Here is a 57,671-nt window from a genome sequence, read left to right as displayed (position 1 = left end):
CGGACGCACAAATTTCTTGATCTTGGGCATGAGTAGCGGAAAGTGGGTGCACCCGAGGATGATGGTGTCAATATCGGGGTCTTGCCCCATGAGCTGGTCTATGCGTTTTTTTACAAAATAGTCGGCGCCGGGAGAGGAGGCCTCGTTGTACTCCACGAGAGGCACCCAAAAGGGGCATGCCTGCCCCGTGAGCTTGATATTGGGCCACAGCTTGGCAATCTCGAGTTCGTAACTATGGCTTCTCACCGTTCCCTCCGTGGCAAGCAAGCCTACGTGATCGTTGCGGGTGATGGTGCCAATGATCTCGGCCGTGGGGCGTATGACGCCAAGCACACGACGGTCTGGCGCCCAATGGGGCAAGTCGTTTTGCTGAATGGAGCGCAGCGCTTTGGCCGAAGCGGTGTTACATCCCAAAATGACGAGTTGGCAACCCATTCTGAAAAGTTTTTCTACGGCTTGCCTCGTGAAATCGTACACCACCTCAAACGAGCGCACACCGTATGGGGCGCGGGCATTGTCACCAAGGTATAGATAGTCGTACTGAGGCAACAGGCGGCGTATGCCGCTCAGTATGGTAAGCCCGCCATAGCCTGAATCAAAAATGCCAATGGCTCCATTTTCTTGTATGGGCAACGCTTGGAACATGCTGTCGTCTTTGGTGGGTTAACGCATGGCGGCGCTTACGGCTTCCGCCACATTCTCGCCCATCTCTACATTGATATATGGCACCGCGTTGTTGTCAGTGTTAAGGATAAAGGCCAGGCCTTTTTCCTTGCCGACGACGAGAATGGCATTCGCGAGTTTCTCTCTCAAAGGATCGTAAGCCTCGGTTTCGGCTTTTGCCAAAAGGCGCTGGGCCTCTTTCTTGAAAGCAATGTTTTTTTCCATGAGCTCTTGCAACTCGGCTTGGCGTTTCTGGCGGATGGATGGCGCGAAATCTCGCTGTCCCTCCAAGAAATCCTCGTATTTCTTGTTGAACTCCTCCTCCACTCGCTTCATCTCGGCATCGTATTTTATGCGCAAATCTTCAAGCTTGCGACGCGCCAAGGCGTAGCCGGGCATGGATTGCAGGGCCGTTTGATAGCTTAAATACCCAAAACGGAAAGTCTGCACCTGTTGTTTTGACACGGCCGAGGTTTGGGATGCCACGCTCATATCTTGCGCCATAGCGCACAGAGTTGCCGTGACAAAAAATAAGGATAGGAACAGTTTTTTCATAGTGGATAATCACTTTGTGAGATTGAGCGATAAGATTGATAAAAAGTAAAATGGTCAAGATGCCAACGGACGCCACCTCGCGTCAGTGGCCTCCATTGGCATTCTTGGCTTCTTAACTTGGGTTGGCTTAACGCGACGCGTTACTTCATCTTGGTAAGCGCCGCCTGAACCTTGGAGGTAACGTCTTCCACGTTGGCGCCGGTGTAAATGGCTACACCGTCCTCAAAGATATAGGTGTAACCGCCAGCCTTGCCAACACTCTCGATGGCGCTGCGCACTTTGTTGATGATGGGCTGCATCTTGTCTTGCTGTGCCTTCTGAAGGGCTTTTTGATTGTCCACCTGTGTCTGTTGGTACTTTTGGTAGAGCTGCTGCAACTCTTGCTCCTTGTTTTTTTGGGCGGTCGCGTTCATCGTGCTCTTGCCTTTATCATACGCCTCGGCTTGGCGCTGCAGCTCGTCTTGCATGGCCTTCAACTCGTTCTCGTACTGTTTGGCCGTGGCCTCAAGCTCGCCATTGATCTTTGAGATTTCAGGCAATGTCTGCATGATGGTATTGGTATTAACCTTGCCAAACTTTTGCGCGAACGTAGCCAAAGGTGCCATCAGCATCAACATTAAAATAAGTTTTTTCATTTCTTTTTCTATTGTTTAATTGTTAATTGTTCTATTTTGAGGCAGGAGACAGCCTGTTTGTCCCGGCCGCCTTTGTTGTTGTTGTTTTGAAAATGTCGGCTCATCTGCCGTAGCCCAATTTGTCCAACACCTCGTTCGATATGTCTATTTTGGGCGAGCCAAAGATAATCGCGGTATCGGAAGCGCGGTCGAGCACCAAGCTGTAACCACGTAGGTCGGATATTTCCTTGACCGCGTTGTATATCTCTTCTTGTATGGGGGTCATCAAGCTTTGACGCTTTTTGAACAGCTCTCCTTCTGGCGAGAAATACCTTTTCTTCAGTTCCGCGGCTTGCTTCTCCTTGGCCATGATCTGCTCTTGCTTGGCTTTTTTCTGCTCTTGCGAGAGAAACACCATCTCGTTTTGATAGTTTTTGTACATCGTGGCAGCCTCTGTGTTGAGGGCCTCAACCTCCGCCTGCCATTTCTTTGATACTTGGTTGAGCTGCTCGTTGGCACGCTCGTACGCGGGAATGTTTTTTAACACGTATTCCATGTCTATGAGGGCGAACTTCTGAGCGTTGCCCTTGATGGTGCCAAAGGTGAGCGTCAACGTGAGCAAAAATACTTTCGCTAGCGCTCCTGATATTGTTTTGTTCATTGTTTTTTTCATCATGCTATTGTTTTAAAGTGCCCATGTTCCTTTCAAGACGAGCGTACGAGCCATATAGTTACGCGTGCGTTTGGTTTTACTTTTTATTAACATGTCGTCGCGCCATGCTCCCACGCCATGAATTATGGTCGGCCTTGGCGCGGTGGCAGGCATTTGATGTGCTCAAGCTGACAGTGCCACAGCGCCGTGTCGCCGATGAATTGTCAGAACTCTTGGCCAAGGATGAAGTGGAATTGGCTGCCACCTATCTTGCCACTGGACACTTTGTCGAAACCGTATGCCCAATCAATACCCATCAATCCGACCATCGGGAGGAAGATTCTCACACCCACTCCAGCGGAGCGTTTCATGTCGAACGGGTTGAACTTGTTTGTTTCCGTCCACGCGTTTCCACCCTCAAGGAAGCTGAGCGCATATATCGTGGTATTGCCAAGCATGAGCGGATAGCGCAATTCGAGGGTGAACCGGTCGTAGGCATAGCCCCCGTTGCCCGTCGTTAGCGACCCATTCTCATAGCCACGAAGCCCTATGGTCTCTGTGGCGTAGCTTGAAGAGTAGCCGCTCATGCCATCGCCACCCATGTAATAAGTCTCGAATGGGCTCTTCTTATACTTGTTGTAAGAGCCAAGAAGCCCCAACTCGACACGCGTCATGAGCACCAGACACTTCTGCGAGGCGGTCAATGCCGTGAATGTACGAGCCTTGAATTTCCACTTGTGATACTCTATCCAGCGGTATTTCTCTTGTTGCTCTTTTTGGAAATTAGGCGAATAGGGATTGTTGGCGAGGCTCTTGTAGTCTTTGTTGTCCCACTTTGACCATGGCGGCGTTATTGTAGCGCTGGCCGTAAACTCCGACCCACGTCGCGGGAACAGTTGGTTGTCGGTAGACGACCGGTTCAGCGAGATACTCAAATTAAGACTGTTGGAGCTTCCCGTAGACATCATAAAATACTTCCAATTCTTCAGCATGTAACGAGTGAAAGACAATTGAAGCGAGAGCATGAAATAGTCATCGGGCCATCTCAAGCGTTTTCCCCACCCCAAATTGGCGCCGAAGAGTTTTAAGTATTTATCCGGGTCGTAATAGTTCTCATAGTTGGTATAGTTGTAACCATAGCTACTACTGCCCATCATGTAAGAGTAATAGCTGTTGTTCCAAGCCTGATTGTAGAAATTGCTCGATATGTCAGTCATCTTGGAATAGTACACTCCGAGGGACAATTGGATTGGTCGTTTACCGCCAAACCAGTTGGTGGAGTAGCCGGCGTTATAGCTTTGATAGTACGTACCATTGGTTTGAACACCAAGAGACAGCTTTTCGCCGTCGCCAATAGGCAAGATGCCGCGATGCTCCTTGTTCTTGTTGAAGAGGTTGGCCATGGAGAAGTTGTTCAGTGTGAGGCCCACTCGCCCAATGACGCCAGTCTGTCCCCAACCCAAGGAGAACTCCACTTGGTCGTTAGACTTCGGCACAAGGTTCCAGTTTACGTCCACAGTGCCGTTCTCTATATTTGGAACCACGTCGGGCGAGACCTTTTCCGGGTCAAAATGCCCCATGGAAGCCAGCTCTCGAGCAGACCTCATGAGGGCTTCTCTCGAGAACAAATCGCCTGGCTTGGTGTGCAACTCACGGCGCACCACGTTTTCATACAGGCGGTCATTGCCATTTATTCGCACGTGGCTCAAGTGTGCCTGAGGCCCCTCTACGATACGCATCTCGAGGTCGATGGAGTCGCCCACGATATTCACCTCGGTAGGTTGCACATTGGAAAACACGTATCCATTATTATAGTATAGGTTGTGCACGGCATCATCATCCTCGTTAACGCGCTTGTTCAAGAACTTCTGATTGTACACGTCGCCGGCCCTCATGCGCAGCACATCGTTCAGGAAATTAGAGTTGTACACCGTGTTTCCCACCCAGTGTATGTTACGAATGTAGTATCGCTGCCCCTCATCCACTTTCACATAAACGTTTACATGCCGGTCGTCGGCGTTCCACACGCTGTCTTTCAAGATAACGGCATCGCGATAACCCAACTCGTAATATTTGCTGATAAGTTTTTCCTTGTCCTCCTTCCAACGCTCCGGGGTAAACTTTTTCGTTTTCAAGAATGATGACAGTTTGCCCGCCTCGTGGGTCTTTGAGAACACGCCCTTGGCGAAGAGCCCTCCTTTTATTTTGGCATCCTTGAGGTGTTCGTTACCCTCTATAATAATATTCTTGACCTTGATCTTTTGTTTTTTGTCGATTATCACGTCAAGTATCACCTGATTTTTAGCCGTGATATCCTCCCGTTGCTGTATGTCTATATCCGCATTTTGAAAGCCTTTGTCGTCAAAATACTTCTTGGCGAGGATTTTCGCGCGGTCTATCATGTTGGGGGTAATCTGCCCACCCTTGATCATTCCGAGCTTTTTTTCCATGTCCTCGCGCTCGCTTTTCTTCAAGCCAATATAGTTGATTTGCGACACCCGGGGTCTTGGTTTCAGGGCTATATGCAGGTAAACCTTGTCGCCCACCAACGAGTCGGCAGAGATTTGCACGTCCGAGAACAGGCCATGCCTCCAATATCGCTTCACCGCCTCGGTTATCTCGCTGCCCGGCAACGTGATGTGCTGTCCAACGGTAAGTCCGGAAATACTTGTGAGCATGTAATCCTCGTACCCGTCCATACCGCTAACGTTAAAGCCGCCAATAACCGCGTTTCGTGGCGTTCCCGCGTAAGTGATGTCGGGAAAAACTATTTTGTCTTGAGCTTTCACGCCTGCGCAGCAAGTCATAGCGATGACAGCCGCAAGTATACTATTCTTGTTATAGTGCATGATATATAGGTGTTAGGTCTCAGGTGATGGTCGTTTGTAACTGGCGCAAGCACCTATCATACCTTTATAATCTTGTTTTCATTATTTATTGTCATTCGCGAGTTCCGCCTGCGCCTCTGTTTTCCCGAAGCGTCTCTGCCGTTTTTGATAGTTGGCGATGGCCTCACGCAAGTCCTCCTCGCCAAAATCAGGCCAGAATGTATCACAAAAATACAGTTCGGAATAGGCTATTTGCCAAAGCAGGAAATTTGAGATTCTCAGCTCTCCACCCGTCCTTATGAGCAGCTCAGGGTCTGGCATGAAGTTGGTTGCCATGTACCGGCCCACCGTATCCTCGGTTATATCATCGACATTCATTTCGCCATCCCTGACCGACCGGGCTATATCTCTCACGGCCTTGGTGATTTCCCAACGCGCGCTGTAGCTCAAGGCCACCACCATTGTCATGGCGGAGTTTTGGGCGGTATGCTCCATTGTCTCGCGCAATTTGTCTTGCACGGGCTTGGGCAAACGCTCCATCTCACCCACAACTTGGAACCTCACGTCGTTCTTCATAAAGATCTCGTCTTCCAAAGAGCTTAGCACGAGCCCCATGAGCGCGCTTACTTCGTCTTCGGGCCTGCTCCAATTCTCTGTCGAGAAAGTGTAAAGGGTGAGGTATTTCACTCCCAATCGGGTACACTCAGAGGTGATGCGGCGCACGGTGTCAACGCCAGCCTGATGGCCGAAGCTTCGCTCCCTGCCTCGCTCCGAGGCCCAACGCCCATTGCCGTCCATGATGATGGCGATGTGGCGGGGTATCCTTGTCATATCGAGTTGTGCCATATTTCTATTCCTTATTGCATGTTGTACACTTTGGCATGAAACTATAGCTCACGGTAATCGTCAGCGCGTGGTAGCAATCAGTGTTCTTGAACAGTCCTCCACTCACCACATGGTAAGGATCTTTCACACCGTCTATCCTGTCGGTTTGGGCAAAATGGACACCCCACTCCACCCCCACGTTCAGCCGGCGCGCCACCTTGTATTTCACGCCGAACCCCAATGGCACGTTCATGGCCATCTCGCTCTTGCCAGCTTGATCTACGTACGTAGTGCCGATGCCCGCGAAGACAAACGGCGTTATCCGCTTGGCGCCTCTATAATCGCGTCCAGTGCCATAGGGCCAAAAATTGTACTCATAGGTCAAACACATTTCATACAGCGTGTTGGCAAACGTGTAAGGCGCGTTGGCAAAATCTGGATAGTATGTTCCCGCGTTGGCCGACGAGCCTTTCATCTTGCCGCATGCCACGTTCAGTTTGAGCGCCATGTATGGGTCTATGACATACCGTCCCAACGCGGTGGCACATGGTTGGAGGTTTTTAACAAGGCTACCGTTGAAGTCTCCAAGGTATCCAGCCACGCCAACTCCCGCCCCAATCTCCATGCGATATTCCGGATCGTCCTGCGCTCTCAGCGGAGCGGCAAAGCCCATCGCCATCATAAAGACCAGCGGGAGCGTTCTCATCATTTCGTGAACTCCGTTTGGTTTCGCTCCCATCCCAACCGGGCGAGCCGTCCATTCCATACGGTCGGCTCGCCGTCCTTGGTGATGTATATGATATTTTTATCGTCGCGAGCCATACTGAACGGCCGCGCGGACTTTCCGAACGTCTTGGGCAGGTCGTACACTTTCTTGCCAAGCCATGTCAAGCCCTCGTCCTCACTGAAATAGAACTTGTCGAAATGGCCTCCCAAAGCCAGCAGCCCGCCATCGTATCCTATCACTTGCAGGTTGGCAATCGCGGGCAGCTCCAGCTTATTATAGTCGTCTGGGGGGTAGTAAGCCCACGGCTGCTCTTGTGAGTTTTTGGCGTTTTCCTCCACCTTTCGCCATATTTTGGTCTTGCCGTCGCGCGTTCCTATGACAAACAGGTTATAAGCTTGGCGGTTTATATTAGACGCTATCACTATAAAGTTGACGTTCTCCGTCGGCAAGTTGTCAGGAGAGTCGTCCAACGTAGCCACTTTCCACGTTGAGCCTTCGTTCTCAGAAACCACAATGCCGTCTGCCGTCAAAGCGTACATTTTTTTTTCGCTCGCTCCAACCAGCCGTTCCAGTCGCGTTCCCTCGCACACCTCGTGCCAGCTTGTCCCATCGGCAGACCTTGTCAGCTTGCCCCCGTCGAGCAGATACAGATAGTCTCCCATGGCCACGGCGTTCTTATAGGCCGACCCTGAGAACGTGGCGTCAAGCTGCTGAAAATTGCCGTTCACACCCTTCCAAACTCTGGTCTTTCCATCTTTCACTCCAAACAAGAAGACATCGCCACGGCGCGTCACCAACCGGCGACCGCCCACGCCCGCAAGGCTCTCCGCGCCAGAGTGGCTCCACGTCAGCTCCTCGCCGGTTTGGCGATGCACGTTCACCTTGAGCGCATACTCCCTGTACGCGCTGGCGTTGGTGTTGTACACCCGCAACTTATGAACCCGCGTCAGGTCCAAAGAGTCTTTTGGATTGTAATACACTATGCTGTCCTTGCCTGTCTTGGATGCCATCATCAGCACCACGGCCCCACCGTTCTTGGTGGCGATGGCGCAAATGGCCTTGGACGCGTCCACTCCACATGGCAGCGAGTCGGGGTTGTAAACCAACTTCCGCACTTGGTCGATATAGAATGAGTGACGCTTGGCGTCATAGCTCGATTTGTACACTGAGTCCGTGACACCATCTTTCGCCATGGTGTGCGTGTATTTGTTGACCGTAGTGATAGCGAATGAAGTCACAGCCGTGTCATCGTAATATCTCACCTCATCATCGTTATCCTTAAGACACGAAGAGAGAGAGGCCACGGCCGATGCCATAAGTACACATGACAATAACTTCTTAATCATTGCACGTTTAATTTTGAATTTAGCTGCAAATTTACTTAGAATTATTCAATTTATCATCTATTTTGTTTCTTAATTATGCAAAATATTGATTTGTAGGAGAATTTTTAAGTTTGTTTAGGGTTGTTCACTCGGGTCGTGACGCCAGCTTCTCCGCGCGTTTTTTGCGCCGCGTTGTTGGTCAGGCAGAGCAATATGTCTCCCACTTCCATGGGCAACTGGCCATTGGGCACGATGATACTTTTGCCTCTTTTCACCATCATCACGAGCGTGCCCTCGGCTATATCCATCTGCGAGAGCAGGTTGCCGTTGACAATCATGTCCTCCCGAAGGGTTATCTCATGGAGCCTCGGGCCAAGCTCCTCGGGTATCTCCACGCCAAACTCGTTGCCCGTTTTCTCAATCGGCATGTCCAAACGCAGCTTCCTGGCCATCACGCCGATGGTGCTTCCCTGCACGATTAACGACACCAAGGTAATGAAAAACACGATATTAAACAGCAGGTTGGCGCCACTCACCCCATTGATCATGGGGTACGTGGCAAAAATGATGGGTACCGCTCCGCGAAGTCCCACCCAAGAAATGAAAACCTTGCCGCGCGTGGGTATTTTGCGAAAGGGCAACAAACAGACAAACACGCTCACCGGCCGCGCCACCAAAATCATGAACACGCTTATAGCCAATGCCAACGGTGCCACCCCCACCAGCTCCACCGGGTTGACCAACAGGCCGAGCGTGAGAAATAGCACTATCTGCAAAAGCCATGTCAAACCGTTGAGAAACGTCTCCATCTCTTGCCGATAAGAGAGCCTGCTGTTGCCCACCACCAAGCCGGCTACGTACACGGCCAAATAACCATTGCCATGCAGCGTGTCTGTCAGCGTGAAAGTGATAAACACCATGCTCAGCAGCAACACCGGATAGAGCGCGGCGTTGGGCAGGTTGATGCGATTAACGAGAAGCACGGCAAACCTGCCGGCGCCATAGCCCAAGGCGCCTCCCAAAAGAAACTGCTCGCCCAGTTCGAACAGCAACGTTCGCGCGCTGAAGTCTACTCCGGAGAGCACCACGTTCATCAACGCTATGGTAAGCATGTAGGCCATGGGGTCGTTGCTGCCACTCTCAAGCTCCAAAATGGGGCGTATCTTATGTTTAAGGCCTATCTCTTGCGTCCTCAACAGGCTGAAAACCGAGGCCGAATCAGTGGAGGACATCGTGGCGGCCAGCAAAAGCGAGACCATCAGCGACAACCGAGTGTCCATGCCAAACCAAGCGAAGAGCGCGAAAATAAACAAGCCAGCAAGCGCGGCTGTCAACACCACGCCCAACGTGGCAAGGACTATGCCGGGAGACAAGATGGGCTTGATATCCTTGAACTTGGTGTCCATGCCACCCGAAAACAAAATGACGCTCAGCGCTATCATGCCTATGAACTGCGCGTCTTTCGGACTGTCAAACTGCATGCCCATGCCATCGCTTCCAAAAAGCATGCCCGTGAACAAAAACAGCAGCAACGTTGGAATGCCAAAACGATACCCGGTTTTGCTGATAATGATGCTAACCAATACAAGCAACGAGCCAAGGAGAAATATATTCTCGGTAGTGAATGTAAGCATGACAAATAATAAGATGAATAAGTAAAATCGAGATTGCCGACCTTTCGCGCAGCGTGTCAATCGCCTTTACGTCTCGCAAATATAATGAAAATATACCACAACGCCATGCTTTATCTTGCCGCATCATAGTTAACAATGTTTAATTACGCTTGTGGACGCCACCATACCCCGCCGCCTCCATTGGCTCCATCGTGGGTTGCTCCTCCACGCTCGCGGTTACCAACGGGACCTGCGGTAAAATGGCGTCACACCCCACGCCATCCCATAAACGGCGGCCACACGGAGTGCCGTGGAAGCGTCGCCACGCATGGCGTACAACATGGCCGCCACGATCATGCACGGCGCCATAACCCAAGGTGATCGTATTTCGGATGGTCGCAAAACCTCCTGAGCGTCATTCGCTTACGCTGGGTACATCATTAACCTGGCATCGTTGACGCTTACACCCATTTTTATCACTTGTAAAAACGTTGAAAAAATCTAACAAAACACCGCTCACAACTCGCCTATTCGCGAGCGTGAGGCTCCCTGTGCGCAAATAGGCAAAAAACAAGCGATTTTCGCAACACGCTATCACGCAACATGTTGCAATCTTTGTTAAGAAATTTTCTGAAAACAAGGCACTCCTCGATTTGTCTTAAGCACTCAATCGCCTATCGATCAGGCTCTAAACGCGAACCGATTGAGACCTAAAGGCAATGCCTTTAACGCTCACACGCAAGACGAATAGACACCAATGGCGTCACGAAGCCGCGGCGAGCCACTCGTGACGACAAAGAAAACATTAAATCTTTCCTCTTAATCGCTGTAGAACACGCCTATCGAACGTACCTTTTTCTGTGATTTTTTATATACAGCCTGGCAATATTCACGGATTGGGAAACCTTGACGACACGTATCAACATTATATCACCCGCGCATCGTTCCATTAGTCACAGACCCATCTGGAGCTGGCTCGGCCGCCATACCCACTTGCCCATCTTCTTCCAAGGTAGGATAACGCGTCGCGCGGTCCTGCAAGAATATATGGTTAAGCGTGAAGGCCAAGGAGCGCAAGGTGGCCTCGCGCGACTCGCCCTTCAGCTCACATTCCCACACCGTGACGCAATGCCAGCCCATTTGGGCGAGTTTCTTTTGCACCTCTTTGTCACGTTGCTTGTTTCTTGTAATCTTCCTAATCCAAAAGTCTGTGTTGGTCTTGGGCATCCTGAACTCCTTGCAATCATGCCCATGCCAAAAACAACCATTTACAAAAATGCAGGTCCGATACTTTCGAAGTACCAAATCAGGACGTCCCGGCAGACGAGGGCTGTTCAGTCGATACCTGTACCCTCGCGAGAACAAGAACCTTCTCACGATCATCTCGGGCTTCGTTCCCGAACTGTGTACAGAGGCCATAATTCTACTCCTTACATTTTCTTTCACTTTCTTTTCGAGGATGTTTTCGTACCGACAAAAGTATAAAAAAAACAAGAAACCTTTCGGATAACAACCAAAAAGTGGTATCTTTGTCTTAACACTCACCATAAAACCGCCAGCATTGAAAGAAAACAGACACAGCCTTCTATGTTCCGAATCGGATTTAGTACGCGAATCACAAATTCCCATTGTGTTCAAACGCCCTATACCCAAGGATAGAAACCAAATCAGGGTTTTGTCGCTATTCTCAGGCTGTGGAGGCATGGACCTTGGGTTTGAGGGAAACTTCATAGCGCACAAGAAATCCATATCCCCAAAGTTTGGGTTTCAGCAAAGCATAAACCAAGATTGGGGTCTGCTAAAAAAGACTCGCTTCACCACAGTCTTTGCCAACGACATACTACCAGAGGCGGCCACGGCATGGACTCATTATATGAGTCGTTTCGGGCACAACGCAGATGTTTACCATTTAGAAAGCATCGTGGAGCTTGTCAAAATGCACAAGGCTGGGGCTGGCATTTTCCCCGACAACATAGATATTGTAACCGGAGGCTTCCCATGCCAAGACTTTAGCGTGGCTGGCAAACGTAAAGGCTTCGACTCGCAAAAAGACGACTGGGGGAAAGCTCGCGGTGACGGAAAGCCATCCGAGGAAAGCCGAGGAAAGCTGTATTACTGGATGAAACAAGTCGTCGACATAGTTAGGCCCAAGATGTTCATAGCCGAGAATGTCAAGGGATTGGCCAACCTTGGCAATGTCAAGGATATCATCCAGCGTGATTTCTCAACAGCTGACGGCAATGGGTACATCGTGCTAAACCCACAAGTGCTGCACGCAGCCAACTATGGAGTGCCCGAATCGAGAGAGCGCGTCATCTTCATTGGCATTCGCCGGGACGCCCTCAGGCCCGAAGCCTTGGCGGCACTGACTTCCGACGACATTCCAGACGCTCTTAACCCATACCCTACTCCTACCCATTCTTACACGGCCAAGGGCAAGGACCTGTTGGCTCCAGTCGCGACGTTTGACGTGTTGAAAGATATTGAGGAGCCAGCGTACAGCGTGGACCCAGCGCAACAAGTATATTCGAAAGCGAAATACTTGTCCAACGGCAGTCAAGGCCAAATTGAGATAAAACTTGATGGATTGGGACCAACCATTCGCTCGGAGCACCACGGAAACATCGAGTTCAGGCGACTGTCGGCCGAGCATGGCGGAAAGCACGCAGTGGAGTTGGCCAACGGAATGATAGAGAGGAGGCTCACTCCAAGGGAGTGCGCGCTCATCCAGACGTTTCCTCCGGATTATCGTTTTGTGATAAAGCGACAAGGCTCCCAAGGCTTTTTGTTAAGTTCCTCGGGAGCATATAAAATTATTGGAAACGCCGTGCCACCTGTATTGGCTTACAACATCGCTATGCGAATACAAGAGTTGTGGCCTGTTTATTTTGGATAAAACATGAACATGGATTCCAATTACATAGCATTTCAGACAGAAGGGACACATGACACAGACCGTTTAATTGACGCGAACGCACACTGAATACGATCTATCCAAATCGCTACCAGAAAAAGAGAAGATAAAACAAGTTAGGCAGTTTTTTATCGCGGAGGGCAAAAAATCGCATAAAATACAAATGCCTTGGTGGATGGGAGAAACCGTAGAACCCAACCTTAAGTTTATTACAGATATTGATAGTGATATAAAAAGAAATTTGATCAATCGATCTTTTATCTTATTTAAATCCATGTACAGCGCAAATCCAAATCTTAAATATAAATACGTGGCGATATGGCTGTGCTCACATTACTCGTTGCTATGCTCAAACATGCGAGACTTTTATTCCGCTGGCGGGAAAATCAAAGAATACAAAGGCGTTGTTTTCAACCCTCCCCTGCCCCAAATTGTTGGCAATCTTTTAAGGCGAGTTGATGAAATAAAATCTTTATTGGACAATCCTGATAAAGATCTTTTACAAGACATCTCTGATTATTGGGACTTTGAGTACAACGAAACAGACTTGTTTGGTTCATGGGTGAACATGCTGGAGGAACAGTTTAAAGGCAACGCTGAATTGAAAAAAATTAATATACGAAAGCTAATATATAGCCAAACAGTATAATAACATTTATGAAAAATCATACGGAAAGTGTGTGTGTTTTATCGTCTTTAACAGAAAAGGAGGAATATCAAACTTGCCATTCTTGACGTGACCATGGTGTCACAGTATACCCGAGATGTAGTCTCACAGTCGCACGGCCCCTATATTTTTATTGAAAAACATGCGCTCACGCTTGAAAAACATGGTTGTTTTATCGACGCGCGATAGATTTATTTTTGTGATTTTCCTTTGAAAATCATGTTATTTGCATTAACTTTGCATATATTTTATTTTATGGTGAAAGATAAAACTTGTGTTAATCTTTGGCTAACACCGACGAAAGCATAAACCCAAACCAAGAAAACGACAAATGGACTATAATTTTAAGGAAATAGAAGAGAAATGGCAACAAAGATGGGCGCAACGCAAAACATATCATGTGAACGAAGACAAATCCCGTCCTAAATACTATGTTCTGAACATGTTTCCCTACCCATCGGGGGCAGGATTGCACGTGGGACACCCGCTGGGATATATCGCCAGCGATATTTACGCGCGTTTCAAGCGGCAACAAGGCTACAACGTGCTCAACCCAATGGGGTACGACGCCTACGGATTGCCGGCCGAGCAATACGCCATACAGACGGGGCAGCACCCGGCTGTCACCACGGAACAAAACATAAATCGCTATCGCCAGCAGTTGGACAAGATGGGGTTCTCGTTCGATTGGGACAGGGAGATACGCACTTGTGACCCCAAATACTACCACTGGACGCAATGGGCGTTCCAAAAGATGTTCAACTCTTACTACGACACGGAGTTGCGGAAGGCCATGCCTATAGACGTTCTCGTGAAGCATTTTGAAACGGATGGGACAAACGGCATACACGCCGCGCAGACCGACGACACCATCGCTTTTAGCGCAGAGGAATGGAACGCCATGGACGAGACACGGCAAGCCGAGACGCTGATGAACTATCGCATAGCCTACAGGGGTGAGATGACGGTGAACTGGTGCGCCGGACTGGGCACCGTGCTGGCCAACGATGAGGTTGTGGACGGCGTGTCTGAACGCGGAGGATTTCCGGTGGTGCAGAAGAAGATGAGCCAATGGTGCCTCAGGGTATCGGCCTACGCGCAGCGACTGCTCGATGGTCTGAACACCGTGGAGTGGAGCGACTCTATCACCGAGACACAAAAAAACTGGATAGGACGCAGCGAGGGCGCAGAGGTGAAATTCAAAATCCAAAAGAACGAGGACGGCACGGCGCAAGAAACTGATACCATCACGATTTTCACCACACGCGCCGACACCATGTTTGGCGTGACGTTCATGGTGCTCGCGCCAGAGTCTGACTATGTGAGACAAGTGACCACGGACAGCCAGCGAGCCGAGGTGGAGAGATATTTGGAATACGTGAAGAAGCGCACCGAGGTGGACAGGATGTCTGACCACAAGGTGACTGGCGTGCCCACGGGCGCCAACGCCATCAACCCGCTTACCGGAGAGGCAATACCAATCTACGTGTCTGAGTATGTGTTGGCTGGATATGGCACGGGCGCTATCATGGCAGTGCCAGCCCATGACAGTCGCGACTACGCTTTTGCCAAGCACTTCGGACTGCCCATCATACCACTTATAGAGGGCGCCGACGTGTCGGAGGAAAGCTTTGACGCCAAGGAAGGCATCGTGACAAACTCGCCCATGAAGGGCAAACGGGGCATGGACGGATTCTCGCTAAACGGTTTGACGGTGAGCGAGGCGATAGCCAAGACCAAGCAATTCGTGAGCGACAAGGGTATAGGCAGGGTGAAAGTGAACTATCGCATACGCGACGCCATATTCTCCCGGCAGCGTTATTGGGGAGAGCCTTTCCCCGTGTACTATGACCATGGGATGCCCAAGATGATACCTGAGGAGTGCCTGCCCATCGAGTTGCCGGAGATAAAGGAGTACAAACCCACCGAGATGGGCGAGCCGCCATTGGGCAGAGCCGAGCGATGGGCGTGGGACACGAAGAGGAAACAAGTGACGCTTAATAGTGAGATTGACGAGCGTACGGTGTTCCCGATAGACCTCTACACCATGCCGGGATTTGCCGGTTCGAGCGCATACTACCTGAGATACATGGACCCGCGGAACGACAAGGCGTTGGTAGGGAAAGCCGCCGCACAATATTGGCGACAGGTTGACTTGTACGTGGGAGGTACCGAGCACGCCACCGGACACTTGATATACAGCAGGTTTTGGAACAAATTCTTGTTTGATTTGGGCGTGAGCTTCGAGGAAGAGCCTTACCACAAATTGGTGAACCAAGGCATGATACAGGGCCGAAGCAATTTTGTGTATCGCGTGGAAGAGCTTAGCGCCGCGGACAAACCTGTCTTCGTGAGCTACAACCTGCGCGGAGAATACAAAGAGGTGACACCCATACACGTGTGGGTAAACCTCGTGAAGAACGACATGCTCGACATGGAAGCGTTCAAACAATGGCGACCTGAATACCAAAACGCGGAGTTTATTTGCGAGGATGGCAACTATGTGTGCGGCTGGGCGGTGGAGAAAATGTCGAAATCCATGTACAACGTGGTGAACCCTGACGACATTATCCGCGACTATGGTGCCGACACCCTGCGCCTGTACGAGATGTTCTTGGGACCCGTGGAGGCCAGCAAACCGTGGGATACAAACGGTATAGATGGCTGTTTCAGATTCTTACGCAAGTTCTGGAACTTGTTTTTCGATAACCGCACGGGTGAGTGCTTAGTGGACAATTCGGCACCATCCAAGGACAGCTTGAAAAGCGTGCACAAGCTCATCAAGAAGGTGACGGCCGACATAGAGACTTTCTCGTACAACACGAGCATATCCGCCTTTATGATCTGCGTGAACGAGCTGGGACAGCAAAAGTGCCACAGCAAGGAACTGCTGGAGCTGCTCGTGACCATCATCGCGCCTTTCACACCGTACATAGCCGAGGAATTGTGGGAGCGACTGGGCCAAAAGGACAGCGTTTGTGACGCAGAATGGCCGAAATGGAACGAGGCCTTCATGGTGGAAAATGAGATGCAAATGACCATAAGCTTCAACGGCAAGGCTCGCTTTCAAATGGTATTTGGCGTGGATGACAGTAAGGAATCTATACAGGAACAAGTGATGAAAGATGAGCGAACACAAAAATATATAGCGGGAAAAAACATTGTGAAGACCATCATTGTCCCTAAAAAAATAATAAATTTCGTACTCAAATGAACAGTCGACAACAATTTATCATCGGTGAAGTAAAAGACTATGTGTTCATCACTCTTGGCTTGTTGCTTTACACCAGCGCGTTTACCATCTTTTTGATGCCCTATGAAATAGTAACGGGTGGCGTTACTGGCATGTCGGCCATCATATTCTACGCGACAGGATTTAAGATAGAATACACGTATATAATTATCAACCTGTCACTCCTAATCATGGCATTGATAGTGCTTGGGGTAAGGTTCATGATGAAAACGATATACGCCATCTTCGCGCTTTACTTCATGCTTAAATATGCGCAAGAGCTTATGCCAGTGAACCCTGACGGCTCATTCATCAAGATGTTAGGCGAAGGACAGGACTTCATGTCTATGGTTATCGGGTGCTGTTTGACGGGAAGCTCGCTCGCTATCGTGTTTCTGAACAATGGCAGCACAGGTGGATCGGACATCATAGCGGCCGTGGTGAATAAATACAAAGACCTCTCATTAGGGCAAGTACTTATCCTAATAGACGTGTTTATAGTAAGCAGCTGCTTCTTTTTTCCACAGTTTGGCGATATGGCACAAAGGGCTCACAAGGTGGTTTTCGGCTTTTGCACTATCTTTATAGAATGTTCCATGCTCGACTTCGTGCACAGCAGGCAACGGCAATCGGTTCAGTTCATGATATATTCGAGAAAGCACGAGGAGATCGCCACGATATTATCCAAGGAGACCGATCATGGTCTGACCATACTCGATGGACACGGATGGTACACCGGTCAAGAAATCAAAGTGATATGCTTGCTGGCCCGAAAGAACGAGAGCCAATTGATATTCAGGCTAATTAAAACAACCGACCCCAACGCCTTTGTGAGCCAAAGCTCTGTCATTGGCGTTTACGGCGAGGGGTTTGAAAATATAAAGGTGAAAATTCCAAAGAAAAGGCAAGGGCAAAAAACAGCTCCTCCATTGGAATGATGGACTTATGCCACTTGTCCATCGCCACCATCTCTAAACTTTAAGCGTTAAAATAGATATGAAAATAGTATTCGCCACGAATAACGAGCATAAATTGCAAGAAATAAGAGAAATACTCGGCCATGAATTTGACATAGTGTCATTGGCTGACATTGGTTGTCACGTGGACATTCCAGAAACGGGAAACACCCTTGAGGAAAACGCGCATCTCAAGGCCGAGTATGTTTTTGACCATTATCATCTTGATTGTTTCGCCGATGACACGGGACTTGAGGTGGAGGCTCTCGGGGGAGCGCCAGGAGTGCGTTCGGCACGCTATGCCGATGGAACAGACCACGACAGCGAGGCCAACATAGCCAAATTGCTGCGTGAGCTTGATGGTAAAGCCAATCGCAAGGCTCGCTTCCGAACGGTTATATCGCTTATAACGATGGAGGGAGACAACGCTCTATGTAGCAGGGAATATCAATTCGAGGGCGAGGTGCGTGGCCGAATAGACACCGAAAAACACGGCACAGAGGGCTTCGGCTACGACCCGTTGTTCATACCAGAGGGCTATGACAAGAGTTTCGCAGAGCTTGGCGAAGAGGTCAAAAATCGAATAAGCCATCGCGCGAAAGCCGTAAGAATGTTAGCAGCGCATCTGAAAGGCATGTGACATGAAACATAATCGTCTCGTGCATGTTTCTTGTTTGTCAAGCTATTACGGCTTTTTTGTATGAAATTGGCAATAGTTTGGCACTAAAATCTCTTTATATCTATATATTAAAAGAGATACCAAATTATAGGCTTCGTTACATTGTCTTTTAATGTAAAGCCATTTTTATTCTCAAGCTATATATGTTTCTACATTAGCTTAATTCCACTAAATACCATTGTGTTTTGCCTGTTTATCTTGGCAAGAGACGGAAATAACTTCTGCTTGCCTTGATAAAGCGCAAAAAATGAGCAAATTATCAGACTACCAACAATCAAAACAAAAGCCATCTACCTCATTTGAAAACGTGGGAGATGGCTTTTATTGATATGATGCACTTTTTGGAAAGAAGTGCGTTTAAACTATCATAGCATTGGCTTATACGGTCTGCGCCACCGCGTTCGCCTCTTGGCCTTGCAGGCGATTCCGTATTTTTTTGCCCATCACGAGATATGCGATGGGAGACGCTATGAAGATGGAGCTCAAAGTTCCGAACACCACACCTAACGACATAGCAAAGGCAAATGGCTGAATGCTCTTGCCACCAAGGAACAAGATACAGAGCAACACGATCAACGTTGATAGCGAGGTGTTGATTGTACGAGCCAAGGTCTGGTTGATAGAATCATTGAACAGAATCTGGATATCCTGCTTGGGATGTAGCTTTAGGTTTTCTCGGATACGGTCGAACACCACCACTTTGTCATTGATAGAGTAGCCGATAACGGTCAGCACAGCGCCAATGAAAGTCTGGTCGACCTCAAGCGAGAATGGCAACAAGCCTTGTAGCAACGAGAACAAACCAATAACGGTGAGGGCGTCGATAGCCAATGCCACGGTGGAGCCCACGGAGAAGGCCACGTTACGGAAACGAAGCAGTATGTAAAGGAATATGGCTATCAAGGCTATGAGCACACTGATGATAGCCCCGTACGTCACATCCTTGGCCACTGAGGGTCCTACCTTGGATGAGCTTATAATGGAACCTCCCTGTCTAATATCAGGATTTTTGAAATCGTTGACATTCTTTTGGGTCACCAATCCCGCGTTTTTCAATCCTTTATAGAGCATCTCTTCCGTCTCATCGTCCACGGTAGGGCTGTTGGACTCTATCTTGTAGTTGGTCGAGACACGAATAGTCTTATTGTCGGTACCCAATGACAATGCGCTGGTAGTGGCCTTGGGGAAGGTTTTTGTCAACACATCGCGCACTTGTTCGGGCTGGGTGTTCTTCTCGAATACGATGACATAGTTGCGACCACCGGTAAAGTCGATGCTCTTGGCAAGACCTCGAACGAAGAAACTGCCACAGAATACCACCACGGCAACGATGGCTACCGTAAAGGTGGTTTTGTACATTGACATAAACTTAAAGTCCGTACCTTGCATCAAATTCTTGGAGATGCCAGTCCAAAATTTGAGGTTCTGCCACTTGTCCTTGTTCAGTTTGTACTCGTAAACGAGACGAGTGAGATAAACAGCGCTAAAGAATGAGCATACAATGCCGATGATCCATGTTGTGGCGAAGCCGCGGATAGGACCTGTACCAAACACGTAGAGTATGACACCGGTTATCAATGATGTCAAGTTGGAGTCGAAAATAGCTGAGAACGCATTGCTATATCCAGCGCTGACAGCTTGTTTCATGCCCTTGCCGGCACGCAATTCTTCTTTTATGCGTTCGTAAATCAGCACGTTGGCGTCTACCGCGGTACCGAGGGACAGCACCATACCGGCGATACCCGACATGGTGAGCGCGGCTTGAAAAGACGTCAGAATGCCAAGCGTGAAAAAGACATTGACAAGCAATGCACCCACGGCGATTGAGCCAGGTATCACGTTATACATGGCGAGCATGTAGATGATGAGCAGCACGAAGGCTATAATGAATGATATAACACCTTGCTGTATGGATTGCGCTCCAAGCGTAGGCCCAACCACTTCTTCCTGTACGATGTGTGCAGGGGCGGGCATACGTCCCGACTTCAAGGTGTTAGCCAAATCTTTGGTGTCCTCCACTGTGAAGTTGCCACTGATGGACGATTGTCCGCCGGATATTTCTCCGTTCACTCGCGGAGCGGAGTAAACCACGCCATCAAGCACAATGGCGATAGCTTTTCCTACGTTGGCCTTGGTCAACTCGGCCCAACGCCGCGCGCCTTCAGAGTTCATTGTCATGCTCACCTCCGGTTGGCCGGTAAGATGATTAAACTGGTCTGACGCCTCCGTCACCACATCGCCCTCCAATGGCGCGCGTCCATTGGTGGTCGTAACCTTGAGGGCGTGCAACTCGAATATGTTTTTTGCGGAGATGCCATCGGCTGGTTTCGCGCTCCAAAGGAGTTTCAAGTCGGTCGGCAACACTTGCTTGGCAAGCTCGCTATAGATAATCTTGTTTATATTCGCGGTGTCCCTAACGCTTGCGTATCCCACCACGCTAAGGCTCTGTCCACCTGCCGTTTGCAGCATGGCGAGCAGTGGATGCACCTTCTTGGCTTGCTCCAACTGGGCGTCGGGCGTAGTATTTATATCCTGTTTTTTGCTCTTTTTCTTGAGTTGAAACTTAGGTTTGGCTGTTGTTGCGGCCACATTGCCTTTGTTTTCCACCTTGGCAGAGTCCGCCACGTCTGAAGAAGCGTTGTCTCCATTGGCTAATCGTGTATCCAATTGCGTAAGATACGGAATTATCTCAGCCGCGTTAAAGGTCTCCCAAAACTCCAAATTGGCGCTGCCTTGAAGCAACTTACGAATACGCTCCGGCTCCTTGATGCCTGGCATTTCCACCATGATGCGTCCTTCCGAGCCTTGCACTTTTTGGATATTGGGCTGCACCACGCCAAACTGGTCGATACGGGTGCGCACCACCGTGAAAGAGTTGTCGATGGCCGATGCGACCTCCGATCTCAGCACTTTCTCCACCTCGCCATCAGTGCTTGTGGGCGATACTTTGCCTTGCAACTGCTGCGTGGCAAACACTTCCGCCAATCTACGCCCGGGGGCATTCTTGTGATAGGCGTCGACAAACAGCGAGATGAAGTCACCTTGCGTTGTCTCGAGCTTTTGGCGAGCTTCTTTCATGGACTTGGCGTAGGCGGCGTCGGTCTTGTGATCGGCGAGCATGTCCACCACGTCGGGTACGGAAACCTCGAGGATAACGTTCATTCCTCCTTTCAAGTCCAAACCGAGACCAATTTGCGTTTCGAGACACTTCTGATAGCTGTAAATTCCCAAATACTTCACGGAATCTTTATAATCCTGTTGCGCGATGGGGTCGCCGAGCTTGGCAGCCTGCTTGTCATAGTATCTCGTGGCGAACGAGAAAGACAAATAAAAGATGCTTGCAAGCGTCAGTAAGACGGCGGTTACAATTACAATTCCTTTGTTTTGCATTTTATTGTTGATATTTATTTTCTATTATTTCACTTTGATGACGCATAAAGATACTTTGCATAGATGACATGCAAAGATACTACTTTTTTGACTTTTTAAGCAAGGTTAAGGTCTTATTTATTCATTTTTTACGGTTTATGGCGTTTTTTCATCCAGCAAATGATAGGATAATGGTCGGATGTCTTTATTTTATTGTCCACGCGACAGACAACTGGCTCAAAATGAGCCGAGCACATGATATAGTCTATTCTAAAATAAAACCCGTTGTGATGATAGCTGATACCTGGGCCGTTTCCTGCCTCCACATAGCAGTCGGTCAGTTCCTTGGCGATAGTTCTTCGAACGTACGAGATGGGGCTGTCGTTAAAATCGCCGCACAGGATGACTGGCATGTCGCCGTGATAGGCCACGTAGCGCGCCACGGCCTCTGCTTGGCGCGCTCGTATGGACATGGCCTTGCTGAGTTTGTTGATGAGCGTTTTGGATGTCATCCCTGCCGTATCCACTTTCATCTCACCTTTCATCATCGTTTTAAATCGGTCTTTGTCCTCCACTGTCAACCCCGTGGTTTCCAGGTGATTGTTCACCACCAACACCTCCTCCCCTTTCACCATCAATTTAAAAGCGACACTCAAGTTTCCTTTAGATTCGTACATGATACGCTCCTTTGACAGGATTGGGAACTTGCTGTAAATTGATATACAGTCGCCCGCTTGGTGCATGGCGGTGTCCCGATACTGGTAGATGGGGTTGAGGGCCGAGTCAACCTTGGCTTTGTTTATCTCCGTAAGATTGGATTCTTGCAGGCAAACGATATCCGCGTCTTGCTCCTTGATATATTCCAGTATGGGGTTGGGCTTGTTTCCCGGGGTTTCCCATCCGGCGAATAGCCATACATTGTAAGACAGCACCTTGATGGCATCGTGGGGTGGCGTATGCGTAATGTTGAGTGGGCAGTATATCCTAATCGGTCCGTAGCACAGCAAAAATCCGGCAAATGGGATAATCGCCCACCTCGTTTTAAAAAATATCCAAAACACGAGAAACGCGAAGTTGAGCATCAAGAAAACAGGAAACGCCAGCCCTCCCTTGCTCAAGATGGGGAACGACGCTGGATCGAGCCTATCCGAATAGCCCATGGCGAGCATCACGATAACAGTGACAATATTTGCCCCGGCTATAGTTTGCAACGTAAATTTTTTCAGTTTTTTGATCATTTCTTGCTTTGGTCAAAGAGCGTCTGTTTCTCCTCTTTGCTCAAACTGTCGTACCCACTTTTCCTTATCTTGTCGAGAATACGGTCTATCTCTTCCCGCGCGGCTTGTTCGCGAGCGTTGTAATCCCAGTCGGGATTGCCCGTGCCATGATAACGGGAGCCTTTGCCGAAAGAGTGATTTCCACCTCGTTGTTCCCACTTAGACTTCAAATTGTCAAAAAACGAAGTGCCATTGCCATTGTCATAGTAATTTTCAGGATGTCTCCGCCAATAGCGAATGAGAAAAAATCCGAATATCATGCCGCCCAAATGAGCCAAATGGGCCACGTTCGAATTGGACACAGCCATGGCGGAGAATAGTTCCACGACTATGGCTCCCATCACCATCCATTTGGCTTTGATGGGGACAGGGATGGGTATGATGAACATCCTCTCGTTTGGGAACATCATGCCAAAAGCCAATAACAGCGCGTATATGGCCCCCGACGCTCCCACGGTGGTGAGATTGTTGAGCTGGTCGCCCAACTGGCGCATCACCGAGAAAGACTCGACGATGCCCAACGACTGCTGCGCGTCGAGCATAAAATACACATAAAAAAATTGTGCTATCTCTTGCATGACACCCGCGCCGATACCGCACAAAATGTAATAAAAAAGGAAACGACTCTCTCCCCACGCTCTCTCCACCACCGAACCAAACATCCACAGCATGAACATGTTCAAGATAATGTGTTCCCACCCACCGTGCATAAACATGTAGGTAACCAATTGGTAGAGATGAAAGTCAGACGCCATGAAGAAGTGCAGGCCAAGCGCATAGTTCAGGTCGTAGCCCCATACTTGTTGCGCCACAAGCAGGCCGAGAAATGCCAAGACGTTAATGATGAGCAAATTCTTGGTGACAGGTGGTATTTTTAGCATATGTTTGTAATATCGTTCTAAATCGTTTGCAATTGATGCAAAATTACAAAAAAACTCCGTTAGTTTATCATAAAGCAAGCTATTTGCGGCAATTTTTTAGTTTGTGTATAACTTTTCCATCCTTTTTCTTTGGATTGTGAAATGAATAGCCTATATTTGCGAGTAATTAACAAATTATCTTTCGATTATATCCATTTTAAAAACAAATATTATGAACAAGACAGAATTAGTTAAAAAGATTGCTGATGCTGCTGGCTTGACCGCCGCGGACGCAAAAAAAGCCCTTGACGCCACAACATGCGCTATCAAAGAAGCCTTGGTAGCCGGAGAAAAAGTACAGCTTGTAGGTTTTGGCACTTTTGCCACCAAAGAGCGTCCCGCGCGCCAAGGTGTCAATCCCGCTAACGGTCAAAAGATTCAAATCGCTGCCAAGACTGTCGTCAAGTTTAACGCAGGTTCTGAATTTGAAGACGCTTTAAACAAATAATGTAAATTTATTTTGCAGTTATAAAAAAAGGTCTACGCCATGCGTAAACCTTTTTTTTATGGGTTGTCGCGAGATTTTTCCCGTCATTTTGGCTGCTTGCCTATATAGGCCAGGATACCCCCATCCACATAGAGCACGTGCCCATTCACGGCATCAGATGCCTTAGAGGCCAAGAATACCGCCGGGCCACCAAGCTCTGATGGGTCGAGCCAACGACCCGCCGGGGTCTTTGCGCAGATGAAACTGTCAAATGGGTGACGGCTGCCATCAGCCTGACGCTCGCGCAACGGAGCCGTCTGAGGTGTGGCGATGTAGCCCGGGCCTATGCCATTGCACTGTATGTTGTACTCGCCATACTCCGAGCAGATATTGCGCGTGAGCATCTTCAACCCACCTTTCGCCGCGGCGTAAGCCGACACCGTCTCGCGTCCCAGCTCGCTCATCATCGAGCAAATGTTGATGATTTTACCCTCCTTGCGCTCCATCATCTCTGGCAGCACGGCAGAAGAGACAATGAATGGGCCCACCAAGTCTATGTCTATCACTTGCTGAAACTCCTCGCGCTTCATCTCGTGCATGGGTATACGCTTGATAATTCCGGCGTTGTTCACCAGAATGTCTATGTTGCCTACCTCCTTGTGAATGCGCTCCACGAGTGCCTTCACGTCGTTTTCCTTGGTCACGTCGCACACATAACCGGTCACGTTGGCTATGCCTGCCTCTTTGTATGAGGCCATGCCTCGATCCACGAGGTCTTGGTTAATGTCGTTAAAGATAATGTGGTCAATGCCAGCGGCCGCGAAAGCCTTGGCGATGTTGAAACCAATACCATAAGAAGCGCCCGTGATCCAAGCGTTCTTGCCTTTCAGTGAGAAAATGTTTAAGTTGTCCATTTTTATTATTTATTAAGGGGATTAATATAGTTTTACAAATTGTAATCTCAAGTTTGTTATCCCGAAAAATTCTTTGTCGCCATAGTCGACGCTCTCCTCGCCCTTTGGCTAAACGAACGTATAGTGGCGCACGTCCGCCACGCCGTGCGCGCTCCATTCGGCCTCGGGCCCCGCGTTGAGCGCGCCCATTTCCCCCAAGCGCGCGAAACGACCGGTTTTCAGCGTGTCAATACGATCTAATGGCAGCGGATATCCCATGGATACAGCGTCTCAAACAATCATGCGGTGGTATATCGAGTACACCATGTTCATCTCGTTTTGGGCAGAAAGTAGTTTTATCAGAGAGTCTTGGCATAGTCTTTTAGTATCATAGCGCTTCGTGTCAGCGAGTTTTGCCGCATAGCGAAGATTATAGTTTGTTATCACAAAGTGTTTGCCTTCGTCACTTTGCAAAGTTAACGATTTATTTATGATAAAGACTATTTATATTGTAAAACTTTCTTTCAGCATGCGATTGTTATGATTAATGAATGTTAATTATCAAAATCTTTCACTCCTGTCTCACGTATATGACACATAAAAAAACCGCTCAGGGCTATGCGGCTCGAGCGGCTTATGGTGTAAACATTATACCACCGTGTTTTGCAAGTGGCTTAAAGATCGGCTTTCCACACGCCATGCAGGTTGCAATACTCACGCGCGCAAACCTTTTTAGCGTCTGTCTTAAACTCGGCCACAGGTTTGTCGTTGGGGGTGAGATATTTGCGCAACACCTCAGTTTCTGTCATCAGCTCTATCCACTGTATATAGTGTTCCTCAGTCATGGGATGCTCCACCGAGCCCACCGTTACACGATAACCACCTTCGATAGCCTCGATAACAGGCACATGCTTCTCTTTGGCTGCGTCTACAGTGTTTTCGGTCATTGCTTTCCAGTCACCATCAAGGTTTAGCTCGCCAGCAGCCATCACCTCAACCATACTACCGGTTTTGGTATTCTTGTAAATGTCGTTTCTTTTTGCCATAGTGTTTAAATTTTCATAATGTTATATTGCAAAAATAGTTTTTATTTCTCATTTACGCAAACTATTCGTGATAATAAATTATATCAAAATGAAATATTTGTAATTTTTGTAATATTGAAGGGGGAATCATGATTTATATGGCATTGTAACGAGGTCGGAATGTTTGGCGAGAACCTTATAAAATATGCCATGATTACAAGCGCATCTATGCCCATACAGAGGCTTACAAGCAAAAAGCCGCAATAAGCGTTGACGCTTGTTGCGGCTTGTGAGTTGTCCTACGCGGATTCGAACCACGACTGAGAGAACCAAAAACTCTAGTGCTACCATTACACCATAGGACAATCGCATAGATAGCGCTGTCTACTTCAGCGGTGCAAAGATAGTGTTTTTTTGGTCTATGACCAAATTTTTAATCAAAATCTTTTCTTGCCACGCTTATAAATCTTCATAATGGCGCATGTTTGGCAACCATTCGCCACGTCCGTATCATGGAGTGAATGGCGCCGAGCAATCTTGCCCGCCGGCTCGGACCATACCGGCATGCCATACCCGAGGAGCCATTGAGCCTTGCCCGAGAACGGGGGTACGATACAGGCACAATGACACGAAAAACGGTAAACGTTAAATTTAAATGTGCTTGAAAATACAAGACAAACACCCTCTAATCTTTCGCTTATTCGCAAGCGAACGAATGGTTGCGCACAAAAACGAGGAAAATGAGGGTTTTCTGCAAAGTATTGAAATGCAATATAATAATAAAGAAAATATATTATTTTTAAAAATAAGTTTTCTAAAATGCTCGCCATTGGGCACTATTCACGTCATGATTAGGCCCTACACGCAGCGCGGATAGCGCGCAAACGGCGCGCGTATACGCCTTAAACGTAGCTTGAAAAGGCGCCAATGGCGTTTCGTGCATGTAAAAAAGGGTGAGCGATCGTGTGTTTTATGCCCGACAATACATTTTTTTTGTGCGGAATGATGAATTTTAGTATCACTTTATTTGTGATTATTTTTTGATAAAAAATGAGAGGTGACGATACTTGGGGAGTGAATGAGATGGCAGCCACCGTGGCTTTGGGGGCAGTTCGGGCAACCATAAAAAAACGACATCCCGCATCGGCGAAAAGCCTTGCGGGACATCGTTTCTGGTATCTCAAATGTGTATGGACTACTTCACGGTGATGAGATAATAGTTTTTCTTGCCGCGCTGCACCAAGAGATACTTGCCGTCTATAAGGTCGTCTGTGGTGACAGGGCGGTCAAAAGCGGTGAGTTTCTCCTTGTTGAGGCTCACGCCACCACCCTTTACAAGTTTGCGCATCTCTCCCTTGCTGGGAAAGATGCTCATGCCGTCGGCACAAAACAGGTCTATAGCCTTGGCGCCAAGTTGCGACTTGTCGACGTCGTAATGAGGTACATCCTTGAACACGTCGTTGAGCGTTGCCTCGTCAAGCCGCGCGAGCTCGTCCTTGGTGGCTTTGCCGAAAAGTATGTTCGAGGCGGCAATGGCTATGTCGAGGTCTTCCTTGGAGTGCACCATAGTGGTGACCTCCTCGGCCAGTCGGCGTTGCAACGAGCGGCGGCCAGGGTCTTGGGCGTGCTCCGCGGCGAGGTCGGCGATGGTTTGCCGGTCAAGGTCCGTGAATATCTTGATGTAGCGCTCGGCGTCTTGGTCCGACACGTTAAGCCAGAACTGGTAAAAGGTGTAGGGCGTGGTGCGGTCGCGGTCCAACCATACGTTGCCGCTCTCTGTCTTGCCAAACTTTTTGCCGTCGGCCTTAGTGATGAGCGGGCAGGTCAGGGCGTAGGCTTGGGATTCGTTGCCAAGCGTGCGGCGTATAAGCTCCGTGCCGGTGGTCATGTTGCCCCATTGGTCATTGCCGCCAAGCTGAAGCCGCACGCCATTGTGCTGGTACAGATGCAAAAAATCGTAACCTTGAAGTAACTGATAGGTAAACTCGGTGAAGCTCAAGCCGTCGCGAGCCGTACCGTTGAGGCGTTGCTGCACACTCTCCTTGGCCATCATGTAGTTTACGGTGATATGTTTTCCCACGGTGCGGGCGAAGTCGAGAAAAGTGAAATCCTTCATCCAGTCGTAGTTGTTCACCAACTCTGCCTTGTTGGGCTCACGGCCGTCAAAATCCAAAAACTTGGCGCACTGCCTCTTGATGGCCTCTTGGTTGTGGTAGAGCGTTTCCGAGTCGAGCAGGTTTCGCTCTTGGCTTTTGCCAGATGGGTCTCCTATCATTCCCGTGGCTCCTCCCACCAGCAGGTAGGGTTTGTGGCCGCAGCGTTGCAAGTGGCGTAGCATCATGATGCCGCAAAGGTGGCCGATATGGAGCGAGTCGGCCGTGGGGTCAGTGCCCAAATAGGCCGATACCATGTTCTCCATGAGGTATTCCTCGGTACCTGGCATGATTTGGGCCAACATGCCGCGCCATTTCAGTTCTTCGACAAAGTTTTTCATATGCGTTGTTCTTGTTGTTTGGGTTATCTCCGGCCGATACAATGATTTGGCCGGATGTATTGAAAATGTTGGGATGTCTGTTGGACGACTTACGGGACGGGGTCGTACCCACTTCCACCCCAAGGGTTGCATCTAAGTATTCTCCATATCGCCAGCGCCAGCCCTTTGATAGGTCCATGCTTGAGAAGAGCCTGTCGGGCGTACTCTGAGCATGTAGGCGTGAAGCGGCACGATGGTGGTGTATAGGGCGTGATGAACTTTTGATAGAAGACTATGGGCTGAACCAATAGCCAAGCCAAAACACGCCCAATGGCGCGAAGCATCTTTTGAGCGGCGTCTTTCATAGGGCTTCCTCCCCCGATAGACGCTCGTTGACTCGATTTAAAAGGTTGATGACAGTGGCCTCCACGCGGTTACTGTTATAAAGACTGTCTGACAGCCATATAAAAGCCATGGCCACATTGTGGCGAGCGACGATGGCTTTGTTTTTGCGGTAAGCCTCGCGCACTTGCCGTTTCACCCTGTTGCGCTTCACGGCGCGTTTAAAACATCGCTTGGGCACGCTGACCAGGAATTTGGCCTTGACGCTCATGGTCTCCTCCTTGTCGCGGCGCGGTTGCCGGCCGAAATCGTTTGGCAGGGGCATGTAAATCACCCTAAGGGGGAAAGCCAGCATGGACTGGCTCTTGCCTCCCTGGAAGAGGGCGTCTATAGTCTTCTTGCTATATATACGTTCCTCCTTGCGAAGTGTGGAGGGTAATGCTGGCATTGAAACGGGCAACTACTTTTTGTTTTCTTTGTCCAGGAAATCTGACAACGCGCTAATCATCGATGGATACTCCTTGGTGCCCGCCACCAATGACGGTTTGAGACCGGCTTTTTCAATGGCTTTGGCTGTAGCGGGACCAAAAGCGCCTAACTTGAGCTTGCCCTGCTTGACGTTGGGAAACGACTTGGTGAGATAGTCCACCCCCGTGGGAGTGGAGAATATGAGCATGTCACAATCAAAATTGTCCACCTCTTCTTGCGTGAACGCATCGCTTACGGTGCGGTACATCACGCACTCGGTGTGCTCGAGGCCCTTAGAATCGAGCAGCGTTTTGACATCGTCGTTGTGCACACTGCTCAGAGGGACTAAGTATTTCTCGGTCTTGTGCTTCACCATGGCGGGGATAAGATCGTCTATCTTGCCGGTGGCGCCAAAGAAAACCTTGCGCTTGCGGTACTGTACATATTTCTGGATATAAAGCGAAATGGTCTCTGTCACACAGAAATATCTCATATCCTCGGGGATGGTGATGCGAAGCTCCTTGGCAAGATTGAAAAAATTGTCTATGGCATGGCGCGATGTGAAGACTACAGCCGTGTGCGAAAGAATGCTCACTTTTTGCTGGCGAAACTCCTTGGCAGAAAGTCCCTCGACTCTGATAAAAGGGCGAAACACAAATTGTATGTCGTGTTTTTTTTCGAGTTCATAATAAGGAGATTTCTTATTCGCAGGCTTAGGCTGCGACACCATGATCTTCTTTATCATCTTTTATATTAAAAATTTACTTTTAAATAATAATTCATGAACACAAGTACTGCCCATAGTATGCCAAGTGGCATGATTTCAAGGGCACAAAAGTACAAAAAACTTTGCACAATATCGGCGTTTCTTTTGAAAAAGATATTAAAGATCTTATACAATGACAGCACTTTGGCCAATACGATAACAAAAATGGTGTAAACGACCGTGCTTTCTATAGAAAAATTGAAATAAGCCAAGAGCATGACAATAGGGAAAAGCGCTATGCCCTCAAAGGCTATAAGGAAGAGGTGCGACTTGGTCCATTGTTCATTTTTTTTCTTATCAAAAAAGACCCATCCCGTCAGTGTGTAAAGCAGGTTTTTCACGATGAAATAGGTGGCGATAATACCTGTGTAGATGCCTATGACAAGATAATTGGGCAATGTTGATACGCCATTGCCCAATGTCTTGGTATAGAAAAAAAAGACAAGGGCAAGCAGCAAGCATGCTTGCAGAACGAGAAACAGTTGAAAGCGCCATTCGCTGCCGGTCTCGGTGATAACAGTGGTGCCCTCTCGTTGGACGCGGAAGAAGTTCTTGAACTGGCGCTGTATGAAATGTCCGGACTCGGCTATGGACACTGCCGTTAAAATGAAGCTCCCCAACAGGATGGACGTGATGAGGTTGTCATTGGCAATATTGTAAGGCACGGGGTCGCCAGAGACACCCTGATGATACACCGCATACTCCGGGCGATAGATGGAGTCTGGCTGCACGAGCGACTTGTCGTGGTACATGGGCCTGCGCAACGAGAAGCCCGATACGGCGTCGGCGCGTGTCCGTGGCGTGCGCATGGGGTTGGGACGCTTGGCCCAATCAATCCTCTGATATTGGTAATGTGCCCTAATGGCAGAGTCTTGTTGCCATGGAGTGGCCGTGCTTGGAAGCCAACTGATAATCTCCCAGGGGGTGTGGTAGCCACCATGAGCGTGCGCGGGAACTTGGCTTGCCGTTTCCCGCGGGGCGGTTTGTGCTGTGGAGAGCGTATCTTGTTGGGTCATGGATATTGAAAAAAGATGGTTGCCGCGAGGCGGCAACCTATGATACTATTGCGGATAGCATGAGATTAGGCGAGCCTTAAAGGTTGAAAGCTTGCCTGATTCGGTCTATCTGGTCGAGCTTCTCCCATGTGAAGAGTTCCACGTCGATGGTTTTTGTCTTGTGGTAAAGACTGTCAAAAGTCTTTTTCACGACCTCGTTTCGACGGCCTACATGTCCGTAGGCGGCTGTCTCGAAATACATGGGTTGGCGCAGTTTGAGCTCACGCTCAATGGCTTTTGGCCGCAAGTCGAAAAGCTGTTGTATTTTTTTGGCTATGTCGGCGTCGGAAATGCCGACATGTCCGCGGCCGTAAGTGTTGACATAAACGCTCACCGGCTCAGCCACGCCGATAGCGTAGGCCAGCTGCACCAACATCTCGTCGGCCACGCCCGCAGCCACCATGTTCTTGGCAATGTGCCGCGCCGCGTAGGCGGCGCTACGGTCCACCTTGCTCGAGTCTTTGCCCGAGAAGGCGCCACCACCATGCGCTCCGCGACCGCCGTAAGTGTCGACGATAATCTTTCGACCCGTAAGGCCGGTGTCTCCGTGGGGGCCACCGATAACAAATTTTCCTGTTGGATTGACCAAATATTCTATGTCGCCATTGAAGAGCTTGCGCATTTTGTCTCCCGCCTCAGCTTTTACGCGTGGCATGAGTACATTGATGACGTCTTCGCGAATTTTTGACAGCATGGCCTCGTCGGCCTTGAGCTGCGCCTCCCGGGTGTCGTTCTCTGGCTCTACGAATGGATCGTGCTGCGTGGATACAACGATGGTACGAATACGCAAAGGCTCGTTGTTGTCGCCGTACTCTATGGTTACCTGGCTCTTGGAGTCGGGGCGCAGGTAGGTCATCTGCTTGCCCTCCTTGCGAATTTGCGCCAACGTCCGCATAATGAGATGCGCAAGGTCGAGCGTGGCGGGCATGTAGTTGTCGGTCTCGTTGCAGGCATAGCCGAACATCATACCTTGGTCGCCGGCTCCTTGTTGGTCTTCTTCCTCGCGCGAGACACCGCGGTCTATGTCGTCGCTCTGCTCGTGGATGGCCGTCAGGATGCCGCAGGAGTTGTAGTCAAATTGGTATTCTCCCTTGCTGTAGCCTATACGCTTGATGGCTCGGCGTGCCACGGTCTGAAGATCGATGTAAGCTTCCGAGCGCACCTCTCCCATAATGACCACCTGTCCAGTGGTGACGAAAGTCTCGACAGCGCAATGCGCCGTGTCGTCGTAGGCTAAAAACTGGTCGAGAATGGCATCTGATATTTGGTCCGAAACCTTGTCTGGATGCCCCTCAGACACTGATTCTGATGAAAATAAATATGACATAAATACAATGATTAAAACGTGGTCAGCCTGCATGCCGTGCCCATACAATGTTGATTTATATTCTGAGGGGAAGCGCGACCGTATGCAGCCGGCCGCTTACTTGATGGTGCAAAGTTACGAAGAAAATGAGTATGGGCAAAGAAAAAGGCGATAGTTTTTGCCGCATGACAGCTTTTAGGACATGCCAAATCCCCGTTTTGCCAATGCGGAAAAACGGGGATTTAAGTTGTTCGGCACCATTGTTAAACAGTGCCGGTTATTGGCATGGCGCTCTTTTATTCTTGCGGGAGCATCACGACGCTCACTTTGTTGGCATCTTTAAGATATTCTTTTATAAACGTGGAGATACTCTCTGGGGTGAGAGCCTGTACTATACGCTTGTAATTGGTATGTTCGTCAAGGTTCATCATATAGTTGTCCATGACGAGATCGCTCCAATAAGCGTTGGTCTTCGCGTTGTCGTCCACCTGCTTGAGCATGAGCTCTTTGGTCTTGGCGAGCATATCGGCGTCGCACGATTTGGCCAAGTTGTTTATCTCCTCATTGATGATTCTAAGCGCCTCGTCTTTTTTCTCGGGTTTCATGGGGCAGTAGGCCAAGATTTGTCCGATATGGTATCCGTCGTCCGCCACGGTCAACTCGCCTTGCGCGCCACATGTATAGGCGGCGCTTGCCTCCTCTCTAATCTTCTTGAGATACACCATGGAGAGCACCTGTCCGGCCACGTCGGCCTTGATGGCGTTGTCCAAAGAGTAAGGCATCTTGTGGTTGAACCATATCACCAAGGAATTGGCCTTGGGTGTTTCCATTTTGCGATGGAACGTGTTGTCCACGCTCTTGGTCGTCGGTATTGAAACGCGTGGGCTGGCTTCGTTCTTGCCATTAGATGGCAGTGAGCCAAGGTATTGGCAGATGAGGGGGCGAATGGTGGACTCGTCAAAGTTTCCTACGATCTCGAATATCCATCCGTTGGCGTTGGCTGTGCGCTCCTTGGCCATGGCGAGTATGCGGTCGTAGCTCACGTCCTTGATGTCTTTGGCCAAGAAAGGAGCCTCGCGCCATCCGCGATTATATATAGCGGCTGTGACGGAGTCGCCGAAAGCGGTCTCCGGAGAGAGCTCCCTGTTTTTCAACGCCACTTTGTATTGCTGGATGAGTTTGTTGTAAGCGTCTTGATCTTTCTTGATGTTAGTGAAATAGAGGTGTGTCAATTGCAGCATCGTTTCCACATCCTTGGGCGTGGAGTTGCCGTTGATGACAGTGCGGCGGTTGCCCATGGAGAGCGACGCATTGGCTATTTTTCCGGCCAAGGCCTTGGTGAGCTGGGTGTTGGAGAAGTTGCCCAATCCGCAAATGTCAATCACCTCGTCGAATGCTTTCATGTTGGCGAAATCGGCTTTTCCGTACAACGACTGTCCGCCGCCACCCACGCCGTGCATGACAACTTGGTCTTTCTTGTAGTCAGTCTTCTTCAACAGCACTGTCACGCCATTGTTGAGCTTGACAATATCATAATCGAACAATTTGCTCTTCTCTTCCTTGACAATCTTTCCCGGTTTAGGCAACGTGGTCATAAGAGGCTCGTCTTTCACGTTGTCCACGTAAGCCTCAAGCTTGGCTTTGCGAGCTTCGTGCACGGCGCCGAGTAGCTGGGCCTCGGTAGGATAGACATTGCCTGCCTTTTCATTGTTAAAGTTCAAGATGACCAAGTTGCTGTCGTTTTCAGTCACTAGCTCTGGCAGCACGTGGTTGACCACCTCCAATGGTATGGCCGGAATGACCTTTTTCATGGTCTGATACTTGAAATCGATACCTGGCATAGGCTCGTTGTTAAGGAAGTATCCCAATATTTTGCCGTAAAATTGGCTGTTATAGCGTTTGTCTTTATTAGAATATTCCTTGTCGAGCGAACTTAACATGTCTGTTTGGAAACGTTTGTACTCTGTGGGAGTGAAACCGAATTTAGCGGCTTGTCTCACCACTTTGAAAGCCTCTCTGAGCGAGGCGGCGCACTGGCTGATATCCTTGGGCGATACGCTCAGGCCAAACGCGTCTTTTGTTTTGGATAAAATATAAGTGTCGTCGTCCGCGCTCGCGCTCACGAAGGGGCAGTCGGCCTTTTGCGAGGCCTCTACGAAGCGGCTGTTAAGCATGCCAAACGCCGCGCTCTTGACATAGTTCCACATCATGTAATCGACGCTTTGCTTCATGCTGTCTGGGAACACGTCGTGCTTGATCATCAACTCAATGACACTGCTTCTAAATTCCTTATCTTTGTCGATGATGACAATAGGCTTGTCGTTATCGGGAACTTTCTCGTCTACGATGGGCATTGGGTTTTGTGGCACTTTGATACTTCCGAATAGCCGTTTAATCTCCGCTTCCACACGGTCCACGTCCACGTCTCCCACCACGATTATACCTTGGTTCAAAGGGTGATACCATTTGTGATAATAGTCCACGAGCTCTTGGCGCTTGAAGTTGTCCACCACGGACATCAGCCCGATAGGGAAGCGCAGCCCGTACTTGGACCCGGGATATAGTTTGGGCAAGTTGCGCTCCAGCATGCGGCTGTTGGCCGACGTGCGCAGGCGCCATTCCTCGTGTATCACGCCGCGCTCCTTGTCTATCTCATCTTGCTCCAACGACAACCCACAAGACCAGTCGCGCAGGATGAGCAAGCAAGAGTCGATGGTGCTTGGTTGCTTCGTGGGCACGTTGTCAATATTGTACACCGTTTGGTCTATGCTGGTATATGCGTTCAGGTCGCCGCCAAACTCGATGCCTTTAGAGCGGCACCATTCAATGAGGTTGTTGCCTTTGAAATGGTCAGACCCGTTAAAAGCCATGTGCTCCAAGAAGTGAGCCAATCCTCGCTGGCTTTCCTCTTCCTGTATGGAACCCACCTTTTGGGCTATATAGAAGTTGGCCCTGTGCTCCGGCCAGTTGTTGTAACGGATAAAATAAGTCAATCCGTTGTCGAGTTTACCCATTCTGACATTCTTGTCCACGGGGAGTTGCATGCCTGGAACTTGCGCGTTGGCGCCTGCCGTAACAAGCAGCAGCAATGCGATGACAATGTTCTTGATTTTCATATAAGCGTTGATTTATAATTAAATGATTCGTATAATATTTCCACAAAGATAGTTTATTTGGAGCATTTAACAATGATTATCATCGTTAAAGTTATGAAACAGTGCGCCATGTGTTTATTATAAATAGGTGTGCGCGCATACAGACGATGTCAGCCCAAGCGCAAACAATAGCTTTCGCTCTTCTTTTCCGTCGTTTCCATGCCATGCGCGTCAGTTGTGCTTCTCGGTTTCGTATTTGATGTTGCGTGGGTGATGCTCGAGTATCTCCCGCCGCAGGATCGAATCGTCAAGATGTGTGTAAATCTCGGTGGTGCCGATATCGGCGTGCCCCAACAGCGCTTGTATGATACGCAAGTCCGCCCCTCCGCGCAGCAATGCGGTGGCAAACGAGTGCCGGAGTGTGTGCGGCGATATGTTTTTTTTAATGCCCGCCGCCTCCGCTTGTCGTTTAATCATAATCAAGATCATGGTGCGGGTGAGGTGATGACCTCTCCTATTGAGAAAGACGTAATCTTCCTCGCCGGGCTTGATGGACATTTGCCGACGGTCGTCAAACCACAGTTCCAGCTCGTGGATAGCTTTATCGGAGATAGGCACCAACCGCTCCTTGTCACCCTTGCCCAACACGCGTATGTATTTATCTTCCAAATAGAGATCTGAGAGTTTCAATCCGGTGAGCTCCGACACGCGCAGCCCGCACGAGAACAGTGTCTCGACAATAGCCCTGTTGCGGTGTCCCTCGTTGGTGGAGAGGTCTATTCCGTCTTCCAAAGCGTCCACCTCGTCGGTGGTCAGATACTCTGGCAGGTGCTTGGGCAAGTGTGGCGACTCCAACAGTTCGGTAGGGTCCACCTCCAAATAGCCGTCCATGACAAGGAAACGGTAGAAAGACCGCACTCCGCTAAGTATGCGGGCCTGTGACTTCGCACCGATGTTATGGTCGTGCAAAGACGCAGCGAAGGTCTGCAAATCTTCCAATTTCACCTCCAACGGAGCTATATTGAGTCTTGAAAGGAAAAATGACAGATGGGCAAGGTCTCGCAGATAGGCCTCGATGGTGTTTTCCGAGTAGCTGCGTTGCAGTTTCAGATAACGCGTGTAGCGTTTGATGATATTCGAAAATTCTGATTTCTCCATGTCATGAACGGCACTTTGGCCGACTTTCCAAGAATTATTTATTAGAATGCTTTGCATAGTCTTTGTTTTGCGTTATCTTTGCATCGCATAGACCACGCCCAACCAATTTACACATTATTTATTAATAAAGCTCCGCAAATCTTTACTTGCAAATTTACGTTAAAACGACCAAACGTCCAAGGAAAATGAAGAAGATATTGATAATGAACGGTCCCAACCTCAACCTTTTGGGTATTCGCGAGCCAGGCGTTTATGGCTCAACCTCGTTTGACGACTATCTGCCCAAGCTGCGCGCTCAATATCCCGCGGTAGCCATCGAGTATTGCCAGAGCAATATCGAGGGATGCCTCATTGACAAATTGCAGGAAGTGGGCTTCAGCTACGATGGCGTAGCGCTCAACGCCGGGGCGTACACGCACACGTCAGTGGCTTTGCTGGATTGCATTCGCTCCATCAAGACGCCCGTTGTCGAGGTACACATTTCCAACGTGCACCAACGTGAGGAGTTTCGACATCGGTCCGTGATAGCGGCCGGTTGCAAGGGCGTGATATGCGGCTTCGGGCTCGACTCTTACCGTTTGGCCATAGAGGCGCTTCTCAACCCATGACCCACGATTTCCAATTCCAATTGGCCGCGCCGCGAGACATTGCGTCGCGCTGTCGAGACCGTGGGCACATGCCACGAGACGAAGAGCGCGACGCTTGCAAAAAAAATGATTTTGAATGATGGATATTGAGTTAGAAAAATATATTCTCAACCATATTGAGCCGGAGGGCGACTACCTGTACCGCCTCTATCGAGCCACTAACATTCACACTATCCACGGCAGAATGGCCAGCGGCCACCTGCAAGGTCGACTGCTCAAGATGTTGGTGATGATGCAAAGGCCACGCTATGTCCTCGAGGTGGGTACCTTCTCGGGTTATTCAGCCATTTGCATGGCCGAGGGATTGAGCGAGATAGCGCCTGCCATGGGCGCGCGGGGCGACAACGGTGGCGCGCCCAAGCTTTTCACTTTTGAGATAAACGATGAGATGGAAGATTTCACCCGCCCTTGGATTGAAGGCTCCTCAGTGGCGCGTTTCATCGATTTCCGCATTGGCGACGCCCTTGTGGAGGCTCCACGCTTAGGAGTGCTTTTCGACATGGTTTTTGTAGATGGGGACAAACGCCATTATGTAGAGGCTTACGACAAGCTGCTACCTATTATGTCAAAAGGTGCCATTATGCTGGCCGACAACACCTTGTGGGATGGGCATGTAGTGGACAATGCCTATTCTAAAGACCAGCAAACACAAGGCGTCTGCCACTTCAACGATTATGTGATACAGGACAGTCGGGTGGAGGTCACGATCCTGCCCATACGAGATGGACTAACCATTATACGCAAAAAATAAGCGAACCAATATGCCTTTATATATCCGCGCGTATTGGTTCGTTTAGAGAAGTTTTTTACACTACGTTGGCTTGCGCCGCGACGAAAGTTGCCATAGCCAATCCCATGGCTTCGCTTGTTCGGCGCAATCCTTATGCCCGCAAGGCCCTCATGGCATTGAGCACGGCCAGCACCATTACGCCCACGTCGCCAAACACGGCCACGGGCATGGCCCAAGTGCCCAACAATCCGATGGCTACCAACGCCAATATCAATACCTTTACGCCAATGGCAAACCACGCGTTTTGCCGCGCTATGCCAATGGTATGCCTTGCTATACGAATGGCTTGCGCCAACTTTGACGGCTTGTCGTCCATGAGCACCACGTCTGCCGCCTCTATCGCCGCGTCGCTTCCGAGCGCACCCATTGCCACGCCCACGTCGGCGAGCGCCAAGGCCGGCGCGTCATTGATGCCATCTCCTACAAAAGCGACGCGCTCCCGAGATGTTCCTGCGTTCAACATCCGTTTTACGTGAGCCACCTTGTCGTCAGGAAGAAGGCCGCAATACGCCTCGTCCACGCCCGTCTTGCCGGCCACGAAGCGTCCCACTTCCTCACGGTCTCCCGTCAGCATCACGGTCTTGCTCACGCCGATCTTCCTCAATTGGTCGACAGCCTCCATGGCATCGCTTTTTATCTGGTCAGAGATGACTATGTGCCCGGCGTATTTTCCATCCACCGCCACATGCACTACCGTGCCCACCATCGACTCGCATTTGTCGCAATGAGTGGGCTTCACTCCAACCTCCGCCATCATTTTTTCGTTTCCCACGCACACTTTTTTTCCATTTACCACGGCTCTCGCGCCATGTCCCGCCATCTCCTCCACCATCTCTATGGAGCAGTTGTCGCGCTCGTTGGGATAGGCCTCGCGCAGCGCGGCGGCGATGGGGTGCGTGGAATGGCGCTCCACATGGGCCGCCAAATGTAACAGCTCTGTATCATTCAGGAACCCTGGGTGCACGGCGTCCACGGCAAACACACCCTTGGTCAGCGTGCCCGTCTTGTCGAATACCACGGTCTTGGTCTTGGAGAGCGTGTCCATGTAGCCACCGCCCTTGATCAGGATGCCCTTGGCGGAGGCGCCGCCGATACCGGCGAAAAACGTCAGTGGCACCGATATGACCAGCGCACACGGGCAGCTCACCACCAAGAACGTCAACGCCCGGTAGAGCCAAGTGGGGAAAGCCTCGCTGTAGCCATTGGCAAAGAAAGGTGGCACGATGGCGATGGCCAATGCCAAGAACACCACGATGGGCGTGTACACGCGCGCGAAGCGCGTTATAAAAGTCTCGCTTCTCGACTTGTTGGCGGACGAATCCTCCACCAGACGGATAATCCTCGCCGCCGTCGACTCCTCGTAGGGCTTGCTTACCTTGACCTTGAGCAAGCCCGACAGGTTGACGCAGCCAGACAGCGCCGTGTCGCCCACGCTCACGTCACGTGGCGCGCTCTCGCCCGTGAGCGCCACAGTGTTGAGGCTTGACGTGCCGTCCACCACCACGCCGTCCAATGGTATTTTCTCTCCAGGCCTTACCAATACAATCTCGCCCACGCGCACGTCATTGGGTTTCATGGCGATAGTCTCCCCCTCGCGCACCACCGTGGCCGTGTCGGGGCGAATGTCCATCAAACTCGCGATGGAGTCGCGACTTTTATCTTCAGCGTAGTCCTCGAACAGTTCGCCCACTTGAAAAAAGAGCATCACGAACACCGCCTCGACAAACTGAGGCTCCGCGCCTGGCAAGAAGCCTATGCACAAAGCGCCGATGGTGGCCACCGACATGAGAAAATTCTCGTCAAACGGGTCCCCATCCATAATGCCCTCCACGGCCTCAAGCAGCACGCCACCGCCCACGAGCAGGTAAGGCACCAAATAAATAGCCAACCGTGCGACCATTGGCATCTGCACGTTCTCCGTCAACAGATAAGCCGCCAAAAGCAGAATTGCCGAGGCGATCAGTCTTAATAATTTTTTATTCATGGTCTTGAAATTTTATATCTTATGGCTCGCATCACACATGCATGCGATTGTACTCATGGCAAAGTTATAAAAGAACTGTTGCAACCCAGTTGCAAAGTTGCGTCGCGCCATTTTTTTCCTTTAAGGAAGACTATCTTCATGTGTCAGCGCAACAGAACGAAACATTGTATACAAACACTTAATATTCAACTATTTTATGTGTATTTAACGCTTTTTCCACTTGATTTCCAAATTGCCATTATCGTAAACGCATTAAAAAATTCTTCTATTATTGTCCCCCAATTTATCTGTTTTTCACTACTTTTGCATGCGGTTTTTATATAAAAAAGATACAATGAAATTATCAGAAGAAAGAGGCAGCATGCTTCATGGCGTGCTACTGATGGCACTATTCGCGTGTGCCGCATTTTACATTGGCGAGATGGGCTGGGTCAAAGCCTTGTCGTTGAGCCCCATGGTGGTGGGCATTATCCTCGGCATGGTATACGCGAACAGCCTTCGCAACAACCTGCCAGACACATGGGTGCCAGGTATAGTGTTCAGCTCGAAACGTATTTTGCGTTTCGGCATTATCTTGTACGGTTTCAAACTTTCCTTCCAAGATGTCATGGCCGTGGGCATTCCGGCCATCGTGATAGACGCCATCATCGTGGTGAGCACCATTCTTATAGGCATCGCTTTGGGCAAAATCTTAAAGATGGACCGCAGCATCGCCTTGCTCACGGCATCGGGCAGCGCCATTTGCGGAGCCGCGGCCGTCATGGGCGTGGACGGAGCCATCAAGCCCAAACCCTATAAAACAGCCGTGGCGGTGGCCACGGTAGTAATCTTTGGCACGCTGTCAATGTTTCTCTACCCCGTGCTTTACCGTGCGGGCATCTTTGATTTAGACCCTGGCCAAATGGGCATCTTCACCGGCGCGACAGTTCACGAGGTGGCGCACGTTGTCGGAGCCGGCAACGCTATGGGGGCCGACGTGAGCGACTCGGCCATCATCGTCAAGATGATTCGTGTGATGATGCTTGTGCCCGTGCTTTTGGTCATCGCTTTTTTCGTGGCCAAAGACGTGGCCAAACGCGGAGAAAGCCAAGGGAAAAGCAAAATAAACATACCATGGTTCGCGGTGCTGTTCTTGGTGGTGATAGCGTTCAACTCCCTGAATTTGCTGCCTACGTGTGTGGTAGACATGATTAACACGTTAGACACTTTCCTGCTAACAATGGCCATGACGGCATTGGGCGCGGAGACAAGTTTTGAGAAATTCAAGAAGGCAGGCTTCAAACCATTCCTGCTTGCGGCAATGCTCTATGTGTGGTTGATAGGAGGCGGCTATTGCATGGCCAAATATTTAGTGCCGTTGATGATGTAATTTCATTTCACCACTCACAATTTTCAATTCACGTTTGATGTGAACATGTCATCGTGTTTAGGCTGTGACATTGCATGCCAACCGCTTGGGAGCGTAGATTTCCAACTGGTTGGCATTTGTTTTTTAGGGATATGATTGTCTAATAAAAGTCACAAAAAAACGCCTTGCGCGCCGGTTGTTCCACAGGGGAAAAAGAGGGCGCACTTGCGTTTTTTCTCTTTTGCGGCGCGATTTTCAAACTTGTTTTTTACCATTGCTATCCATTGGCGGCGCGATTAGGCCGTATAGGCCGCGCGTTTAGGTTGCGGATGCGTCAGGATTAGACTTTAATCGCATGATGAATAAGTACTGAACGCAAGCCCTTAAAGAGAATTATTTTAAGGGAAAGAGGCAAAAAGATACTAAATCCATGATTGTCAGCGTGTTGTTAAAAAGCTCATATTTCGCGTATTTGCGCGCGATGGCTCTGTTGGTTGCGAATAGGCGAGATATGAGCGATGCCTTGTCAGATATTTTCAATATTTATTTTGAGCCGTTTCCATAGTGGCACGTGTCGCAGACGGTGCGCCATTGAGGTTTCCGTCAAGTTCTTACAAGCACAGCTTTATCTGTTGTTCACTTGCAGGAAAGACGTTTGTCGCTTGTTTCATGCAGGTTGCCGTATTCGCGATTTTGGAGGGACAAGTTTGGTTTGTCTATGCCAACGCTCCATGTGTTTGGCGCGATATTTGAAGCGAGGCACGCGCCTGGTGCCTTTATCGCGCGCTTGCGCAAATGCTCGCGAGGCCGTTTGGTATCAAAAGTGCGCAACAAAAAAATCCCGAACGCAGATGGTTCGGGATTTCGTTATGATGGATCGTAAACACGAGTCTTTAGAAAGCGTAAGCGATGCCAGCTGAGAGCACGGCTTGATTGTAGTTGCTGACAATTTGGAACTTGGCTTCGGCGTTGAGCAGCAGTGATTCGGTGAGAGCGTATTGGATGCCACCGCCAAGGTTCACGCCAAACTTTCCATCGGTTGTTGAGCCTACTTGGGGGAGCGATTTGCCAACGTCTTGTCCTGTGATGTCAGATATTGCGCCAGCAAGTTCTTTTGTCAAACTGTTGTTGTCAATGCTTACACTCATGTAGGTAAGACCTGCCAAGGGATATATCTTGACGTTGTTGCCAATGTTGAAAAGATAGTGAGCGTCGGCGTTCACATCCCATACGGTGGTGTAATTTTTCTTTAAGAAATAGTTGAACGAGACTTGGCCTTGAATAGCGTCGGTGAAACCGTAAGAAGCTTTTGCTCCCACACCAAGACTTTTCACGTCTGTGGGATACAACACCTGTGCGCCTACGGCAAACTTACCCTCTTGCGCGTTAGCGACAACACTAAACAATGCCACTGCAGCGGCTAAAATAAACTTTTTCATACTAAGCAATTTTTATTAATGATGAATAATCCGCGATATGTAATTATATTATTTTTTTTTATAAATTTTATTCGTTTTGCAAATTTAGTAAAAAATCTAATATAAAAGTCTTGATTGCCATAGTATTTTAAAAAAAAGCATATTTTGTCATAAATTTGGAACAAGGATTTGGAATTGCACAGGCAAATGGGAGAGTATGGATAAAAAAAAATATGCTTGGCGAGACACGCCGTCACCCGTTTTATGCTTTGTCAAAACATTTTAGCGCGCGACATTTTGTAAATCCCAAATTTAAGTATTGTGAATCGTGAACTACAACTGCCCCGCCTCCACCTGCAACACTATGCGCTCCGTTAGCCGGTCCACGCCATTGGGATCGTATCGCTTTTTCAAGCTTGCGCCAAACACCCATGCGAAAGCTTGATAAAATCCCGCTCTGATTGGTCCGAGAAATCCGTTGATGAGTTCATAACTCGAGCTGTTGCACTCGCGGTAGACAAGCCTGATGAGAAGTTTGCCTTGGCTGTAGGTCAGTTTTTTCATGCGTGGCGTATATTCTTTCTTAATGCTGCGCTCCACAAGCTTCATGTGCTCGTCCCGAGCTTTCTTGTTAGGCAACGTCTCGAGATAATCACCCGTCTCTATAATGATACGCTTTACCTCCTTGGCAATGGGCAACACCTTTTTCACGTTGTAAACCAAACGATTGTAAGCGGCACGCTGACGCGCGTCCTTGAATATAGGCTCGGCAAAAACCCAGATGTCATTCATCTCCATGTATTGAATGGAGTCGCCGCCAACCTTCACCTTTCCCACTCTTATCATAGGCACAAAAGTGGGATTGTCCATGTCGACCTCGCGATCTTCCGGGTTGACATGACCAGGCCTGTCTGTCTGGGCGAGGCTTGCCGTAGACATGGCCAAGAGCAGGAACAAGGACAAAATAATTCTCATCTCACCGGCAAAATTACAATCTATTTGGTCAACGGCAAAGAGATTTCATTAAAAAAATACAAAGCGAAGTGAACCAAAAATGACGCTTTCGGACATTTAACGAGAGCATTCGTTGGATATTATCAGGCAAATGATTACTTTTGGAATGTCCAACCTCAATGCCAATCCATGCAAAAAGTAGTCATCTCGTTGTTTCTCGCGCTGCTATCCCTCGTGTCTTACGCCCAAGACATTGGCTCGTGGGAAGAATATCTTAACCGCATGGGACAGATGGAAGACATAGAATCGGGTAGCTGGGAACAAACCATCGAGGAGCTGCAAAGCATAGCGGCCAACAAAATGGACCTGAACCGATGCACGCGCGAGGACCTTGGCCGCTTGCCCTTCTTATCCAATCAACAAATAATGGACATCATGGAGTATCGCGACAAGGTGGGGCGCATCGAGACTCCCATAGAGCTTCGCATGATTTCCTCCTTGGAGCGCACGGACGTAGACATGCTCATGCAATTTGTCACGATAGTGCCCGAGGTGGCTCGCGACTCCCTACCCTCGCTCAGAAACATCTTGAAGTACGGCCAGCACGAGATGGTAGGTGCCATCAAGATACCGTTTTATGAGCGCAGGGGCGACCGCAATGGATATTTGGGTTACAAGTATAAGCACTGGTTGCGCTACACTTTCCATGCCGGCCAGCGCGTCAAAGCAGGTTTTGTGGCCTCACAAGATGCCGGCGAACCATTTTTCGCCGGGCAAAACGCCATTGGCTACGATTTCTATTCAGCTTACGCACTGCTATCAAACGTGGGCAGGCTGCGCAAATTGGTAGTGGGAAGGTATCGACTGCGATTTGGCATGGGGTTAGTGATGAACAATTCGTTTGGACTTGGCAAAATCAACACCTTAGCCACAATTGGGCGAAACACCAACCATATTATGGCGCACAGCAGTCGATTAGAAGCCAACTATCTGCAAGGGGTGGCAGCCACCGTGACCCTCTCGCGTGGACTCGACATGTCAGCCTTTGTCTCGTGGCGACGTGTAGACGCCACGCTCAACGCAGATTCAATCTCGGTGGCCTCGCTGCTCACCACGGGTTATCACCGCACACCCAGCGAGATGCGGCGCCGTCGCAACACTTCGCAGACAACAATAGGTGGCAACCTGAATTTCTTTCGAAACGGTTTTCACGTTGGCATCACCGCGTCGCGCACTGCCTTCGACCGTGATTTGCGCCCCAACACGTCGCAACGTTTTCGAAGATGGCGCCCAAGTGGCAAATCGTTTTGGAACATGAGCGTGGATTATGGCTACGTGTCCGGACGCCTCAACATAGCGGGAGAGACCGCGACAGGCAACCGGGGGACAATCGCCACCATCAACAGCATAAGTTACCAACTGCTAAACAACCTTTCGCTCACTGCCCTTCAGCGATTTTATCCTTATCAATACGAGGCCATTTTTGGCGAGAGCTTTGCCGAGGGGAGGGCTGTGAACAATGAGAGCGGCTTGTACATTGGTGGTAACTGGATGCCCATGAGGCACTTGTTGATGACGTTTTACACAGACATGGCCTATTTCGCTTGGCCCAAATACCAAGCGAGCCGGTCTTCACGCTGTTTTGACCATTTTGTCCAGGCCACCTACGAGCGCGGGGCACTCAGTTTCTTGGGGCGATACCGGCTAAAAGCGCGTGAGCGCGACAACGCCGAAAAAACATCGCTGACCATGCGCTATGAGCATCGCGGACGCTTGGCCGTGACCCATACTGGACCCCATTGGACCACGCGCACGCAAGCCGACATGAGCTATACGAGGTTTAAGGACGGCAGTCTCGGCTATATGCTGACCGAGAATGTCTGCTTGAACCAACAATGGCTTAAACTGAACGCCCAGGTGGGATATTTCCACACGGACGATTTCCAATCACGTATCTACGCGTACGAAAGGGGCATGCTGTACACATTGTCATTCCCGGCATTTTTTGGCCAAGGCATGCGCGTAGCATTGAGCGCGCGCGCGGACATCGGCCATAGCGTCATGGTGATGGCCAAATTGGGTACCACGCATCATTTCGATGTCACGAAAATGGGTAGTGGACTACAAACCGTGGAGGGTAAAAACATAACCGACCTGGAAGTGCAAATACGGGTAAAACTATGAGAAAATAAACATGCCTCCATAAGATTGTTTTCATAGACGCTTTTGAAGCATCTTTGCCAAGGGTTTATGCACTATGATATATTATTCCTGTTGACGAAAAATATCAATCGTACAGAGGCGCATAGAGTGGATGCAGTCTCTCGTATCATGTCATGATTATTGGATTTTCCCGATGAGCTATACATGAAAATCATCAAACAGAGACTGTCATAGCCTAACAAAGATACCCCTACATTATTTCAACAGTGCGCCCACAGGGCCTCGCAGGCCACGCATATTGACCATATATGCCTTGGCGGATCCAAAGCGTAAGTGCATGTCGAGCATAACAGGCACATGGTTAGCGTCGTCGGTGACATAAAAATCCACTATCTTTTTATAACCCTTACCATTCTCGTTATCCATATAACTCAACTTCAAACATCGATATATATGGCCATCGTCTGTTTTCACTTTTCGTTTGCCATCGTACCTTAGTTTAGCCGGATAGCTCGCGCTACCATCCACCATACGGAAATTGACATCCTTGCCTCGCTTCCAACCATCAACGCTAAAAGAGCGGGCACGCATGAAAATGCTCATCATGTCAAACACGCACTCGTTGTACACGTATTTGTTCCACGTACGCGTGCCATCATGTCGCTGCCTGTGCTGCTTGGTGTTGCACTTTCCATTGGAATATGAATAAAACACCTCATCTACCGTATAGCGCGAGCCTTCTGTCGCACCTTTGCGATAATAGAGTGGCTCAAGCCTCAGACTGTTGTAGCAAAGAAGCGTGTCGCGCAACATAAAAAGCTTGTCCACCCTGCGGCTGCCTCGCGTGATCAGGCTGCCCCTATAGGCTGGCTGGCCGTTATAGACACTCCGTACAGTGGAGAAGGTGGCCGTACCGGCTTTGACCCAAACAAACTTCCAATTGAAATAAAGATTGTATGAAAGGTGTTCTCCTGATTTGAAAGCGGTGTTCTGAAAACCGCACTGGGCATTGGCCGGTACATGGCCGATGACGAAAAATAATGTCATCAGTATGGTCTTAAGAAAATTCTTCATTCTATTTAAGTAAGTGCTCAAAATTAAACGAACAATTGATCTGCGTGTTTTTTCCATTTCACTTAGCGTCCATCGCATGTGCCATTTCGTCAATCTGCCGTCTATCGCCAGTAACGCGGCACACGCGCACTCACTCTCTTTTAAAGACGACACGCTCCGGCAGATGAAAAAGACACCGCTTGATGGCTATTGATGAAAAACGCCCAACTTATAATTTTGGAATGTACTCTATACCAAGTTTTTTCGCGCGTTCCAAATTTCGGTGTTTAATGGTTCTCTCCTTCTCCCCCTTCTGCTTGGTGATGGCATTTGGTTTTTGTCTATACAATTCCATAGACGTAGGATTCCACGTTCTGGTTACATCCCATTTAGCTTTACAATCTATCTCCTCGGGATAATAGTAAACCTCCTCTGGCTGTATGTTATCATCATAACTGCCTGTGTCCCAAATTCCATTATTGTTGGCATCAACTATGAGACGCATGTAATATTTTCCCTCTCTAAGATAGTAAAATTCCAATTGGCCGTTTGACGTGAACGCTTGTTTCACCACTTTGTCAGAGCCATCTATCAATTGTCCTATGACATGTTTTCCTGACATTCCATCGAGTGTCACCAAGAGTGTGGCGTAGGAGTCATTGGCGCGTACCTTAAAACCTTGTTTTAAACGATCGCTCGCCAACCCGTAAATGTTTTTAAAGGCGGCGCTGTCAGCCTCAAAGCTGTACTCGCTGCCAGGCCGCCACGATGCCTTGACAACATAGTTTAGAGACGTGCGCCTCGACATTTCGTAAGGTTCTCGATACCATAGCGTGTCGCCCTCGGGCTTGCTGTAAAGGTGCAGCATGGCAGTGTCTACCTCAAGCAAAGGAACGTCTGATTGTATATTGACATTTTGGTCTGGATCCATCTCTCCAGATGGCGATATTGTCAATTTGAGCGGCTCCTTTGGCATGACGGTATCGTATGGCTCACCTTTCTTCTTCTTTTTTTCTTGCGCTTTTTGCCATGTGTCAAAAGCTTTTTGTCGTTCCTTAAGACGCTTGGCATAAGGCTGTTTGGAGAGCAACGTGATGGTATCTGTACGCAGACGCAGCACGCCAAGGGTGTCGGTGATATGATGTCTAATCTCCACGCTCAACGTGTCGGTATTGACCAATGCCGTGTCTCGAAGCCAATAGTTGATCGTATCGTTGGCAGGGGTAGCATCTATCACAAACGCGTTGTCCGCGTTAAAATTGAGTCCACGCAACTGTGGCAGCGTGTCCGAGCCACTACTATAATACAATGTGAAGTGCGTGGGCTCTTTACGCTCAGTTTTAAGCAGGTATCTGTTAGTGTTTTTTTCATTGAAAGCGCGCAGGCATATATCATCGGGCAGGTAGTGAGTGTAATTCACGCGCTCGATGTTTTTGATATGCAAGCTATCTATCCAAGTAGTGTCTTGTCGTGTGTCTGGTTTGAGCGATGGCTCAATAATATCGTGATTGAACGCTATCATCTCGCTTTTTTGGCCAAAAACATAGTCTCCATCAGCGTCCTGAAGACCGTAAACGCGATATTTACCGGGTGCTATGCCTTTAATGACGAAATGCCCTCGCGAGTCGGTTCGTGAGACACGCAACATGGGTTTTTTCTTGAAAATGGTATCTGAGAGATTGCTATACAAGCCTACGAGCATGCCTTGGATGGGCTCCAAGTTGTCGGCTTGCAACACATAGCCAGACACTTCCATGGTGTCTATATGGTCTCCTGTGGAGAAACTGTATGTGTAGTTGCCAAGCGGGTTACCCTCGTTGTTGTCCTTAATGGCATTGGAGAAGTCCACGGTGTACGTGGTGTTGGGTTTGAGCGAATCTAAAAGATGGACGGAGATGCGTTTGCCCTGCCCCTTAATCTCTGGCATCTCCATTTGTGGGGGTGACACAACAACATTTTGAGTGGGATTGTCAATGGTGATATACTCGTTAAAGCGGATGATGATGCGGCGACTATTCACGTTAGTTCCCTTGTCCATGGGTGTGGCCCCTATAACCTTGGGCGGTGTCTCATCGTACCATCCCCCATCCGGACTTCCCATTTTAGCGCAAGATGCCAATAAGAACAAGGCTCCAAACAATACCAATAACATACTGAAAGCTCTCCTTACCGAGTAAGGAGAAACGATGCCGGGCACTTTATGGAGGAATGTTCTTGTCATCTTTATCGCTTATTTAAATGGACGGTTAACGCAGATTGATGGGCAAACGCATTTATATGGTTGAACGTACAGTGCCTTGTCATCATGCGAAATCCATCGAGGAGTTTGGGTCATTGGTTCATCTCCAACAGCTCCTCCATGTTTTTTCTGGAATTACTAAGGCGTGGCACCTTGTGCTGTCCGCCCAATTTCTGTTTGGACTTGAGCCAATCGTTAAAGAGATTTTGACGTGCCTTGACCACTTCCAAGTGTTGCAAGGTAACGTCGTGCGACCGCTTGGCCTCATAGTCAGAATTTATTTGCTGGAGCTTTTGGTCAAGCAGTCTGGCAAAATGATCCATGCTATCCGGGTCTTTTGTAAACTCTATGAGCCACTGATGACGGCATTTGGCATGCATATCCATATAAACGGGCGCGGCGGTATACTCGCTTATCTGCGCGCCGCTGTGCTCGCAAGCGTATGCTAAGGACTTCTCGGCATTGTCCATGATAAGCTCTTCTCCAAAGGCATTGATGAAATATTTGGTGCGTCCAGTTATCAAGAATTTGTAAGGTTTCTTGGATGTGAACTTCACGGTGTCGCCTATCATGTATCGCCACAATCCGCACGAGGTGGTTATTACCATCGCATAGTTGCGCTCAAGTTCGACGGCCTCCAATGGAACGATGCGAGGGTTGTCACTGCCAATATCCTCGAGAGGTATAAACTCATAGAAAACATCGTAGTCGAGCATTAAGAGCATTGACTTGTCTGATGGGTCATCTTGTATGCCAAAGAAACCTTCAGAGGCATTGTAAGTCTCCATGTAGCGCATATTGGCCGATGTTATGAGGCTCTCGTATTGGTTGCGATAAGGCGTAAAAGTTATGCCACCATGAAAAAACACCTCCAAATTGGGCCAAACCTCTTCCAAGTGCCGCTTACCCGAAAGTTCCAAAATGCGCACCAAGACACTCAACATCCACGATGGGACACCCGAGATGTTGGTGACATTTTTGCCCATGCATTCTTTGGCGATACGATCCCTCTTTACCTCGAAATCAGAGAGCAACGCCGTTTTTTTCTTTGGCACTCGGAAAAAATTGACTATCGGATTGATATTCTCTATAAGAATGGCGCTCAAATCGCCCACCAACGAGCCATTTTGGTCGTAGTTGGGTGAGTGGCTTCCACCAAGAATAAGTGACTTGCCGTCAAAAATACGGCTATCGGGGTGGTTTCTCAAGTACAGCGCCACCACGTCGGCGCCGCCTTTGTAGTGTATGTTTTTGAGTCCTTCCGGAGATATTGGTATAAATTTAGATTTGTCGTTGGTGGTTCCGGACGACTTGGCGTACCACCTTGTTTGGCCTGGCCACAACACATCCTCATCTCCATGACGCATACGGTCAATGTCGCTCTTCAAATCTTCGTACGTGCAAATAGGCAATCTGTCGCGGAAATCATCATAATTATCCACGGTTCCCATCAGATGATTACGTCCGTATTCTGTCTGTTTACCTTTACTAATCAGATAGTTGAGCACTTCGTGTTGCAGTGCTTCCGGCTCTGTATAGTGTCTCTCAATTTCTTTTTGACGAGGCAGAAAAAATTTGCCGGCTATCTTAGTTAAGTTCATGTTTTGTAATATATCTGTTTAGATTACAAAAGTACCTTAATTTATCGAGAATGTACCAATATTTAGTTATTTTAATACTGGATACGAAATGTGGTGATTAGCAATAGGTAAAAAAAGAAAATGGCACGCTAAGTGAGGTTTATTTCACTGCAAGCGGTTTCTTTATTTTCGACAATTTCCACTGGGACGCCAGTCATTTTCAAGAAATTATCGGCATCGTCAGCGCTTGGAATGGCCATGACGGGCTCTTCCTCCATTTTTGTCCGATCTGTTTTTGCCGCGAAAATTTTGTCAAGAAACCACGGTTCGTGCTTGAGTTTTTGAAGCGTGAGCTTACTTGCTTTTTGCTGACTTTCCTTTTTTGAAAATCCACGTCCCTCGCAACATTCTATGTCCTCAAGCTTAACCCTATATGTAAACATAGGGCTGCCGTTTTCGTCCTTGGTCTCTTTAATTAGGTCAAAACAGAGATTTATACGATTTTTTTGGCTCCACTCGATGAGCTTGCTCTTGAAATTCATCTCTTTGTAGGCCATCCTGTCAATATTGATCATTTGCGCCAATATGCGTTTTTTCATAAATTGCATACAGGCATCGTAACCTCTATCCAAATAGATGGCCCCCACAAGCGCCTCAAACGCGTTGCCGCCAATGTAGCTATTGTGGGCTACGGTTTGGCCGCTCGACTTGACAAGACTGTTTATTCCCAATTCCTTGGCCAATTTGTTGAGTGTATCCCGCTGCACGAGCTTAGAACGAGTGTTGGTCAAGAAACCCTCGCGTTTACCGGGAAAATGACGGTAGACGATGTCGCCCACAGCGGCGTCAAGGATAGCATCGCCCAAAAACTCCAATCGCTCATTGTTCAAGGGTTTGCCTTTGTCGTTGTGTTTGGTGACACTCCTGTGCATCAACGCTAATTTATAATAGCTGATTTCATGTGGATAAAAGCCCAAAATAGGATATAAACAAGAATAAAACTCCTTTTCCTTGCGGAACGGGAGTTTTATTCTATCAATGATATTTCCAAGTACACTTACTCTATTCAGCATACTTTTTAAAAATTACACATGCGTTGTGGCCACCAAATCCAAACGTGTTTGACAGTGCCGCGCGCACTTCGCGCTTTTGGGCCTTGTTGAAAGTGAAGTTCATGTTGTAGTCAAGCTCAGGGTCTTTGTCATCCTCGGCATGATTGATTGTTGGCGGAACAATATCGTTTTGCACGCTCAACACGCATACCATACCCTCCACAGCTCCAGCCGCTCCAAGGAGATGGCCAGTCATGCTTTTGGTAGAGCTGATATTAATATCGTACGCGCGCTCTCCGAACAAGTCCTTGATGGCCTTGGCCTCGGAAATATCGCCCACTGGAGTGGACGTTCCGTGCACGTTGATATAATCTATATCCTCCACCGTCATACCTGCGTCTTTAAGAGCTTCGCTCATCACCAATTTGGCGCCAAGCCCCTCAGGGTGGGATGCCGTGATATGATATGCGTCCGCACTCATTCCCTCACCCACTATCTCAGCGTAAATTTTGGCGCCGCGAGCCTTGGCATGCTCCAATGTCTCCAACACCAAGCACCCGGAACCCTCGCCCATCACAAAACCATCTCGGCTGGCGCTAAATGGTCTACTGGCTCCCTCCGGGTTGTCATTGCGGGTTGAGAGCGCATGCATGGCGTTAAACCCGCCTAAGCCACACTCGCAAATAGCCGCCTCGGCACCACCGGAGACAATGACATCCGCCTTGCCCAGACGCAAAAGATTGAACGCGTCAGCCAGCGCATGGGTTGACGACGCGCAAGCGCTTGTGGTTACATAGTTGGGACCATGAAATCCAAAGTGAATACTGATATGGCCAGCGGCTATATCCGAGATCATCTTGGGGATGAAGAAAGGATTGAACTTTGGGCCTTCCTCGGCGCGTTTCCCATAGTTCACCACCTCCTCCTGGAAAGTCTTTATACCGCCAATGCCAATGCCATAGACAACGCCAATACGGTTTTTATCTTCCTTTTCCAAGTCGAGACCGGCGTCTTTCACGCCCTGCATGGCACTTATCATGGCAAGCTGCGTGCAACGATCCATCCTGCGAGACTCCTTGCGGTCAATGTAATCATTGACGTTAAGGTCTTTCACCTCACAAGCAAAGATGGTCTTGAAGTTGGTAGTATCAAACGAGGTAATAGGCGCGGCGCCGCTTTTTCCCGCTAAAAGGCTTTTCCACATCTCTTCGGGTGTGTTACCAATTGGCGTAACAGCTCCCAACCCTGTTACCACGACTCTATTTAATTCCATTGAAATAAATTTAAGTGTAAGTGTTTAGCGTTTCTTTATTAAAACGCTAAACAATTGACGCTTAATTATTTTGCGTTCTCCTCGATGTACTTGATAGCGTCTTGTACAGTCTGGATGGTCTCAGCCTTGTCGTCAGGAATGGAAATGCCAAACTCCTTCTCAAATTCCATGATGAGCTCAACAGTATCCAATGAATCGGCGCCAAGATCATTGGTGAAGCTTGATTCTGCTTTTACTTCTGACTCATCAACACCCAACTTATCAACGATAATAGACTTAACTTTTGCTTCAATTTCTGACATGATTATAACTTTTTTATAATTAATGAATTACTACAAAACGGCTGCAAAGAAACAAATTTTTTACCAATTATGCAAATATTTTGCTCTAAAATTGAATAAAAGTTGCACAAAGACCTTATAACTGTGCATTTTTTGTTACCTTTTTATATATTATTAAGTTGTTAAATTCAAAATCATTTACTAACTTTGCAAAAAATTAAATACCTGAAAATGTCATTCACAAAGCTATGCAACGAAATCTTCAACAAAGCGATTGAAGATTATCACGTAACGAACGATATTAACAAACCCATCAACAATCCTTACGAGCGCAATTCCATCGAAAACCGCTTGTACCTGAAATGCTGGATAGACACAGTGCAATGGCATCTCGAAGACATCATTAGAGACCCTCACATAGACCCGGGAGAAGCCTTGTCGTTGAAACGCCGCATAGATCGATCAAATCAAGATCGCACTGACCTTGTGGAACAAATAGACTCTTATTTCAGACAAAAATACAGTGACATAAATCCCGCGCCACAAGCCCGCCTTAACACCGAGAGCCCAGCTTGGGCCATAGACAGGCTTTCCATTTTGGCCTTGAAGATATACCACATGCGCGAACAGGCAGAGCGTGATGATGCCACAGATGAGCACCGACAGAAATGCTCGGCAAAACTCAACGTGCTATTGGAACAGCAAGTAGATCTTGGTTTGGCCATAGACCAACTGTTGGAAGACATTGAGGCTGGAAAAATATACATGAAAGTTTATAGGCAAATGAAAATGTATAACGACCCAAGCACCAACCCCATACTATACAAGAAAAAATAAAGACGTTCTTATTTCTGTTGCATCGCCATGAAAACAGAACACATCTTGGTCATCAGGTTCTCTGCCTTGGGTGATGTTGCTATGACGGTACCTATTGTTTATGCCGTTGCCAAGCAATATCCGCATGTGAGAATCACATTTCTATCGCGTCCGTTCGCTCGTCCGTTTTATGATCATTTGGCTCCAAACGTGAGCTTTATGGAAGCCGATATTAACAAAGAGTACAATGGAATAACTGGGCTTAACGCACTTTATCGTCGCTTAACGGCCAAACGCTTCACTGCCGTAGCAGACCTTCACAATGTGATTAGATCTAATTATCTACGCATATTGTTCAATATGGATAAGTGCAAAGTGGCACATCTCAAGAAACACAGAGCCATGCGCAGGCAGCTCACCAACATGCGCGACAAGGTATTGAAGCCACTTCCAACCACGTTTGAGAACTATTGCAAAGTGTTCGAGGAATTGGGCTATCCCGTCACTCCATCGTTCTCGTCAATACTCACCAACGAAAACGCCAATCTGAGATTGCTTCCAGATATTATCGGAGAGAAGAAAAAATTTAGCCAATGGATAGGCGTTGCGCCATTCGCAGCCCACAAAACCAAGACCTACCCTATCAATTTAACTATTCAAGTTATCGAAAAGATAATTCGTCAGCACCCTTCTTGTCGCGTTTTCTTGTTTGGGGGTGGAAATCAAGAAAAAAGTATCATCGACGACATAGCCACCCATCACAAACGTTGCGTCAATGTATCATCCGTTCTTAACGGCTTGAATCAAGAGCTAATCTTGATGAGACACCTTGATGTCATGGTCAGCATGGACAGTGCCAACATGCATTTGGCCTCATTGGTGGGCACGCCCGTGGTAAGTATTTGGGGTGCCACGCATCCCTACGCAGGCTTTATGGGTTGGAACCAAAAAATGGAAAATGCCGTACAGATACCCATGCCGTGCCGGCCATGCTCCATATACGGAAACAAAGACTGCATGCGTCGAGACTACGCTTGCTTACGAGACATAGACCCAGACACCATCGTGAAATGCGTGGAAAATAACCTGCAATAGCGCATTGTTATGCGTCACGCTCGACAACATGATCCACACGCTTCACATTTCTTTTAGTATTGCATACGGTAGAAATTTTTATAATCAATTTTAATGATACCCATTTTTTTATTTATGGCATGCCATAAATTTTTAAGAAATGCACAAATACAACTTATTTTTATTTTTTTTTGTATACCAATAAGAATATTGTCAATTTATCCTTTTAAAAGATTTTCCACTACAATAGCCTTTCCCTCAAATTGATATGGCTCATCCAATATGATTGAGTTGTACTTATTTACTTTCATATTATTTATTACAATATCTTCAAGCGCAAAAATAAAAGTAGCATTTTGCTTATTACTTTTGCCTTTTGAGAGCGCGGCTACATTGACATTTAAATCTTTACGACAAATAACGTTAAAATCCACGGCATTGACACTGTTTTGAGAACAGACACTTTCACTGCCGTCAAACTCAAAAGGAACATCTCTGTTGAGTGGATATTCCTTGTTATCTATATATAATGTAATACTGCCTTCTACTGGCAATATGTAGCGTTTATAATTGGTAAAATCAGAAAAAACACTTTTCGTGAGATTAATTACAGCCGAGGAAATCCTTATATCAAAGTTTCGCTCAGATAGACTGCTACCTTGCGGCAGTATCAATAATTCTCTTGTTATACCACCACTCCATCTGTTTTCTTTATAATCAGACTGATTGATATTTTTTTTCATAGCCTTAAATCTTAATGTTATTGCAAAAATAATAAAACAAATAACAAATATGGCAATATCACTCATATTGTTATTTGAATACTGTTTATAAATATGTTCGTAACCCATTGTATAACCCTACTCATAACTTACCACTTATCAACACCACCCGCCAAATTTTCAAAATCAGTGCATATCCACATGTTTTTCCAAGGGTTGTCATCACGTTCTCAACAAATATTCCCAATCAAAGTTTGTGCATACACATCTAATTGATAGTTATGCACTATTGTTGATAAATGTGCGTGATGCCTGATTATCAAACAAAAATTATCATACCCCACTGTTCACAATCTATCATTTCAATGGGATAAACAAATATCAAAACAATAAGCATGAAAGTTTTGCACTTATCCACACCCCATCATCTTATTCTTATATTTTTTAAATATTAAATAAATAGAAGAATAATATAAAGTGGTGGGGATAACGATGGCAGAAAATGGAATTATCGTTTTGAAATGGATTTATTGAGACGTTTATAGATTTTCATTATTGTCACCGCCGCTATCATCATAAAAAATGGCATGAGCGATTGATGGAAACGAGCCTCTCCATGCCCAAGGAGTAGCAGCATGGCCGTTGTGGCGACAATGATTGTCATGGGCAACAGCAGTGCAGTGACAGCTTTTTTTCTTGTCATCAAGAATAATCCCACTACAAACATGATTAGTATAGCGTAATAGTAAACTAAGTTTACTATAGTAAGTATGTATGTATATAATGGAGATTTTTTACATTTCTTATTTTAAGAAAAGAAAAAAAATAAATATCATATTATATTACAAATAATTATTTGTAATATTGCACTTGACAATACATGTGATTTTCTATATAAAAACAATTTGGAAATTGACAGTTTAAATTTTATTTTAAAGTACTATGATAAAAGGTGTGCCAAGAATATTAATTTTTATTTATATATTAGTAAATTTATTATTTGTAATGAAGTATTCATTACGAATAAGTTTAGGTGTTTTCTTTTTGGCATCTACATTTTACTTTTTTGTTAGTCTTGTGATTTTTAGAGTTATTAATGTTTTATTATTCTCTAAATTACAAGTATCAAATTATTTTTTATCTTTTGCTTTTGCAGGATGTTTGTGTTTTATGATTTTTTTTCAATATACTGTAGACCCTTATCAAATTCAGGTAGACAGATGGTCAGCTATACATAATTTTTTGCACTATTTTTTATGTGGCCAATATCCATATATGGCTCAAACGCATCTTGGTGGATATGGTTCTCCTTTTCCAATATGGCAATTTTTTCATTTGCCTTTCTATCTTTTTGGCAATGTAGGATTATCCATTTTTTTTGTTTGGGCATTTTTTACGTATTCTATAAAATCTTATGCGGGTAATGCAGCTGCTTTGGTATCTATAATTTTAT

The 57,671-nt window shown here is 48.1% G+C and carries 46 protein-coding genes and 2 pseudogenes (1 of these 48 running past the window's edge); 13 read left to right on the top strand and 35 right to left on the bottom strand.

What is annotated here, in order from left to right:
- The 10 genes from murI to HMPREF1640_RS05550 form a co-directional block, all read right to left on the bottom strand.
- Positions 1-645 carry the 5' portion of a glutamate racemase gene (gene murI / locus HMPREF1640_RS05595; protein ID WP_036893086.1) on the bottom strand. 201 nt of this gene lie to the left of the window's left edge, so only the first 645 of its 846 coding nucleotides appear in the window; the start codon lies at positions 643-645; the stop codon falls past the left edge of the window.
- Positions 646-663: 18 nt separating this feature from the next.
- Positions 664-1,218: an OmpH family outer membrane protein gene (locus HMPREF1640_RS05590; protein WP_036893084.1), complete on the bottom strand. Its 555-nt coding sequence runs from the start codon at positions 1,216-1,218 to the stop codon at positions 664-666.
- Between the two features lie 140 nt (positions 1,219-1,358).
- Positions 1,359-1,853 carry an OmpH family outer membrane protein gene (locus HMPREF1640_RS05585; RefSeq protein ID WP_036893082.1) on the bottom strand — a complete coding sequence of 165 codons (495 nt, stop codon included), beginning with the start codon at positions 1,851-1,853 and terminating at the stop codon, positions 1,359-1,361.
- Between the two features lie 100 nt (positions 1,854-1,953).
- Positions 1,954-2,493: an OmpH family outer membrane protein gene (locus tag HMPREF1640_RS05580; RefSeq protein WP_036893153.1), complete on the bottom strand. Its 540-nt coding sequence runs from the start codon at positions 2,491-2,493 to the stop codon at positions 1,954-1,956.
- A 215-nt stretch (positions 2,494-2,708) separates the two neighbouring features.
- Entirely contained in the window at positions 2,709-5,291 is a 2,583-nt protein-coding gene (locus tag HMPREF1640_RS05575) for an outer membrane protein assembly factor (RefSeq protein WP_231565849.1), read from the bottom strand.
- Positions 5,292-5,414: 123 nt separating this feature from the next.
- Positions 5,415-6,158 (bottom strand): isoprenyl transferase, encoded by a 744-nt coding sequence (locus tag HMPREF1640_RS05570; RefSeq protein ID WP_036893079.1) that lies wholly within the window; start codon positions 6,156-6,158, stop codon positions 5,415-5,417.
- Between the two features lie 4 nt (positions 6,159-6,162).
- Positions 6,163-6,846 carry a DUF6089 family protein gene (locus HMPREF1640_RS05565; protein WP_036893078.1) on the bottom strand — a complete coding sequence of 228 codons (684 nt, stop codon included), beginning with the start codon at positions 6,844-6,846 and terminating at the stop codon, positions 6,163-6,165.
- A complete protein-coding gene (locus HMPREF1640_RS05560) occupies positions 6,843-8,210 on the bottom strand; it encodes a DUF6242 domain-containing protein (protein WP_036893077.1) in 1,368 nt (455 codons plus the stop codon). Before HMPREF1640_RS05560 ends, HMPREF1640_RS05565 begins: the two co-directional genes overlap by 4 nt.
- 104 nt (positions 8,211-8,314) lie before the next feature.
- Positions 8,315-9,823, bottom strand: coding sequence for a potassium/proton antiporter (locus HMPREF1640_RS05555; RefSeq protein WP_052051717.1), 1,509 nt, complete (start codon positions 9,821-9,823; stop codon positions 8,315-8,317).
- Positions 9,824-10,732: 909 nt separating this feature from the next.
- Positions 10,733-11,248 (bottom strand): very short patch repair endonuclease, encoded by a 516-nt coding sequence (locus tag HMPREF1640_RS05550; protein ID WP_255327711.1) that lies wholly within the window; start codon positions 11,246-11,248, stop codon positions 10,733-10,735.
- Between the two features lie 181 nt (positions 11,249-11,429).
- Here HMPREF1640_RS05550 and HMPREF1640_RS05545 point away from each other — a divergent pair, with 181 nt between their 5' ends.
- The 5 genes from HMPREF1640_RS05545 to HMPREF1640_RS05525 all read left to right on the top strand — a co-directional run bounded on the left by HMPREF1640_RS05545 (position 11,430) and on the right by HMPREF1640_RS05525 (position 18,211).
- On the top strand, positions 11,430-12,698 hold the full coding sequence (locus HMPREF1640_RS05545; RefSeq protein WP_255327712.1) for a DNA cytosine methyltransferase: 1,269 nt from the start codon (positions 11,430-11,432) through the stop codon (positions 12,696-12,698).
- A 193-nt stretch (positions 12,699-12,891) separates the two neighbouring features.
- Positions 12,892-13,365, top strand: a complete 474-nt coding sequence (locus tag HMPREF1640_RS05540) for a hypothetical protein (protein WP_156098723.1) — start codon at positions 12,892-12,894, stop codon at positions 13,363-13,365.
- Positions 13,366-13,714: 349 nt separating this feature from the next.
- Complete coding sequence (gene leuS / locus HMPREF1640_RS05535; protein WP_036893075.1) at positions 13,715-16,597, top strand: leucine--tRNA ligase; 2,883 nt, start codon at positions 13,715-13,717, stop codon at positions 16,595-16,597.
- The gene (locus HMPREF1640_RS05530) at positions 16,594-17,553 is read left to right on the top strand and encodes a YitT family protein (RefSeq protein WP_036893074.1); all 960 of its coding nucleotides are present in this window, start codon (positions 16,594-16,596) and stop codon (positions 17,551-17,553) included. Before leuS ends, HMPREF1640_RS05530 begins: the two co-directional genes overlap by 4 nt.
- A 58-nt stretch (positions 17,554-17,611) precedes the next feature.
- Positions 17,612-18,211 (top strand): non-canonical purine NTP diphosphatase, encoded by a 600-nt coding sequence (locus HMPREF1640_RS05525; protein WP_036893073.1) that lies wholly within the window; start codon positions 17,612-17,614, stop codon positions 18,209-18,211.
- Positions 18,212-18,628: 417 nt separating this feature from the next.
- Here HMPREF1640_RS05525 and secDF read toward each other — a convergent pair whose 3' ends face one another.
- The 3 genes from secDF to HMPREF1640_RS05510 all read right to left on the bottom strand — a co-directional run bounded on the left by secDF (position 18,629) and on the right by HMPREF1640_RS05510 (position 23,777).
- Positions 18,629-21,640, bottom strand: coding sequence for a protein translocase subunit SecDF (secDF, locus tag HMPREF1640_RS05520; protein ID WP_036893072.1), 3,012 nt, complete (start codon positions 21,638-21,640; stop codon positions 18,629-18,631).
- Between the two features lie 128 nt (positions 21,641-21,768).
- The gene (locus HMPREF1640_RS05515) at positions 21,769-22,857 is read right to left on the bottom strand and encodes an endonuclease/exonuclease/phosphatase family protein (protein ID WP_036893071.1); all 1,089 of its coding nucleotides are present in this window, start codon (positions 22,855-22,857) and stop codon (positions 21,769-21,771) included.
- Entirely contained in the window at positions 22,854-23,777 is a 924-nt protein-coding gene (locus tag HMPREF1640_RS05510) for a rhomboid family intramembrane serine protease (RefSeq protein ID WP_036893068.1), read from the bottom strand. The genes HMPREF1640_RS05515 and HMPREF1640_RS05510 overlap by 4 nt, the downstream gene beginning before the upstream one ends.
- Positions 23,778-23,988: 211 nt before the next feature.
- Here HMPREF1640_RS05510 and HMPREF1640_RS05505 point away from each other — a divergent pair, with 211 nt between their 5' ends.
- Positions 23,989-24,264 carry an HU family DNA-binding protein gene (locus tag HMPREF1640_RS05505; protein WP_036893067.1) on the top strand — a complete coding sequence of 92 codons (276 nt, stop codon included), beginning with the start codon at positions 23,989-23,991 and terminating at the stop codon, positions 24,262-24,264.
- An 83-nt stretch (positions 24,265-24,347) separates the two neighbouring features.
- On the opposite strand, the gene HMPREF1640_RS05500 is transcribed toward HMPREF1640_RS05505, so the two are convergent.
- From HMPREF1640_RS05500 to xerA, 11 genes are all read right to left on the bottom strand, one after another.
- Positions 24,348-25,157, bottom strand: a complete 810-nt coding sequence (locus HMPREF1640_RS05500; protein WP_036893066.1) for a gluconate 5-dehydrogenase — start codon at positions 25,155-25,157, stop codon at positions 24,348-24,350.
- A 108-nt stretch (positions 25,158-25,265) separates the two neighbouring features.
- Entirely contained in the window at positions 25,266-25,415 is a 150-nt protein-coding gene (locus tag HMPREF1640_RS13225) for a hypothetical protein (RefSeq protein WP_156098722.1), read from the bottom strand.
- A 395-nt stretch (positions 25,416-25,810) separates the two neighbouring features.
- Positions 25,811-26,182: a desulfoferrodoxin family protein gene (locus HMPREF1640_RS05495; RefSeq protein ID WP_036893064.1), complete on the bottom strand. Its 372-nt coding sequence runs from the start codon at positions 26,180-26,182 to the stop codon at positions 25,811-25,813.
- Between the two features lie 1,174 nt (positions 26,183-27,356).
- A complete protein-coding gene (tyrS, locus tag HMPREF1640_RS05480; protein WP_036893143.1) occupies positions 27,357-28,655 on the bottom strand; it encodes a tyrosine--tRNA ligase in 1,299 nt (432 codons plus the stop codon).
- 89 nt (positions 28,656-28,744) lie between these two features.
- Positions 28,745-28,999, bottom strand: coding sequence for a membrane protein insertion efficiency factor YidD (yidD, locus tag HMPREF1640_RS05475; protein WP_036893060.1), 255 nt, complete (start codon positions 28,997-28,999; stop codon positions 28,745-28,747).
- Positions 28,996-29,424 carry a ribonuclease P protein component gene (rnpA, locus tag HMPREF1640_RS05470; RefSeq protein ID WP_036893058.1) on the bottom strand — a complete coding sequence of 143 codons (429 nt, stop codon included), beginning with the start codon at positions 29,422-29,424 and terminating at the stop codon, positions 28,996-28,998. Before rnpA ends, yidD begins: the two co-directional genes overlap by 4 nt.
- A gap of 12 nt (positions 29,425-29,436) precedes the next feature.
- On the bottom strand, positions 29,437-30,189 hold the full coding sequence (locus HMPREF1640_RS05465; protein ID WP_036893057.1) for a uroporphyrinogen-III synthase: 753 nt from the start codon (positions 30,187-30,189) through the stop codon (positions 29,437-29,439).
- Positions 30,190-30,197: 8 nt separating this feature from the next.
- Complete coding sequence (locus HMPREF1640_RS05460) at positions 30,198-31,226, bottom strand: DUF4271 domain-containing protein (RefSeq protein WP_036893056.1); 1,029 nt, start codon at positions 31,224-31,226, stop codon at positions 30,198-30,200.
- 76 nt (positions 31,227-31,302) lie between these two features.
- The gene (gene metK, locus HMPREF1640_RS05455; protein WP_036893054.1) at positions 31,303-32,592 is read right to left on the bottom strand and encodes a methionine adenosyltransferase; all 1,290 of its coding nucleotides are present in this window, start codon (positions 32,590-32,592) and stop codon (positions 31,303-31,305) included.
- Positions 32,593-32,867: 275 nt separating this feature from the next.
- A complete protein-coding gene (locus tag HMPREF1640_RS05450) occupies positions 32,868-35,687 on the bottom strand; it encodes a pitrilysin family protein (protein ID WP_036893053.1) in 2,820 nt (939 codons plus the stop codon).
- Between the two features lie 210 nt (positions 35,688-35,897).
- Positions 35,898-36,824 carry a site-specific tyrosine recombinase/integron integrase gene (gene xerA, locus HMPREF1640_RS05445; RefSeq protein ID WP_036893051.1) on the bottom strand — a complete coding sequence of 309 codons (927 nt, stop codon included), beginning with the start codon at positions 36,822-36,824 and terminating at the stop codon, positions 35,898-35,900.
- A 185-nt stretch (positions 36,825-37,009) separates the two neighbouring features.
- On the opposite strand from xerA, the gene aroQ reads away from it, so the two are divergent.
- Both aroQ and HMPREF1640_RS05435 read left to right on the top strand, forming a co-directional pair.
- Entirely contained in the window at positions 37,010-37,432 is a 423-nt protein-coding gene (gene aroQ / locus HMPREF1640_RS05440; protein WP_036893050.1) for a type II 3-dehydroquinate dehydratase, read from the top strand.
- A gap of 118 nt (positions 37,433-37,550) precedes the next feature.
- Complete coding sequence (locus HMPREF1640_RS05435) at positions 37,551-38,222, top strand: O-methyltransferase (protein WP_369699823.1); 672 nt, start codon at positions 37,551-37,553, stop codon at positions 38,220-38,222.
- A gap of 130 nt (positions 38,223-38,352) precedes the next feature.
- Here the strand turns inward: HMPREF1640_RS05435 and HMPREF1640_RS05430 are convergent, their stop codons facing one another.
- Complete coding sequence (locus tag HMPREF1640_RS05430) at positions 38,353-40,245, bottom strand: heavy metal translocating P-type ATPase (protein ID WP_036893048.1); 1,893 nt, start codon at positions 40,243-40,245, stop codon at positions 38,353-38,355.
- A gap of 334 nt (positions 40,246-40,579) precedes the next feature.
- On the opposite strand from HMPREF1640_RS05430, the gene HMPREF1640_RS05425 reads away from it, so the two are divergent.
- Positions 40,580-41,614 carry a YeiH family protein gene (locus HMPREF1640_RS05425; RefSeq protein ID WP_036893047.1) on the top strand — a complete coding sequence of 345 codons (1,035 nt, stop codon included), beginning with the start codon at positions 40,580-40,582 and terminating at the stop codon, positions 41,612-41,614.
- A gap of 872 nt (positions 41,615-42,486) precedes the next feature.
- Here HMPREF1640_RS05425 and HMPREF1640_RS05415 read toward each other — a convergent pair.
- Both HMPREF1640_RS05415 and HMPREF1640_RS05410 read right to left on the bottom strand, forming a co-directional pair.
- Positions 42,487-43,032 carry an outer membrane protein gene (locus tag HMPREF1640_RS05415; RefSeq protein ID WP_036893045.1) on the bottom strand — a complete coding sequence of 182 codons (546 nt, stop codon included), beginning with the start codon at positions 43,030-43,032 and terminating at the stop codon, positions 42,487-42,489.
- Between the two features lie 312 nt (positions 43,033-43,344).
- Positions 43,345-43,986 (bottom strand): DUF4294 domain-containing protein, encoded by a 642-nt coding sequence (locus tag HMPREF1640_RS05410; RefSeq protein WP_052051716.1) that lies wholly within the window; start codon positions 43,984-43,986, stop codon positions 43,345-43,347.
- A 168-nt stretch (positions 43,987-44,154) separates the two neighbouring features.
- Between HMPREF1640_RS05410 and HMPREF1640_RS05405 the strand changes: the two genes are divergently transcribed.
- Entirely contained in the window at positions 44,155-46,149 is a 1,995-nt protein-coding gene (locus HMPREF1640_RS05405; RefSeq protein WP_036893044.1) for a helix-hairpin-helix domain-containing protein, read from the top strand.
- A 234-nt stretch (positions 46,150-46,383) separates the two neighbouring features.
- Here the strand turns inward: HMPREF1640_RS05405 and HMPREF1640_RS05400 are convergent, their stop codons facing one another.
- The 6 genes from HMPREF1640_RS05400 to HMPREF1640_RS05375 all read right to left on the bottom strand — a co-directional run bounded on the left by HMPREF1640_RS05400 (position 46,384) and on the right by HMPREF1640_RS05375 (position 53,627).
- The gene (locus HMPREF1640_RS05400; protein WP_036893042.1) at positions 46,384-47,202 is read right to left on the bottom strand and encodes a DUF3108 domain-containing protein; all 819 of its coding nucleotides are present in this window, start codon (positions 47,200-47,202) and stop codon (positions 46,384-46,386) included.
- A 208-nt stretch (positions 47,203-47,410) separates the two neighbouring features.
- On the bottom strand, positions 47,411-49,333 hold the full coding sequence (locus tag HMPREF1640_RS05395; protein ID WP_036893041.1) for an Ig-like domain-containing protein: 1,923 nt from the start codon (positions 49,331-49,333) through the stop codon (positions 47,411-47,413).
- 179 nt (positions 49,334-49,512) lie between these two features.
- Positions 49,513-51,021 carry a GH3 auxin-responsive promoter family protein gene (locus HMPREF1640_RS05390; protein ID WP_036893039.1) on the bottom strand — a complete coding sequence of 503 codons (1,509 nt, stop codon included), beginning with the start codon at positions 51,019-51,021 and terminating at the stop codon, positions 49,513-49,515.
- Between the two features lie 128 nt (positions 51,022-51,149).
- The gene (gene rnc, locus HMPREF1640_RS05385; RefSeq protein ID WP_081935284.1) at positions 51,150-52,073 is read right to left on the bottom strand and encodes a ribonuclease III; all 924 of its coding nucleotides are present in this window, start codon (positions 52,071-52,073) and stop codon (positions 51,150-51,152) included.
- Positions 52,063-53,325 carry a beta-ketoacyl-ACP synthase II gene (gene fabF, locus HMPREF1640_RS05380; protein ID WP_036893037.1) on the bottom strand — a complete coding sequence of 421 codons (1,263 nt, stop codon included), beginning with the start codon at positions 53,323-53,325 and terminating at the stop codon, positions 52,063-52,065. The genes rnc and fabF overlap by 11 nt, the downstream gene beginning before the upstream one ends.
- A gap of 65 nt (positions 53,326-53,390) precedes the next feature.
- Positions 53,391-53,627 carry an acyl carrier protein gene (locus tag HMPREF1640_RS05375; RefSeq protein WP_036893036.1) on the bottom strand — a complete coding sequence of 79 codons (237 nt, stop codon included), beginning with the start codon at positions 53,625-53,627 and terminating at the stop codon, positions 53,391-53,393.
- Positions 53,628-53,837: 210 nt separating this feature from the next.
- Here HMPREF1640_RS05375 and HMPREF1640_RS05370 point away from each other — a divergent pair, with 210 nt between their 5' ends.
- Together HMPREF1640_RS05370 and HMPREF1640_RS05365 are read left to right on the top strand one after the other, a co-directional pair.
- Positions 53,838-54,443: a DUF4254 domain-containing protein gene (locus HMPREF1640_RS05370; protein WP_036893035.1), complete on the top strand. Its 606-nt coding sequence runs from the start codon at positions 53,838-53,840 to the stop codon at positions 54,441-54,443.
- Between the two features lie 27 nt (positions 54,444-54,470).
- Positions 54,471-55,517 (top strand): glycosyltransferase family 9 protein, encoded by a 1,047-nt coding sequence (locus HMPREF1640_RS05365; RefSeq protein ID WP_036893034.1) that lies wholly within the window; start codon positions 54,471-54,473, stop codon positions 55,515-55,517.
- 197 nt (positions 55,518-55,714) lie between these two features.
- Here HMPREF1640_RS05365 and HMPREF1640_RS05360 read toward each other — a convergent pair whose 3' ends face one another.
- Together HMPREF1640_RS05360 and HMPREF1640_RS05355 are read right to left on the bottom strand one after the other, a co-directional pair.
- Positions 55,715-56,305, bottom strand: coding sequence for a HutD family protein (locus tag HMPREF1640_RS05360; RefSeq protein ID WP_231565845.1), 591 nt, complete (start codon positions 56,303-56,305; stop codon positions 55,715-55,717).
- Between the two features lie 421 nt (positions 56,306-56,726).
- Positions 56,727-56,996, bottom strand: a pseudogene (locus tag HMPREF1640_RS05355) (hypothetical protein); the annotation flags it as partial.
- 164 nt (positions 56,997-57,160) lie between these two features.
- On the opposite strand from HMPREF1640_RS05355, the pseudogene HMPREF1640_RS13220 reads away from it, so the two are divergent.
- Positions 57,161-57,671, top strand: a pseudogene (locus HMPREF1640_RS13220) (hypothetical protein); the annotation flags it as partial.

Origin of the sequence: Prevotella sp. S7-1-8 (assembly GCF_000758925.1) — a bacterium.
Lineage (GTDB): Bacteria > Bacteroidota > Bacteroidia > Bacteroidales > Bacteroidaceae > Prevotella.
The sequence above is the reverse complement of the archived record's forward strand: the minus strand, read 5'-3'. Positions and strand labels throughout refer to the sequence as shown.

Bases quoted from the DNA above. Each gene is read 5' to 3' on its own strand.
- HMPREF1640_RS05590 (WP_036893084.1), bottom strand. From the start codon at position 1,218: ATGAAAAAACTGTTCCTATCCTTATTTTTTGTCACGGCAACTCTGTGC.
- HMPREF1640_RS05585 (WP_036893082.1), bottom strand. From the start codon at position 1,853: ATGAAAAAACTTATTTTAATGTTGATGCTGATGGCACCTTTGGCTACG.
- HMPREF1640_RS05580 (WP_036893153.1), bottom strand. From the start codon at position 2,493: ATGAACAAAACAATATCAGGAGCGCTAGCGAAAGTATTTTTGCTCACG.
- HMPREF1640_RS05575 (WP_231565849.1), bottom strand. From the start codon at position 5,291: ATGACTTGCTGCGCAGGCGTGAAAGCTCAAGACAAAATAGTTTTTCCC.
- HMPREF1640_RS05570 (WP_036893079.1), bottom strand. From the start codon at position 6,158: ATGGCACAACTCGATATGACAAGGATACCCCGCCACATCGCCATCATC.
- HMPREF1640_RS05565 (WP_036893078.1), bottom strand. From the start codon at position 6,846: ATGATGAGAACGCTCCCGCTGGTCTTTATGATGGCGATGGGCTTTGCC.
- HMPREF1640_RS05560 (WP_036893077.1), bottom strand. From the start codon at position 8,210: ATGATTAAGAAGTTATTGTCATGTGTACTTATGGCATCGGCCGTGGCC.
- HMPREF1640_RS05555 (WP_052051717.1), bottom strand. From the start codon at position 9,823: ATGCTTACATTCACTACCGAGAATATATTTCTCCTTGGCTCGTTGCTT.
- HMPREF1640_RS05540 (WP_156098723.1), top strand. From the start codon at position 12,892: ATGGGAGAAACCGTAGAACCCAACCTTAAGTTTATTACAGATATTGAT.
- leuS (WP_036893075.1), top strand. From the start codon at position 13,715: ATGGACTATAATTTTAAGGAAATAGAAGAGAAATGGCAACAAAGATGG.
- HMPREF1640_RS05530 (WP_036893074.1), top strand. From the start codon at position 16,594: ATGAACAGTCGACAACAATTTATCATCGGTGAAGTAAAAGACTATGTG.
- HMPREF1640_RS05525 (WP_036893073.1), top strand. From the start codon at position 17,612: ATGAAAATAGTATTCGCCACGAATAACGAGCATAAATTGCAAGAAATA.
- secDF (WP_036893072.1), bottom strand. From the start codon at position 21,640: ATGCAAAACAAAGGAATTGTAATTGTAACCGCCGTCTTACTGACGCTT.
- HMPREF1640_RS05515 (WP_036893071.1), bottom strand. From the start codon at position 22,857: ATGATCAAAAAACTGAAAAAATTTACGTTGCAAACTATAGCCGGGGCA.
- HMPREF1640_RS05510 (WP_036893068.1), bottom strand. From the start codon at position 23,777: ATGCTAAAAATACCACCTGTCACCAAGAATTTGCTCATCATTAACGTC.
- HMPREF1640_RS05505 (WP_036893067.1), top strand. From the start codon at position 23,989: ATGAACAAGACAGAATTAGTTAAAAAGATTGCTGATGCTGCTGGCTTG.
- HMPREF1640_RS05500 (WP_036893066.1), bottom strand. From the start codon at position 25,157: ATGGACAACTTAAACATTTTCTCACTGAAAGGCAAGAACGCTTGGATC.
- HMPREF1640_RS13225 (WP_156098722.1), bottom strand. From the start codon at position 25,415: ATGGGATATCCGCTGCCATTAGATCGTATTGACACGCTGAAAACCGGT.
- HMPREF1640_RS05495 (WP_036893064.1), bottom strand. From the start codon at position 26,182: ATGGCAAAAAGAAACGACATTTACAAGAATACCAAAACCGGTAGTATG.
- tyrS (WP_036893143.1), bottom strand. From the start codon at position 28,655: ATGAAAAACTTTGTCGAAGAACTGAAATGGCGCGGCATGTTGGCCCAA.
- yidD (WP_036893060.1), bottom strand. From the start codon at position 28,999: ATGAAAGACGCCGCTCAAAAGATGCTTCGCGCCATTGGGCGTGTTTTG.
- rnpA (WP_036893058.1), bottom strand. From the start codon at position 29,424: ATGCCAGCATTACCCTCCACACTTCGCAAGGAGGAACGTATATATAGC.
- HMPREF1640_RS05465 (WP_036893057.1), bottom strand. From the start codon at position 30,189: ATGATAAAGAAGATCATGGTGTCGCAGCCTAAGCCTGCGAATAAGAAA.
- HMPREF1640_RS05460 (WP_036893056.1), bottom strand. From the start codon at position 31,226: ATGACCCAACAAGATACGCTCTCCACAGCACAAACCGCCCCGCGGGAA.
- metK (WP_036893054.1), bottom strand. From the start codon at position 32,592: ATGTCATATTTATTTTCATCAGAATCAGTGTCTGAGGGGCATCCAGAC.
- HMPREF1640_RS05450 (WP_036893053.1), bottom strand. From the start codon at position 35,687: ATGAAAATCAAGAACATTGTCATCGCATTGCTGCTGCTTGTTACGGCA.
- xerA (WP_036893051.1), bottom strand. From the start codon at position 36,824: ATGGAGAAATCAGAATTTTCGAATATCATCAAACGCTACACGCGTTAT.
- aroQ (WP_036893050.1), top strand. From the start codon at position 37,010: ATGAAGAAGATATTGATAATGAACGGTCCCAACCTCAACCTTTTGGGT.
- HMPREF1640_RS05435 (WP_369699823.1), top strand. From the start codon at position 37,551: ATGGATATTGAGTTAGAAAAATATATTCTCAACCATATTGAGCCGGAG.
- HMPREF1640_RS05430 (WP_036893048.1), bottom strand. From the start codon at position 40,245: ATGAATAAAAAATTATTAAGACTGATCGCCTCGGCAATTCTGCTTTTG.
- HMPREF1640_RS05425 (WP_036893047.1), top strand. From the start codon at position 40,580: ATGAAATTATCAGAAGAAAGAGGCAGCATGCTTCATGGCGTGCTACTG.
- HMPREF1640_RS05415 (WP_036893045.1), bottom strand. From the start codon at position 43,032: ATGAAAAAGTTTATTTTAGCCGCTGCAGTGGCATTGTTTAGTGTTGTC.
- HMPREF1640_RS05410 (WP_052051716.1), bottom strand. From the start codon at position 43,986: ATGAGAATTATTTTGTCCTTGTTCCTGCTCTTGGCCATGTCTACGGCA.
- HMPREF1640_RS05405 (WP_036893044.1), top strand. From the start codon at position 44,155: ATGCAAAAAGTAGTCATCTCGTTGTTTCTCGCGCTGCTATCCCTCGTG.
- HMPREF1640_RS05400 (WP_036893042.1), bottom strand. From the start codon at position 47,202: ATGAAGAATTTTCTTAAGACCATACTGATGACATTATTTTTCGTCATC.
- HMPREF1640_RS05395 (WP_036893041.1), bottom strand. From the start codon at position 49,333: ATGTTATTGGTATTGTTTGGAGCCTTGTTCTTATTGGCATCTTGCGCT.
- HMPREF1640_RS05390 (WP_036893039.1), bottom strand. From the start codon at position 51,021: ATGAACTTAACTAAGATAGCCGGCAAATTTTTTCTGCCTCGTCAAAAA.
- rnc (WP_081935284.1), bottom strand. From the start codon at position 52,073: ATGCTGAATAGAGTAAGTGTACTTGGAAATATCATTGATAGAATAAAA.
- fabF (WP_036893037.1), bottom strand. From the start codon at position 53,325: ATGGAATTAAATAGAGTCGTGGTAACAGGGTTGGGAGCTGTTACGCCA.
- HMPREF1640_RS05375 (WP_036893036.1), bottom strand. From the start codon at position 53,627: ATGTCAGAAATTGAAGCAAAAGTTAAGTCTATTATCGTTGATAAGTTG.
- HMPREF1640_RS05370 (WP_036893035.1), top strand. From the start codon at position 53,838: ATGTCATTCACAAAGCTATGCAACGAAATCTTCAACAAAGCGATTGAA.
- HMPREF1640_RS05365 (WP_036893034.1), top strand. From the start codon at position 54,471: ATGAAAACAGAACACATCTTGGTCATCAGGTTCTCTGCCTTGGGTGAT.
- HMPREF1640_RS05360 (WP_231565845.1), bottom strand. From the start codon at position 56,305: ATGAGTGATATTGCCATATTTGTTATTTGTTTTATTATTTTTGCAATA.